The organism is Micromonospora sp. NPDC047187, assembly GCF_040643355.1.
Taxonomy (GTDB): domain Bacteria; phylum Actinomycetota; class Actinomycetes; order Mycobacteriales; family Micromonosporaceae; genus Micromonospora; species Micromonospora salmantinae.
Window position 1 is genome coordinate 1 of record NZ_JBEYUF010000019.1, and the last position, 57,030, is coordinate 57,030.

Consider the following 57,030-nt stretch of genomic DNA (forward strand, 5'->3'; position numbering starts at 1 on the left):
CCCGGTCGACGCTGGGCGTCGACCGGGCCGCTGTGTCACGGGCGGGAAGGGACGGTGCGGGCCCCTTCCCGCCGTGTGGGTGGTGCGTCGGCCCTCGGCTCAGCCGAGACCGCCCTTGATGGCGCCGATGAGCTCGCCGTTGCTCGTGTCACCGGAGAGCTCCCAGAAGAACGCGCCACCGAGGCCCTGGTTGTTCGCGTACGTCATCTTGCCGTTGATGGTCGACGGGGTGTCGTAGCTCCACCAGTTGCTGCCGCACTTGGCGTACGCGGTGCCGGCGATGGTGCCGGTGGCCGGGCAGGTGTTCTTGAGGACCTTGTAGTCCTCGATGCCGGCCTCGTAGGTGCCCGGCGCCGCGCCGGTGGCGCTGCCACCCGGAGCGGCCTGGGTGACACCGGTCCAGCCCCGACCGTAGAACCCGATGCCGAGCAGCAGCTTGTTGGCCGGGACGCCCTTGCTCTTGAGCTTCTGGATCGCCGCGTCGGAGTTGAAGCCCTGCTGCGGGATGCCGGTGTACGAGGTGAGCGGTGAGTGCGGCGCCGTCGGACCCTGGGCGGCGAACGCGCCGAAGTAGTCGTACGTCATCGGCATCAGCCAGTTGAGGTTGCCGATGGCGCCGGCGTAGTCGGTGGCGTCGATCTTGCCGCCGTTGCTGCCGTCCGCGGTGATGGCGGCGGTGACCAGGGCACTGGACCCGAACTTCGACCGCAGGGCGCTGATCACGTTCTTGAACGCGTTCGGGCCGCTGCTGTCACAGCTCAGACCGCAGGCGTTGGGGTACTCCCAGTCGACGTCGATGCCGTCGAAGACGTCCGCCCAGCGCGGGTCCTCGACCAGGTTGTAGCAGCTCTCGGCGAACGCGGCCGGGTTCTGCGCGGCCTGGGTGAAGCCACCGGACCAGGTCCAGCCACCGAACGACCAGATCACCTTGAGGTGCGGGTTCAGCTGCTTGAGCTTGCGCAGCTGGTTGAAGCTGCCGCGCAGCGGCTGGTCCCACGTGTCGGCGACGCCGTCCACGCTCTCCGCCGCGGTGTACGCCTTCTCGTAGTCGGCGTAGCTGTCACCGATGGCGCAACGGCCACCGGTGGTGTTGCCGAAGGCGTACAGGATGTGGGTCAGCTTGGCGGCCGAGCCGCTGGTCTGGATGTTCTTGACGTGGTAGTTGCGCCCGTAGACGCCCCACTCGGCGAAGTAACCGACGATCTTCTTGCCGCCCGGGTTCGGCGGGTTGGTGGTCGGCGGTGGCGTGGTGGGCGGAGGGGTGGTGGGCGGCGTCGTCGTCGGTGGGGTGGTGGTCGGCGGAGTGGTGGTCGGCGGGGTCGTCCCGCCGCCGCACGCGGCACCGTTGATGGTGCAGTTCAGCGGTGCCTTGTAGGCGCCGCTGCCGTTGTAGCCCCAGCTGAACGAGGCGCCGGGGGCGATGCCGCCGGCCCAGCTCTTCTTGACCGCGACGTAGTGGTTGCCGCTGCTGGTGACGTCGGCGTCCCACGCGCTGCTGATGGTGGTGCCCGACGGCAGGTCGAACTCGATGCGCCAGGTGCTGACAGTGGCGCTGGAGCCGTTGGTGACGGTCACCCTCGTCTCGTGACCGGTCCCCCAGTCCTGCGCCTTGGTGAAGGTGGTGGTGACCGTGCCGGCGCCGAACGCGGTGGTCACCGGCACCGCTGCGACGGTCACGGCGACCACGGCACCGGCCCAGAGGGCCCGGCGGAGCGATCTTTTCATGAGGCGTCTCCCGAACTGTTAGGAAACTTTCCAAAAGCGATGGTGAGACGGTACTCACGCTGTCATCAGTTCGTCAAGATGCGCATGTTTCGATTTCTCCTGGTGCACGGAGTGCGTACGCTGCGCCCACCCCGGGTCGACACCCGGCCGGCGCGTAACCTCGGCCCATGACCGTCTTCGACATCTCGATCGACGCCCTCAGCGGCGGCCCCGCCGACCTGGCCCGCCACAGCGGCAAGGCGTTGCTGGTCGTCAACGTGGCCTCCCGCTGCGGCCTCACCCCGCAGTACGCCGGCCTCCAGACGCTCGCCGACTCCTACGCCGACCAGGGCCTCGTGGTGCTCGGCGTGCCGTGCAACCAGTTCGCCGGGCAGGAGCCGGGCAGCGCCGCCGAGATCAGCGACTTCTGCCAGGTCAACTACGGGGTCACCTTTCCGCTGACCGAGAAGGTCGACGTCAACGGCCCCGACCGGCACCCGCTCTACGCCGCGCTCGTGGACACCCCGGACGCCGACGGGCACACCGGTGACGTGCGCTGGAACTTCGAGAAGTTCCTGGTGGCCCCGGACGGCTCGGTCGCCGCCCGCTTCGCCCCCACTGTCGCGCCCGACTCCGACGACCTGCGCTCAGCCATCGAGAAGGCCCTCCCCACCCCCTGACACCCCGGGGCGCTGCACGGCGTCGCCTCGATCACGCTCGAAGTTCTCGGATGCCACTACATCCCGGATCCAGCGCGATCATGCCTGGTCGACGCCGCACGGCAGCCGGCACGAACCGCTCGTCACCGGAGAGTGGCACCTCCCGGGAGAGCCGGTCGGCGACCAACGTGGGCAGTACGTTGTGCAGGACGAACTCACGGCGCCACCCAGGCGCCCGCCGTGGACGGCGAAGGTCGCGAGCAGCCTGAGCAGTCGCCCGGCGGCGGACAGACCGAAAAAAACCACCAGGCAGATGGGGAACGCGTCGTGGGTGGACGGAGTTGGGAACGAGCATGACAACTGTGGGACTGATCGGCAGTGGCAACATCGGCGGCACCGTGGCCCGGCTGGCCGTCGACGCCGGCTACGACGTGGTGCTGAGCAACTCGCGGGGCCCGGAGACCCTCACCGACCTGGTGGAGACCCTGGGCGAGCACGCCAGCGCCGGCACCACGCGGGACGCGGCGCAGGTCGGTGACCTGGTGGTGGTCAGCGTGCCGCTGAAGGCGTACCGCGCGGTGCCAGTGGAACCGCTGGCCGGCAAGGTCGTCATCGACACCAACAACTACTACCCGCAGCGCGATGGCACCTTCCCGGAGCTGGACTCCGGCGAGACCACCAGCAGCGAGTTGCTCCAGCGCCACCTGCCGGACTCGCGGGTGGTCAAGGTCTTCAACAACATCAACTTCAAGGGCCTGGCCGCCCTCCCCCGGCCAACCGGTGCGGCCGACCGCAGCGCCCTCGCGATCGCCGGTGACGACGCCGCCGCGAAGGCCGAGGTGACCGCCTTCCTGGACCGGATCGGCTACGACGCGGTGGACGTCGGCCCACTGGCCGAGGGGTGGCGCTACCAGCCGGACACCCCGGCGTACGGCACGCTCTACTCCGCGAGCCCGACCGACTGGGAGCACCCGGCCCCAGGCGACGCCGCGAAGCTGCGCGCCGCCCTGGCCGCCGCCACCCGCTGAGCAAAGCCGGCCGCCGCCCTGCCGGCGATCACTTACCGGCTGGTCGTGCGGAGGGCGGCGGCGAGCTCGTCGTCGTAGCTGGCGATCTGCTGCCCGTCCGAGGCGTACGCGACGAGCCGACCGTGGGCCATCGTCGCCGACCGGAACGAGAAGGTACGCGAACCCGGGTACGCGGCGAGCAGCGGAATGGCCCGGGGTGCTCCACCCGGCGCGGAGTAGTACTCCAGGCGGCTGACCTGCGGGGAGACCACGCCGTTGACCCGGACCTTGGTCTTCTCGGCGCGGGTGCCGAAGGTGACCGGCACCTCGGTGGCGTAGGCGGCGCATTCGGCCGGACCACGGCAGACGAAGAAGTATCGCGGGTTGACCACGTCGTCGAGGGTGTACGCCTTGAAGGTGGGGTCCGCTCCGGCCGGCAGCGGCTGCACGGCGAAGAACGCGACCGCCACCGTGGCAGTGACGCCCACCCGCAGCCAGGCACGGCCGGCGGCCGGTCGTCTGCTCGTGCGCTGGGCGGCGACGGCGACACCGCCGAAGCCGACCAGGCACAGGAGGCACACCCCGACGGCACGGGCGTTCTCGAAGAGGAACTGCACCCCCGGCCGCGTCGAGATCGGGCTGAGCGCCGCGCCCAACGAGACGACCATGGCGGCGAGCAGCGCCGCGCCGGCGACCCGCTGGGTAATGCCGGAGGCGCCGATCAGCAGCATCGCGGCGAGCACCGGCCACACCTGGTGGTGGGTCCAGGAAACCGGGGACGCGGCCACTGTGGCGCAGCCGACGAGCACGGCGGCGTGCCCGGGGCAGCCCTGCCGCGTCAACTGCCGGGCCCGCAGCAGCGCCGCCACGCAGATCAGTGCCACCATGGCGGCCCAGAGCACTGGCAGCGCCGTCTCGTCGACGCCGACGCGCAGCAACATTCCGTGCAGGGACTGGTTGCCCAACGAGGACAGATTGCCGATGCGCGAGGTCTGCCGCACGGTCTCGGTCCAGTAGGACCAACTCTCCCGGGGCAGCACGATCGCGGCGAGCCCGGCGCAGGCCACGAACGCGGCCGCCGACCGACCGGCGTCACGGTAGCGCCCGACGGCGAGGAAGTAGACCACGAACAGCAGTGGGGTGAGCTTGATCGCCGCGGCCACCCCGACCAGCGTCCCGCGCAGTCGGGGTGGGACGACGCCCAGCCCGTCGAGCAGCGCCATCAACACGATGAAGATGCTGACCTGCCCGAAGCGTAGGTTGCTCTGCACCGGCGCGGAGAGCATCAGCACGGTGGCCGCCAGCGCCACGACGAGCGGACGCCGGGAACGTCGGGTGGTCAGCGCGACACCCACCGACCCGGCGATGGCGACGACCGCCGCGCACGTCGCGACCAGCCAGATCCCCTGGAGTACGCCCTCGCTGACGGCGGTGATCGGCCACAGCACGAGAGCGGCGAACGGCGGATAGGTGAACGGACCGCCGTTCTCCGCCACATACCCGTACAGCGGCTTGCCGGCGTGCAGGTCGGACAGCGCGCCGTAGTAGATGTGCAGGTCGGAGAGGCGATCCGGACGGCGTAGAACGAGCACACAGGACACCAGCGCGACGACGACGAAGGCCGCCCACGCCAGCGCCACCCGGCGATCCCGCATCGCCCGAGAATAGGCGACCACGACGCTCCCGAGTGCCCCGTAGCGGCGGACGCGGGGGCTCCCTTTGCGATCGGTAGTGACAGCCGACGAAAACATCGCTGTGGCAACTTGCGCCGCAGTCCTGTTCACGGGACCCTGTGCTCTGGGTTGCCGCCCGCTCACCGAACGTGCCCCCGGAGGCGACATGCACACGCTCCGTACCGTGCCCCGCCGGCTGTTGGCCGGTTCCGGCGCGCTCCTGCTCGGCACCGCCCTCGCCACCGCCGCCATTCCGATTCCGGCGAACGCCGCGACCGGCGCGGACACCGTCGGATACGTCCGGCTCGCGCACCTCTCCCCGGACACCCCGGCTGTGGACGTCTACCTTGCCGCGCCAGGCGCGGCGAAGCCGCAGGTCTTCCCCGGCGTCGGTTACGGCGTGGTCTCCGACTACCTCGAACTCGCGCCGGGCCGCTACGCCGTGGCCATGCGCGAGGCCGGCGCCCCCGCCAGCGACCCCCCGGTACTGACCACCGAGGTCGCGGTGACCAGCGGGGACGCCTTCACGGTGGCCGGTGTCGGCCGGCACGCCGACCTCGGACTGCGGGTGCTCAACGACGATCTCAGCGCCCCCACCGACGGCCGCGCCAAGGTGCGGGTCGTACAGGCGTCGGTGCGGACCCCGGTGCTCGACGTGGCCGCCGCCGACGGCCCGATGATCGCCGACGGGGTGCAGTTCGCCACGACGACCGACTACCAGCAGGTCGAGCCGGGCAGTTGGCGGCTGAAACTGACGGGTGCCGGCGGGCCGAGCACCGAAGCCGAGGTGCGGCTCACCGGCGGCGCGGTCTACTCGCTGCTGGTGCTCGACGCGAAACAGGGCGGGCTCACCGCCGAGCTGCGCCGCGACGCCGAGGGCGGCACCGTCGTACCGGCCGGCGGGGTGGACACCGGCGCCGGAGGCACCGCCGGGGCCGGGCTCGACGCGTACCCCCTGGTGGCCGGCGGTCTGGCCGCGGCGGCCGGCGCGGTGGCCCTGCTGCTCTGGCGTCGGCGGCGGCGCACCACCTGGTGAGCGCCGGGCCGGACCCGTCGATCCGGCGGCACCGTGAGCGCCGGATACCGCTGGCCGCGCTGATCGCGGCCAGCGCGGCGGTCTGCCTGGCCGCCGGCACCGGCGTCGGGCTGGGGCTGGCCACCACCGGCCCGCCACCGCCGGTGGCGAGCTGGCACCCCGGCTGCGGCGAGGACTGCCCGTCGGTGGCCGCCGCGCCCACGCCACACGGTCCACCCACGCGGGTACGCGTACCGCGCATCGACGTCGACTCACCGCTCACCGTGCTGGGCCTGGACCGCGCCGGCGTGCTGATTCCGCCGAGCGACTTCCACACCGCCGGCTGGTACGGCGGCGGCCCGGCCCCTGGCGACACCGGCCCGGCCGTACTCGCCGGGCACCTGGACTCACGACGCGGCCCGGCGGTCTTCGCCCGGCTCGGCGAGCTACGGCCCGGCGACCTGGTGGAGGTGTGGCGCGGCGGGCAGCGGTTGCCCTTCCGGGTGACCGGGTCGCTGCGTACCCGCAAGGACCAGTTTCCGACTGCCGTGGTCTATGGCCCGACACCCGGGGCGGAGCTGCGCCTGGTCACCTGCGGGGGTGACTTCGACCGGCGGCAGGGCCACTACGTCGACAACGTGGTGGTGTTCGCGGTGACCGAGGCCCCCGACCCGGTCCTGCCGACGTCCGCCGCGGGCTGAGTCAGAGGGGGCGGCGGCCGGCGAAGCCGCACTCGGCCCGGTGGTACCAGCGCACGTCGGAGTCGCCCTCCAGCCAGCACCAGAGCACGGCACGGCCGGCCCGCTCGCCGGGAAAGTCGAGCAGCACCGGGGCGATGCCCTTGACCTGGATGTCGTGCTGGTGCAGCTCGTCGACGACGGCGTGCAGCCGAGCTTCCAGCGCCTTGACCTCGGCCAGCCCGCCGAGCGCGCTCACGCCGTGGTCGGTCAGGTCGGCGCGCAACTCGGCCAGGTCGGCCCGGACCCGGATCAACTCGTCGACGCGCGGCTGCAGGGTGGCCACCAGGTGCCGGGCCTGGGCAAGTGTGAACACCGAGCCAGTATGCGGCACACCCGGTCCGGCGACGCGCCCCGACCGCTCAGTCGGCCTGTGCCGCCAGCTCGCGGGCGCGATCCCGGGCGGCCTCCAGCGCGGCGAGCAGCGCCGCGCGTACGCCGTGCTTCTCCAGCTCACGAATGGCGGAGATGGTGGTGCCGGCCGGCGAGGTGACCGCCTCGCGCAGCTTGACCGGGTGCTCGCCGGAGTCGCGCAGCATCACCGCCGACCCGATCGCGGTCTGCACGATCAACTCGTGCGCCACCTGACGGGGCAGCCCGAGCAGGATCCCCGCGTCGATCATGGCTTCGACCAGCAGGTAGAAGTAGGCCGGGCCGGAGCCGGAGAGCGCGGTGACCGCGTCCTGCTGCGATTCGGGCACCCGGATCGTCTGGCCGAGCGGCTTGAACATCTCCTCGGCCAGCGTGAGGTGCGCCCCGGTGGCGTGCGCGCCGGCGGAGATCGCGGTCATCGCCTCGTCGACCAGCGCCGGGGTGTTGGTCATCACCCGCACCACGGGGGTGCCCTCGGGCAACCGGCGGCTGAAGAAGCTGGTGGGCAGACCTGCGCAGAGCGAGATGACGAGCTTGTCGGCCGGCACCTTGGGGCCGATCTCGTCGAGGAGCGCGGCGGCGTCCTGCGGCTTGACCGAGACCGCGAGCACCGCGGCCTCGTCCACAGCGGTCAGGTTGTCGACCACCCGTACGCCGTACCGAGCGGTCAACTCCTCGGCGCGAGCGGGTCGGCGGGCGGTGGCCAGCAGCCGGTCCACCGGCCATCCCGAGCGCAGCAGCCCGGAGAGCATCAGCTCACCGATCTTGCCCGCGCCGATCACCGCGACCGTGTGCACTCCGGCTGACATGTCGGCCCGTACCCCCCTCGCCTTGGGTCGCGGCGCGGCGGACCCGCAGGCCCGCCGCGCCGCCGACGATCGATCAGCTGCCGAAGAAGACCTCGGCCTCGGCGTACCGCTCCAGCGGCACGGTCTTCAGCTCGCGGGTGGCCTCGGCGAGGGGCACCCGGACGATGTCGGTGCTCTGCATCGCGACCATCTTGCCCCAGTCGCCGTCGTTGACGGCGTCGATGGCCTGCAGGCCCAGGCGGGTGGCGAGCACCCGGTCGAAGGCGGTCGGGGTGCCACCGCGCTGGATGTGGCCCAGCACCACGGTGCGGGCCTCCTTGCCGGTCTTGGCCTCCAACTGCTCGGCGAGCCACTGGCCGATGCCGCCGAGGCGGACGTGGCCGAACGAGTCGAGCTCCTGGTTGGCGAGGACCATCTGGCCGTCGAGCGGCTGGGCGCCCTCGGCGACCACGACGATCGGGGCGTACTGGTGCTGGAAGCGCTTCTCGACGTAGCCGGCCACCTGGTCGACGTCGAACTGACGCTCGGGCAGCAGGATCACGTTGGCGCCGCCGGCCAGGCCGGCGTGCAGGGCGATCCAGCCGGCGTGCCGGCCCATCACCTCGACGACCAGGGTGCGGTGGTGGCTCTCCGCTGTGGTGTGCAGCCGGTCGATGGCCTCCATCGCGATGTTGACCGCGGTGTCGAAGCCGAAGGTGTAGTCGGTGGCGCCGAGGTCGTTGTCGATCGTCTTCGGCACGCCGACGACGTGCACGCCCAGCTCGTAGAGCTTGGTGGCAACGCCGAGGGTGTCCTCGCCGCCGATCGCGATCAGCGCGTCCACGCCCTGGGCGGCGAGGTTGTCCTTGATCCGCTCGACGCCGTTCTCGATCTTGAACGGGTTGGTCCGGGACGAGCCGAGGATGGTGCCGCCGCGGGGCAGGATGCCGCGGACGTCGGCGATGTCCAGCGGCCGGGACAGGCCCTCGAGCGGGCCCTTCCAGCCGTCCCGGAAACCCACGAACTCGTGACCGTAAGTGGCGACGCCCTTGCGGACCACCGCCCGGATGACCGCGTTGAGACCGGGGCAGTCGCCGCCGCCGGTGAGCACGCCGATACGCATGATCCGCTCATCCTCCTGGAGCATCAGGTAAAGCCCGATATGCCCCAGGGTATGTGTCAGGTCAGACCATCGGCGCCGTTGCCGGCCCGGGGCGGGCCGTCACTGCGAACTGTAGTCGGCCCGCCAGTACGACGACAGCGCGCCCCGGGCACCCACCCCCGGTCAGTAGGTCACCTCGTGGTTCTCGCCGGCCTTCGGTGGCCGGCCGGTGACCGCGGCCCTCGCGTAGTCGAGCAGGTTCACCACAGTGCTGTTCGGCGAGTCCCAGTACTCGGCGGAGCTGGCGTGCACCTTGATCAGCGTGAGACCGGACGTGTCCAGCCCGTCGGGGAACCACGCCTTGAGCAGCGGGTTCCACAGCCGCTCGGCCCGGGCCCGGTCGAACCCCTCGGTGGCGGTGCCGGAGATCGACACCCACGCGTTGTGCTTCTGGTCGGAGAAAGCGACGTTGACCTCCGGGTTCACCCGGATCTGGCGGACCTTGGCCGAGTCGGCGTAGGCGAAGAACCACAGCTCGCCGTCGAACTCGGCCTCCTGGAGCCCCATCGGTCGACTCACCTGCCGCCCGTCCAGAGCGGTAGTGGTGAGCATGCAGATCCGCGCGGCCCGGGCCAGGCCGGTGACCCGGGCGCGTGCCTCCGCGGCGTTGCTCGGCTGGTCGCTCATGGCAATCTCCCTCGGCTCGGCTGGTCGAACCGATGCCCGGGACAGAACCGGTCAAACCTACGGCGGCGCGGCCACCGCTCAGCGGGCGGTCATCGCCCGCCAGCGGGCCAGATTGTGCCGGGCGTCGACCAGAGCGTCGTGCCGGGCCGCGTCCGCGTCCGGCAGGGGCGGCCGGCCCCGGTCGTCCCAGAGCTGCCGCAGCTCCTTGGTGTAGCGGGGAATCTCCCGGGGCAGCGCCGGCATCGCGCCCCAGAGCTGGGCGAGCACCACGTGGTCGTACGCGGCGAACCAGGCCCACAGCTCCAACTGCTCCCCCGGCCGGTCCCGGATCGGCTCGACCAGGAAGTCGTACAGGTCGTCGCGGATGCGCTCACGCGAGCGCCAGGCCCGGTCCGCCGGGGAGGGCAGCTTGTCCAGCACGTTGCGTCGGACCCAGGGCACGGCGCGGGAGTCGTCGAACTCGGTGGAGACCGCGTAGAACTCGCGGCCGTACTCGTCGACGACACCGATCGAGACGAGGTCGACGGTCGTCCCGTCCTCGATGAACTCGCAGTCGTAGAAATAGCGGTAGACCATTCCGGGCATCCTCGCCCACCGCCGCACGGCCGCGCCCGGCGGGGCCCGTCCGGGCGTCGACCCAGCTCCGGCGACACCTCGTGAACGGCACGTCGCAGCTCGTGACGGTCACGGAAGTGCTTCGAGGGGTGTACAGCAAGCGACCGGACCGTCATGATCTGATGTGTACCGCTACCGGACGCCGAATCGGTGTCAGTTCACCTTGTCGGGGCCCATCAGGTTCGCCCGGTGAGCGAGTTGTGGTCCATGACCGGGGGAGGGGTTGGGCCGTGGAGGTTCGCCTGCCGGAGCCGGGTGACGCGCTCACGGGTGTCGAGATGTTCGCCGGGCTGGAGCCCGAGGTACGGCAGCGTGTCATCGCCGCCGCCGTTCCGCGCACCTACCGCAAGGGCCAACTGCTCTTCGTGGAGAACGACCCCGGCGAGTCCCTGATCGTGCTGCGCCGCGGCGCGGTGGCGGTCTTTCGCACCGCACCCACCGGCGAGCGGGCCGTGCTGTCGGTTATCCGTCCGCCGGACGTGCTCGGTGAGGTCTCCCTGCTCGACGCGTCCACCCGGTCCGCCTCGGCGGAGGCCATCGAGGACTGCGCGGCGCTCGCGCTCTCGCGGGGCGCCTTCATGGAGTTGGTGCACTCCAACCCCCGCATCCTGGACGCGGTGATGCGCTCACTGGGCGGGCTGATCCGCCGGCTCACCGAGCAGAACGCCGACCACGTCTTCCTCGACCTGCCCGGTCGGGTGGCGAAGACGCTGGTGCGGTTGGCCGGCGAGAGCCAGGCACCGATGATCACGATCGAGCTCAACCAGAGTCAGTTGGCCGAGATGGCCGGTGGTTCCCGGCAGAGCGTCAACCAGGCGATCGGCTCGTTCGCCAGCCGTGGCTGGCTGCGCACCGAGGGCCGCCGGATCGTGGTGACCGACGTGGCCGCGCTGCGCCGCCGCGCCGGCATGGCCGACCGCTGACCGACCGGCCCGCCCCGGTTTCGTCGACGGTCGGGCGTCCGATCTGGACGGCCGTCACCCGGCGCCGGCCCACCCGTACCCACGGCTGATGCCGGCCGCCACTGGCAACCGGCATCAACGAACGTGCAGGACAGACGGGTGCGGCCGGTGGACCGATGGCCCGCCGACCGCACCCGGGCGTTCAGTTCTCCGTGCTGTCGGCCGGCGGCGCACCCGGCCCCGGCCCGATCTTCTTCGGATCGGTCGGCTTACCAGCCGTGGACGTGCTCGACGAGGTGGTCGTGGTCTCCCCCGACCCGCCCGACTGACCCTCAGGCTCTTCCACCATGCCCTGCTCCTCCAGTTCGGCGAGAGTGACAGCATCGACGTCGATCGTGTCCCCCGGCGCCCACAGCGTGCCACCCGGATCGGTCCACGAGGCGGACAGTCGTACCTGCACGGCACTCTCCCTGACATGAAACTTCCTGGTACGGAACACTAACCCCGACCGATCGATGCCGTTGCCCGCCCGCACGTCGGGTACCCGACTGGGTCGACCGGCCGCGATACTGACCTCTTTCGCCCACGGAGCTGAACATCGACCTCAAGTGTGGACACTGCGCACGCGCGGCCGGGCCGGACGACCGCTTCTGCGGCGGGTGTGGCCAGCCGCTCGGGGTCAACTGTGCGCACTGCGGGCATGCCAACAGCACCGAGGTCAACTTCTGCACCAGCTGCGGTCAACCGCTGCGGGACCACGCCGTCGCGGTGCAGGAGGATCGGCGTCAGGTCAGCGTGCTCTTCGTCGACATCGTGGACTTCACCAGCTACGCGGAGCGGACCGACCCGGAGCAGGCCCGCAGTCTGCAACAGACCTACTTCGCCACGGTGCGCCGGATCGTGCACCAGTACGGCGGGGTGGTCGAGAAGTACATCGGCGACGCGGCGATGGCGCTGTTCGGCGCGCCGGTGGCCACCGACAACGACGCGTTGCGGTGCGTCCGCGCCGGCCTGGAGCTGCAACGGAACCTGGCCCGCCAGCCCGCCGGTCCGCAGCCGCCGCTGAGCTTCCGGGTCGGCATCGCGACCGGCGAGGCCCTGGTCGACCTCTCCGCCACCCGCGACGGTGGGCAGGCCTTCGTGACCGGAGACGTGGTCAACACGGCCTCGCGCCTGCAGGGGTTCGCCCCGCCGGGCGGTGTCGTCGTCGACGAGAGCACCTGGTCGGCCACCCGACACGAGATGGAGTACGCCGACCAACCACCGGTCACCCTGCGCGGCCGGTCCGCGGTGAGCCGGATCTGGCTGGCCGTCCAGGTGCGACCACACCGGGACCCGCGCGGCGCCGAACTGACCCCGATGGTGGACCGGGAACACGAGCGCGGTCTGCTGGTCAACGCGCTGCACCGGATGGTGACCGAGCGGACCTCCCAGTTGGTGACGGTGTTCGGCCCGGCCGGTGTGGGCAAGAGCCGGTTGCTGCGCGAACTGGCCCGGCACGCCGGCAGCGTGCCCGGCCCGCCGATCACCTGGCTCGTCGGGCAGTGCCCGCCGTTCGGCGAGAACGTCACCTGGGCCGCCCTGTCGGACATCGTGAAGACCTGGGTGGGCGTGCCGGAGGTCGACGACCCGGCCGCGCTGCGCGAGCGGCTGCGGTCCCGGCTGGGGCAGCTCGCCGACCCGCACGCGACCCGGTTGGCCGAGGCGCTCGGGCCGCTGATCGGCGTACCGGGCGAACGGCTCACCCCCGGCGAGACCGAGGCCGCCTGGCGGCGGTTTTTGCTCGCCCTGGCGACCACCGGCCCGACCGTGCTGGTCTTCGAGGACATGCACTGGGCCGACCAGGCGATGCTCGCCTTCGTCGAGCAGTTGGGCGCGTCGGCGCGCGGCGTGCCGCTGCTGGTCGTCGCTACCGCCCGGCCGGAGCTGCGGGAACGGCACCCGGCCTGGACCGGCACGATCAGTGGCGCGATGTCGATCTCGGTGCCGCCGATGCACGACACCGACATCGACACGCTCTACTCGCTGCTCCTCGGGCAGCTGACGCTGCCGTCCAGCTCGCGTACCCCACTGATCGAGTTCGCCGACGGCAACCCGCTCTACGCCCAGGAGTACGCCCGGATGCTGCTGGACGGCGGCCTGCTCGACGCGGTCGGTTCGGCCGCGCGCCCCGACCTCGACGGTGGCGCGGAGATGCCCCGCACCGTACAGGCGGTCATCGCCAACCGGCTCGACCTGCTGGACCCGGCCGACCGGGCGGTGCTCCAGGCCGCCGCCGTGGTCGGCGTGGTGTTCTGGGCCGCGCCGGTGGCGATGGCGTTGGGACGGCCGGTGGAGTGGGTGGAGCGTGCGCTGGACCGCCTGCAACGTCGCGACCTGGTGTACGAGCAGAGCACGTCGACGATGCCCGGCCAGTCCGAGTACCGGTTCCGGCACATTCTGGTGCGCGACGTCTGCTACCAGCGGCTGCCCAGGGCCGAACGGGTGCTGCGCCACCACCGCACCGCCGACTGGATGGCACAGCTCACCGACGGCCGGCAGTACGACCTGGCCGAGGTGCTGGCCAACCATCGCTGGGCGGCCCACGAGATCGCCCGGACGGTCGGGTTGGACACCGCCCCCTACGCCCCCTCGGCGCGGGCCGCGCTGCACCGGGCGGCCCGCCGCGCGTACGAGCTGCACGCGCTGGACACCGCCGCCGCGCTGGTCGGCCGGGCGCTGGCCCTGGACGTCGGGCCGGACCCGGCGCTGGAGCTGTTCGACGCCGAGCTGGCGTTCTATCGGGACGGTGACGCCTTCCTGGTGGCGGGGGGCACTGACACCCTCACCAGGCTGGCCGACCGGCTCACCACGAGCGGCGACCGGACGGGGGCGGCGCGCGCCTGGACGCTGCTCGCCACCGCCGCCTGGAGTCGGGCCGACCGGTCGGCGACCCTGCACTGCCTGGACCAGGCGATCGGCATCTACAGCGACCTACCGGACAGTCAGGAGAAGGCGGGCGCCCTGCTGGAGCTGGCCCGGGTGCACATGCTCAACGCGGAGACCGAGCCGGCGTGCACGGCGGCGCGGGCGGCAGGGGCCCTCGCCGAGCGGCTCCAGCTGCGCGAGGTCCAGGCCAACGCGCGGATCACCCTGGCCGTGGCGCGCTACCTCGCCGGCTCCGCCGAGGCGTTCCCGGAGCTGGCGGAGGTGACCGAGCACTGCCGGGTGGAGCGGCTGACCAGCCGGCGCCGGGCGGTGCAGAACCTGGCCTGGGCGTTGCAGGAGGAGGGCGACCTGGCCGGCTCGGCCCGGTTGGTCGACGAGCAGCTCACCCTCGACCTGGGCGGCGAGCACAGCCTGGCCACCAGCTTCGCCGACCAGTGGGCGCGGTCGTACTACGCGGGTGACTGGACGGCGGCGCTGGCGATGGCGGCGGAGTCGACCCGACGGCCGACCGCGGAGTGGGATCTGCACATCGTGGCGGTCTCGGGTTGGATGCGGGGGCTGGCCGGAGCCGAGCTGGTCGGCCCCGACCGGCCCGACGAGACCGCGGGGTCGGACGGACCGGGTGGGGATCTGGTCGAGCAGGCGTTGGTCGCGGCGCGGCGCAGCGGATTCCACCGGGTGCTGCGCTCCACCCTGGCGCACGCCGCCCTCTGCCGGGCGGTGCAGGGCCGCCGGGACGAGGCGATGGCGCTGCTCACCGAGCTGGACGAGGACTGGCAACGGACCCGGATGATTCCGTTCGCGGAGTGGGTGCCGGCCGTCGGCCACGTCGCCGGGGTGCTCGGCGCGGACGCGGCCCGGCTGGTCCGGCAGATGCTCGGCCGGGCGCCGCGGACGACACCGTGGGCTCGGGCCGCCGGTCAGGTCGCCGACGCCACGCTGGCCCGGCACGCCGGGGACGCCACGACCGCGGCGAACCTGCTGCGCTCGGCGGCGACGAGCTACGCCCGGATGACCGACGTGACCGACGAGATCATCACGATGGCGCTGGCCATCGGCCCGCTGGCCGAGACCGACCCGTCCGCCGCCGCGGCCACCCGCGCCCGCCTGCACGACTTCGCCACCCGTCACCACGCCCCCGCTCTGCTCCACCTGCCCTGACCGGCGAGCGGGCCGGCCCGGCGGCGGCTCAGGCGGCCAGCGGCGTCGGGACGGGCTGCTTCAGCTTCTGGGCGTAGACGTCCACGTACTCCCGACCGGAGAGCTCCATCAACTCGTACATGATCTCGTCGGTGACCGCGCGCTCGACGAACCGGTCGCCGGCCAGCCCGGCGTAGCGGGAGAAGTCCAGCGGAGCCCCGAACCGGATCCTCACCCGGTCGATCTTGGGAATGAGCTTGCCCGGCGGCTGGATCTCGTCGGCGTTGAGCATCGCCACCGGCACCACCAGCGCACCGCTCTCCAGGGCGAGCCGGGCCACCCCGGTCTTGCCCCGGTAGAGCCGCCCGTCCGGGGAGCGGGTGCCCTCGGGGTAGATGCCGGCCACTCCCCCGGCCCGTAGCACCTGCAACTGGGTGTCCAGGGCGGCGCGCGCGGCCCGGCCACCGGAGCGGTCCACCGGAATCGTGCCGGTGCCGACGAAGAACATCTTGGTCAGCCAGCCCTTGATCCCCTTGCCGGTGAAGTACTCGGCCTTGGCGACGAAGGTGACCTTCCGGGCGGTGATCAACGGGGTGAAGATCGAGTCGGAGAAGGAGAGGTGGTTGCTCGCCAGGATCACCGGACCGGTCGCCGGCACGTTGCGCAGGCCCTCCACCTGCGGGCGGAAGATCAGCTTGAGCAGCGGACCGAGGATGACGTACTTCAGCAGCCAGTAGAGCACCGGCGTCCTTTCCCGTGGTGTGCCCGCGACAGCGCCAGCCGTCGTCGCCGCCGAGCCTACGAAGCGAGCGCTCTCACCACAACGGACGACGTTCGGGGGGCGGAGGCATAGAGCCGCTTCCGCGATCACCGAGATCGCACTTGTCGCGCAAAAACCGACAAAGAGCCCCTGCCGTGACCAGCGGCAGGGGCTCTGACTTTGGAAGACGCGACACAACGCACTCCCGGAACCATGCCCTGACGTGTCACGATTCAGAGCACGGCGTGCGGACTGGCGCCGAAGGGCAGCGGTGGCCGCGCCGGCAGGCGCGTTAAGGGGGATGTCCGGGTGTCAGCGGGTGGGGCCCGCCGGGGACGGCGGGACAACGGGCTCGACGCGAACGAGTACGCCGTCGTCGGCGACGTCGATCCGCGCGTCGGTGAGCACCTGCTCGACGTGCTGGCCGCCGGCGGGATCGCCGCCTACCTCCAGCCCTCCGCCGACCTCAACCCGGTCACCCGCACCACGACCGTGCCGGCCCGGCCGGTCGACCGGCTCTACGTCGACCGCTCGCACCTGACCACCGCCCGGGACTACCTGACCCAACTCGCCGACGAGACCGCTCCGGAGCAGCCGCCGGCTCGCGACGAACCGGACGTCGACGCCGAGTGGGCGCGGATCGTGGCGGGCTTCCACACCACCTCCACGCCCGGTGACCACCCGTGGCCGGCCTCGGAGGACGTGGACGAACGGGACAGCCGGGACGAGCCGACCTCCGGGCCGCTGACCCGCTCCGGCACCGACGAACCCGGTCCGACCGCCACCGACGTTCGCCGGCTGCCGTCCGCGACGGACATCTCCGGGATCTCCGTGGGGCGCGGCACCCGCCCGGACGAGCCGTCGCTGCTGGACGGGCTGGACACCTTCGGCGCCGACCTGCCCGACGACGAGGACGACGAGGGCTACCACCCGCCGCCACCGCCGCCACTGCCGCGGGTCAGCAAGTACGCGGTGATCGGCGTGCTCGGGGTGGTCGTCGGGTTCGTGCTGTTCCTCTTCCCATGGCTGCTTCCGATCGACCGCTCCGCGGTCACGCTGTTCGGCTTCACCGGCATCCTGGCCGGTTTCGTCACGCTGATCTGGCGGCTGCGCCCCGGCGACGAGGACGAGGACGACCCGGACAACGGCGCCGTCGTCTGACGGTCGGCCCGCATCCCGGGACAGCAGCGCCCCGCCAGGGGCGTAACAGTGGTGTAACTTACTGTCAGTAGGAATACCGCTGTACGTCACTTCCCCCGCTGACTGACCGGTTTTTCCTTGCTCGCGGCGGTCAGTCCTCTGCTGATCGGAATGCCCGAGATGCGACAGAGTTCTCTCGTGGTGGTGGCCAACCGCCTCCCCATCGACGACAATCAGGCCCCCGATGGAGCCTGCGAGTGGCGGCGCAGCCCCGGCGGGTTGGTCAGCGCGCTGCTCCCGCTCCTGCGGCACACCCCGGCGACCTGGGTCGGCTGGGCCGGTGGCACCGGGCCGGCCCCCGCCCTGCCGGACGTGGACGGCGTGCGGATGCACACCGTCGCGCTCAGCCCGGAAGACCTGCGCGACCACTACGAGGGGTTCGCCAACGCCACCCTCTGGCCGCTCTACCACGACTCCGTGGAGCAGCCGCAACACCACCGTCGGTGGTGGGAGGCGTACCAGCGGGTCAACCAGCGCTTCGCCGAGGCGACCGCGGAGGTGGCCGAGCCGGGCGGGGTGGTCTGGGTGCAGGATTACCACCTTCAACTGGTCCCCGGGCTGCTGCGCGCGCTCCGCCCGGACCTGCGCATCGGGTTCTTCCTGCACGTGCCGTTCCCGCCGCCGGAGCTGTTCATGCAACTGCCCCGCCGGGCCGAACTGCTGCGCGGCATGCTCGGCGCCGACCTGGTCGGCTTCCAGCGGGTGCAGGCGGCGCACAACTTCGCCCAGTTGGTGACCCGGGTGCTGGAGCTGCCGGCCACCGACCGGCGAATCGGCATCGACGACCGGGTCGTCCGCATCGGCGCGTTCCCGGTCTCCATCGACACCGCCGAGATGGCCGCGCTCGCCGACCGCCCGGACGTGGCCGCCCGGGCCCACCGGCTCCGTCAGGACCTCGGCGATCCCCGGCAGGTCGTCCTCAGCGTGGACCGGATGGATTACACCAAGGGCATCGAGCAGCGCCTCAAGGCGTACAGCGAGTTGCTCGCCAGCGGCGACGTCAAGGTCCGCGACACGGTGCTGGTGCAGGTCGCCATGCCGAGCCGGGAACGCGTCGGCCAGTACCAGATCCTGCGCGAGCGCATCGAACGCGAAGTCGGCCGGATCAACGGCGAGTTCGGCCGGGTCGGTGAGCCGGCGATCCACTACCTCACCCAGCCCTTCGACCGGGCCGAGCTGGCCGCGCTCTACCGAGTCGCCGACGTGATGGCGGTGACCCCGTTGCGCGACGGAATGAACCTGGTCGCCAAGGAGTACGTGGCCGCGCGGGTCGACGACACTGGCGCGCTGCTGCTCAGCGAGTTCGCCGGCACCGCCGCCGAGCTGTCCCAGGCGTACCTGGTCAACCCGCACGACCTGGAAGGGCTCAAGCAGGGCCTGCGCGCCGCGCTGCGGGCCGACCCGGCCGACACCACCCAGCGGATGCGAGCCATGCGCGCTCACCTGCACAAGCACGACATCCGGGCCTGGGCCCGCTCCTACCTGCGCGCCCTGGACGAGGGCGGCGGCCTGATCAGTCGCCTGACCAGCACCGACACCGGCTCCGACGCTCGGGTGCCCCAACCGGCCACCCCGGCCGGCAGCCCGGCCGTCCACCAGGCCGGCGGCTGACCGCCGACGGCCCGGCTGCTCAGTGCGCCACCGGCTCCTTCTCCAGCCAGTCCAGGATCGCGTCGATCGGCTCCTCCCACCGCGCGTCCAGCATCAGGTCGTGGCCCATTCCGGGAAAGAGCAGCGGGGCGGACCCGTACCGGCGGGCCACCCGGGTCAGCGTCGACGCCGGCACCACCCGGTCGTCCGGGCTGCCCAGCACCAACACCGTGGGCGCGCCCACGGCCGGCTCGGCCTCCGGCTCACCCAGCAGCGCCCACTGCGCCCGTCGACCCGCCCGACCGAGGCGGCCGACATACCGCCGGGCCTCCTCGTCGGGCAACTCGCGGCTGAACAGCTGTCCCCGGTTGAGCCGCAACGGCCCGCCGAACACCGCCGGCAACGTGCCCGCGGGGTTGCGGCGCAGGGCCGCGCCCAGCACTCCCCAGCCGCCGAAGACCGGCGCCACCAGCACCGCGCCCCGCGCCGGGTAGCGGGCCAACGCGTGCGCCACCACCAGGGCGCCGGCGCCGTGCCCCACCAGCACCGCCTGCCGCGGCAGGCTCGCGGCCACCTGGACCACGTCGTGGGCGTACGCCCGCAGCGTCGCCTCCGGCGCCGGCTCGCTGCCACCGTGCCCGCGCAGGCTCACCGCGTACGCCGGGAACCCCCGCGACGCCGCGTGCCCCAACCAGTGCTCGGCGAACGCCCACGCGCCGTGCCCGAACCCAGGTACGAACAGCAGTGGCGGACGCCCCTCCTCCAGCTCGGGGACCGCGCTGAGCACCTCCCGGCGGGCCGGCCGGACCGGCCGGGACCACTCCCGACCCCGCATGATCCGCAGCTCACTACTCGCGCTCACCGTGCCAGCCTTTCGTTCGCGACTGCGGGGCTCGCAAGCTCACTCCTCGCGCTCACTTGCCCTCCAGCTCGACCAGGGCGCGTTGGATGGCGCGCAGGTAGTCGGCGTGCCCGACCTCGAACCAGTGCCGGCTGCTGTCCTTGACCGGCCCGGAGTACCGCTCCCCCGCCCGGTCCCGCACCCGCTGCGCGAACGCCGTGGCCCGTTCCGGCCGGTCCCGACGGGCCTGAAGCAGCCGGGCGAAGAGCACCGTCTGCCAGTGCGACAGGGTGAACAGCCCGGAGTCCGGTTGCAGCAGGCCGGCGACGGCCAGGGTCGGATGCCCGGGGGTGAACGCGTTGAGCCACAGCGTGGGCCGGCCCGCGCCCGCGCTGTCACCGAACACCGACGCGTCGAGGAACTCGAAGCGCGGCAGGTAACCGGTGGCGAAGACGACCACCTCGGGGTCGATCTCGCGGCCGTCGGCCAACTCCACGGCGTACGGGTGGAACCGGGCGACGTCCGGCACCGGGCCGATCCCGCCGTGGCCCACGTAGTACACGAGCTGGCTGTTCGCGATCGGGTGCGTCTCGTACACCCGGTGGTCGGGCTTGGGCAGGCCGAAGCGGGTCAGGTCGCCGACGGTCAGCCGCAGCGTCCAGTGGTAGAGCCACTGCCGCACCCGCAGCGGCACCCGCAGCGCCAACAGGCTGTCGTTGACCTGGTCGGCGGGGCGACCGAGCACATACTTCGGCGCGTACCAGTAGCCCCGGCGGGTGGAGTGCCAGCAACGCGACGCCTGCTGGGCGGCCTCGACGGCGATGTCGCAGCCGGTGTTGCCGGCGCCGACCACCAGCACCCGCTTGCCGCGCAGCTGCGCCGGGTCCTTGTAGGACGAGGCGTGCATGATCTCGCCACGGAACTGTTCGAGGCCCTCGTAGCGGGGCAGCTTCGGCGACCAGTTGTGGCCGTTGGCGATCACCACGGCGGCGTACCGGGCGGTGCGCTCGGGGCCGTACCCGCCGGTGGAGCGGGTGGTCACGTCCCACCGGTCACCCTCGACGGGCTGGACCCGGATCACCTCGGTGCCGAACCAGATGTGCGAGCGCAGGTCGAAATGGTCGGCGTAACGCTCGAAGTAGGACAGCAGCTGACCGTGGTGCGGGTAGTCCGGCCAGGAGTCCGGCATGGGGAAGTCCGGGAACTGGGTGAACGGCTTCGACGAGATCAGGTGGGTGCTGGCGTACACCGGGCTGCGGTCGTGCCGCCAGTTCCAGGCGCCGCCGACGCCCGTCTCCCGCTCGTAGCAGTCCACGCCGAACCCGTGCTCACGCAGGTTCTTGATGGCCGTCAGGCCGCTGGCACCGGCCCCGATGACGCAGACGGTGTCGCCCCGGTCGGAGACCGGGCGGCCGTCGCTGTTCGCCGCGGGCGAGGTCGCCTCCGGGTCGGGCCGGCCGTGGTCGGTGGAGGTGGACACCGGGGACATCTCCTTTTGGTACGGCAGGCGTGCCGGTCGCCGCGAAATCCTCTCCACAACCGGGCCGGATGTCCAGTCCTGAGCCGGATGCGCCGACGGTCGAGCCGGCGTCGGGGGTCAGTCGGTGGCGGGTAGCAGCAGGTCGACCAGGACCGGGAAGTGGTCGCTGGCCCGGCGGGTCTGCGGGGTGTCCACCACGTCGTAGTCGACAACTGTGATCCGCGGGTCGACGAAGAGCGCGTCGATGCGTCGGCGGGGGTCGGCGCAGGAGTAGGTGAGCCGCTCGGCCCGGTCGGCAGCCACCGCCGCGTCGGTCAACCCGCGCGACACGGTGGCCCAGGCGGGCCCGTCCGGCCCCTCGTTGAGGTCCGCCCCGGCCAGCACGGGGCTGGTCGCCGCGTCCAGGCCACGCTTGAACTCGGTGGCCTGGGAGGGTCGCTCGGCCGGGTCGGTGGACAGGTGCGAGCCGGCGAGGGTGAACCGGGCGTCACCGACCCGGCAGTCGGCGTACGCGGCACCGCGCAGGTGCCGGCCGGGGGTCAGCGGAAAGCGCTGACAGCGGGTGCCCAGCACCTGGACCCGCAGGCTGGTCAGGAGCAGGTTGCCCAGGGCGGGCAGCCCACCGGCGGCCACCACCAGACCGAACGACTCGGCCAACGTGGCGGACTTCTGTCGCCACCGGAACCGGCGCGGCCCCTCCTGCACGATCACCACGTCCGGCGTCGCGGCCCGGACCACCGCAGCCAGCGCGGCGGTGTCGTCGCGCTGGCTGTGGATGTTGTACGACACCACGCGCAGCGGCACGCCCATCCCGGACCGCCTCAGATCCGGCGGGCCAGGTCAGCGGCGCCGATCACCCCGGCGCTGTTGCCCAGCTGCGCCGGGAGCACCTCGGCCACCGGCAGGCGACCACGCTGGGCGAGCGCGTCGAGGTACGAGCGGCGGGTGGGACCGAGCAGCAGGTCACCGGCGTCGATCACCCCGCCGCCGACCACCAGGGTCTGCGGGTCGAGGATCTGCGCCATGTCGGCGAGGCTGGTGCCCAGCCACCGGCCGATCTGGGCGAACGCCTCGGCGGAGACCGGGTCGCCGCCCTGCGCGGCGGCGGTCACCATCGGGCCGGTGATCGCCTCGGCCTCACCGCCGGCCAGCTTCAGCAGGGCGGTGGCCCGGTTGGGCTCCTGCCGGGCGCCGGCCCGCGCGAACCGCACCAGGGCGCTGCCGCTGGCGTACTGCTCGATGCAGCCCAGCCGGCCGCAGCCGCACTGGTGTCCGTCCGGGACGGCCAGCATGTGGCCCAGCTCCGCGGCGATGCCGTGCGCGCCGCGCATCAGGTCGCCACCGAGGACGATGCCGCCACCCACACCGGTGCCGATGGTGAACATGATCATCGAGTCGTCGGCGTCGCGGGCCGCGCCGTAACGGAACTCGGCCCATGCGGCGACGTTCCCGTCGTTCTCCACGATCACGGGCAGCCCGACGGCCTCGCTGACGTACTCACGCAGCGGTTCGTCACGCCAGGCCAGGTTGGGAGCGAAGAGCACCGTCGAACGGCTGGCGTCGATCCAACCGGCCGCGCCGATGCCGACGGCCTCGATGGTCCGCCCGGCAGCCAGCTCGCCGACCAACTCGATGATGACGTCGCGGGTCTTGGCCACGTCATCGGCGGGAGTGTCCCGTCGGGTCTGCACGAGGACCGTGCCGGTGTCGTCCACGACACCGCCGGCCACCTTCGTGCCACCGACGTCGACTCCGATGGTCAGCGTCACCGCTACCGCCCCCCTCTGCTGTGCTGTCCGGCCCAGGTTCCGGCCCAGTGCCGGTCCGGGTCGGAAGGTCCCGCGCTCAGGCGCCGTCGCCCGATGCTTCCGCGTCGGCGTCATCGGGCACCCGCGAGGCGGGCACCACGGGACGGGTGGTCGGTGCCGGTACGGTCGCCGTCCCGGCCTCGTCGACGGGTGGTACGGCGGCCGGGGCGAGTGGGTCCGCCGTCCGGGTGGCGACCGACCAGACATCCCGCTCCGGCGCCGGCTGAGAATCATGCCCGGTACGGGTGGCATCGCGCCACACGTGGTCGTCGACGGTCGCTGTGGGCGGGGTGCCCGGGGGTGGCTCGGGGAACACGTCGTCGGTGCTCGCGGCGGGTGCCGGCGAGGGCGGGGCGGTCGGTTCGGCGGCCGGCTCGGCGGGGCTCGGCGTGGACGGTTCCGCCGGGGAGAACGCGCGGAGCAGGCTGGCGACGCCCGCGGCGAGGTCACCGGCGCCGGTCGCGAGCCGTTCGGCGAATTCCGGACTCGGGTCCCGCAACGCGGCGATGCCCCGACAGACCGGACAGACGCAGCATTCGGCCGAACCGGTGGCGAAAGCACCACCGGCGCCGGAGCGGGCGTCCGGGCCCGCGCTGTGACCGAGGACACCGGACAGCATCCCGCCCAACGAGCCGAACGCGCCGCCCGCCGAGCCGGCGGAGGCCAGTCGCGCCCCCGCCAACAGGGTGGCGACCAGCCGCTCCGCCTCTTCCCGGGCCGAACCCGGATCCGTTCCGCCCACCGTCGGCTCCTCTACCGTGCCACCGGACACGTCACTGCGCCGCACCGGTTGCTTCTACCCGGCGCTTGAGCTGCTTCAACGCGGTATCCATGATCATCTTCTCGGCTTTGCGCCGAAACATCCCGAGCATGCCGACCGACAGGTCGACCTCCAGCGTGTAGGTCACCGTCGTGCTGCCGTCCGGGTTACCCACCAGGTCGTAGGAACCACGCTGGGCCTTCTGCATCTTCGAGGGGGCGACCAGGTGCCACTCGATCCGGGACAGGTCCTCGGCGTACTCGTAGGCGAGCACGTACTCGTCGGCCATCACCCCGGCGTCGATGGTGAAACGCACCTGACTGGCGTAGCCGTCCTCGTACTCCTCGACGACCTCGGCACGACGCACCGCGTCGGTCCACTCCGGGTAGCGCGCGAAGTCGCAGATGACCGCCGTCACCCGGTCCGGTGCGGCGCCGATGATGATCGACTGGGTGGAGGAGTCCGCCATGGGGGGAGGCTACCCGCCTCCTGGTTGTCTCACCCCGACCGCCCGCCGGGTAGGTTTCGACACATGCCGACGCCACGGCGGCGGTCGGTCCAGCCAGTGCGAGCACGAAGGAGTGCAGGTGCGCGAGTTCTCCGTCCCGCCGATCGTCACCGTTGGCGACGCGGCCAACCTCACCGATCCGGTCTGGGACAACGCCGAAGTCGCGCCCGACACCGTCCAGTTCGCCCGCCCCACCCCGCGCACCGACGGCACCGTCACCGAGTGGACCGAGGTGACCTGCCTCCAGTTCCGCGACGAGGTGGCCGCAGTGGCCCGCGGGCTGATCGCCGCCGGCATCGAGCCCGGTGTCCGGGTCGGGCTGATGAGCCGCACCCGCTACGAGTGGACGCTGCTCGACTACGCGATCTGGGCCGTCGGCGCGGTGACAGTGCCGATCTACGAGACGTCCAGCGCCGAGCAGGCTGCGTGGATCCTCGAGGACTCCAACGCGGTCGCCGTCGTGGTGGAGAGCGAGGCGCACGCCGCCCTGATCGCCGGTGTCCGGCACCGGCTGCCCGAGCTGGGCCAGGTCTGGCAGATCGACAGCGGCGGGGTGGACGAGCTGGTCACCACCGGCGCCACTGTCGAGCTGGCCGAGGTCGAGCGGCGACGCAAGGCCGTCCGCGCCGGCGACCTGGCCACGATCATCTACACCAGCGGCACCACCGGCCGACCCAAGGGCTGCGTGCTCACCCACCGCAACATGTACGCCGACATCGCCAACGCGGTGCCGGTGCTGCCGAACCTGTTCAACGCCGGCGCGAGCACCCTGCTCTTCCTCCCACTGGCGCACGCCTTCGCCCGACTCATCCAGATCGGCGTCGTGCAGGCGCGAGCCACCATGGCGCACTGCGCCGACACCAGGAACCTGGTCGCCGAGCTACAGGCGTTCCGGCCGACCTTCGTGCTCTCCGTACCCCGGGTGTTCGAGAAGGTCTACAACGCCGCCAAGCAGAAGGCCGAGGCGGACGGCAAGGGCGGCATCTTCGCCCGCGCCGAGCAGGTCGCCATCGCGTACAGCGAGGCGCTCGAGACCCCGGGCGGCCCGGGCCTGGCGCTGCGCGCCCAGCACGTGGTCTTCGACCGGCTGGTCTACCGCAAGCTACGCGCCGCGCTCGGCGGACGGTGCCGGGACGCGATCTCCGGCGGCGCGCCACTCGGCGCCCGGCTCGGCCACTTCTTCCGGGGCATCGGCGTGACGGTCCTGGAGGGCTACGGCCTGACCGAGACCTCGCCCGCCGCCGCCGCGAACCTGCCCAGCGGCACCCGGATGGGCAGCGTCGGCCGTCCGCTGCCCGGCGTGACAGTGCGGATCGAGGACGACGGCGAGATCCTGATCTCCGGCGAGCTGGTCTTCCAGGGTTACTGGCGCAACGAGACCGCGACGGCCGAGACGATCAGCGCCGACGGCTGGTTCCGCACCGGCGACCTGGGCCAGCTCGACTCCGACGGCTACCTGAGCATCACCGGCCGCAAGAAGGAGCTGATCGTCACCGCCGGCGGCAAGAACGTCGCCCCGGCGGTGCTCGAGGACCTGGTCCGGGCGCACCCGTTGATCAGCCAGTGTGTCGTGGTCGGCGACCGGAAGCCGTTCATCGCGGCACTGGTCACGGTCGACGAGGAGGCGCTGCCGACCTGGCTGGAGAACGCCGGGATGCCCCTCGACACCCCCGTCGAGCAGCTGCGCGAGCACGAGGGTCTCCACAAGGAGATCCAGGCCGCGGTCGACGCCGCGAACCAGGCCGTGTCGAAGGCCGAGGCGATCAAGGTGTTCCGGGTCCTGCCCCGCGACTTCACCGAGGCGACCGGCGAGCTGACCCCGTCGCTCAAGGTCAAGCGCCAGGTTGTCCACAAGACGTACGCGGCGGAGATCGCCGATATCTACCGAGGCTGACTACCATCCGTCACGTGCCCGCATCCACAGCCACCGTCCCGCACCCGCATCCCCTCGCCGCGGCCGCCCGCGTGGTGATGCTGGCGCTGATCGCCATCCTGACGCTGTTCGCCACCCGCGACGTGACCCAGCTGTGGTGGATCGCGCTGCTGGCGGTGGCCGGGCTGCCGTCGCTGCTGGCACCTCAGCACCGGCTGGTCGGCCCGCTGAGCCGGGTGGCCGAGGTGGTGGTGCTGGGGCTGGCCGCGAGCCACGTCGCAGCTGTGGCGTCCATCGGCGGCACTGTCGACGGCCTGGGCGCCTCGGCGGTGCTGCCCTACCTGGCGGTCCCGGTGACCGTCACCGCGCTGCGCCGCCGCTTCCCGGAGGGCGCCGCGCTGCTCGTGGTCACCGCCGCCACCCTGCTGCTCAGCGGCGCGCTGACCCGGGTCGACGGTACCCTCCAGCTCGGCCAGCTGGGTTACCTCGCGGTCTGCGCGCAGTGGCTGATCCTGGCGGCGCTGGGGCTCTACGCCGCCGGCACGCTGCACCGGGTGATGGCGGTCCGCGGTGAGGGCAAACCGCAGCCGTACGCCGAGGCCACCCGGCTGCTGACCCAACTGCGGACAGTGGCCCGGCAGCTGCCCGGGGCGACCCTGGACCCGGGCGGCATCTCCGAGCACCTGCTGGAGGAGCTGCGGACGGTGGCCCGCGCGGACCGGGGCGCGGTGCTCTCGGCCAGCGGCGGAGGTCGCCTCGTGGTGCTCGCCCAGGCCGGCGTCGACCGGGTGGACTGGGAGACGACGCTGGACGCGGACTCGGCGATCGCCGACGCCTGGGCCACCCAGCAGGCCACCACGGCCGCCCGGTCGCAGTCCCGCTCGCACCGCGGCGGCGACGTGTCCGCGCTGATCATTCCGCTGGTCGCTGGGGTGCGCACGGTGGGGCTGGTGGTGCTGGAGGCCGACGCCGCGCACGCGTACCCGCCGCCGGTGGTGTCCCGGGTGACAGCGCTGACCCGCCCGGCCGCGCTGCGGCTGGAGGCGGCGCTGCTCTTCGACGAGGTGCGCTCGCTGGCCACCAACGAGGAGCGGCAGCGACTGGCCCGGGAGATCCACGACGGGGTGGCCCAGGAGCTGGTGATGGTCGGCTACGGCATCGACAACGCCCTGGCCACCGTCTTCGACGACGCCGACGAGACCGCCGAGGCCCTCCGTACGCTGCGCGGCGAGGTGACCCGGGTGATCCAGGAGCTGCGGCTGAGCCTCTTCGAGCTGCGCAGCGAGGTGGACCGGCAGGGTGGGTTGGCCGCGGCGATCGCCGAGTACGCGCGCACCGTGGGCGCGTCCGGCGGGCTGCGGGTGCACCTCTCGCTGGACGAGTCCACCGCCCGGCTGCCGGCCGCCACCGAAGCCGAGTTGCTGCGCATCGCGCAGGAGGCGGTGACCAACGCGCGCAAGCACGCCGGGGCGTCGAATTTGTGGGTCACGTGTGAGGTCGACCCCCCGTATGCGCAAATAGAAGTGTCGGATGACGGTCAGGGGATGGCTGACCAGCGCCCGGACGGGCGGTACGGTCTTGCGATCATGGCCGAGAGGGCGGAACGTATCCGGGGCCGGTTGGAGATCAGGCCGCGGCAACCCAGCGGCACGACCGTGGCGGTGGTTCTCGGCACCTCGGCCCGGCGCGATAACGTGCGCGGCAGCGCAGCACCAGAAGGGGAGTAACCCGAGGATGACCACAAGTCCGATACCGGCCACCCGTACCAAGGTCCTCCTTGTCGACGATCATGATCTGATTCGCAAGGGTTTGCGGCACGCCTTCGAGCGCGACCGCCAGTTCGAGGTCGTCGGTGAGGCGGCCACGGCGGCGGAGGGGGTACGCCAGGCCGGCGCCTTGCAGCCGGACGTGGTGATCATGGATCTGCGGCTGCCCGACGGCAGCGGCCTGGAGGCCACCCGCGCACTGCGTAAGTCCAGCGCGTCGATGGGCATCGTGGTGCTGACCATGTACGCCGGCGACGACCAGCTCTTCGGCGCCCTGGAGGCCGGCGCGAGCGCCTTCGTGCCGAAGACCGCCCCGGCCGACGAGGTGGTGGCCGCCGCACGGCACGCCGCCTCCTCCCCCAGCGCGTTCACAGCGGCCGACCTGGCCGAGGCGATGAAGCGCCGGCTCGCCCCGTCCGGTCCGCAGTTGTCTCCCCGGGAGGGGCAGGTGCTGCGGCTGCTCGCGGACGGGATGAGCGTGGCGGGCATCGCCAAGCAGCTGTTCGTCAGCGAGTCCACGGCGAAGACGCACATCTCGAAGCTCTACGAGAAGCTCGGCGCGGCCAACCGGGCTCAGGCCCTGATGACCGCACTCCGGCTCGGCCTGCTCGAGGCACCGGACGCGCCGAAGTTCTGACCTGTCTTCCGCTCGTCGAGCGGGACGACGCGACCGACGGTCCGCGCCAGCTTCTCCCCGGCGCGGACCGTCGCGCATCGACCGACGTCGGCAGGCAACCTTCGGCGCGCTATGGTCTGGCGTGCGTGGCGGGTGCACAATACCCGCGCGGGCGACGATGCTCGCATCGCGGATTCGAGGGGTGAAACGCATGCAGCGGCCGGACTGGGCACCCGACACCATCGACATCGAGCGCCCGAGCGTCGCGCGGATGTACGACTACTACCTCGGCGGCTCACACAACTTCGCCGCCGACCGGGCCGCGGCGCAGGCGATGGTCGCCGCGGTGCCCGAGGCGCCGTTGATGGCCCAGGCCAACCGGGCGTTCCTGCGCCGGGCCGTGCACCACCTCGCCGACGCCGGGATCCGGCAGTTCCTGGACATCGGTTCGGGGATCCCGACCGTCGGCAACGTGCACGAGATCGCCCAGCAGCTCGACCCGCGGTCGCGAGTGGTCTATGTGGACGTCGACCCGGTGGCGGTGGCGCACAGCCGCGAGATCCTCGCCGGCAACGAGCAGGCCGCGGTCGTGCAGGAGGACCTGCGCAACCCGGAGGCGATCCTGGCCCATCCGGACGTCCGCAAGCTGCTCGACCTGAGCCAACCGGTGGCCGTGATGGTAGTGGCCGTCCTGCACTTCGTCTCCGACGACGACCGGCCGGCGGAGCTGCTGCGGACGCTGCGGGACGCGTTGGCGCCCGGCAGCTACCTGGTGCTGTCGCAGGCCAGCGACGACGGGCGCAGCGAGGACGAACGCGCCGAGGCGGAGCGGGTCTACCGGCGCACCGACAATCCGCTGTGGATACGCAGCCGCGCCGAGCTGACCGCGCTCTTCGACGGTTTCGAGCTGCTCGACCCCGGCGTGGTCTGGGTGCCCGAGTGGCGACCGGACACTCCGGAGAGCGCGGAGGACGCCGAGCGCGCGGTCTTCATGGGCGGCGTCGGGCGCCTCGGTGACTGAGTCGCCCGGGGCGAACCCCTACCCGGGGACGTTCGCCCGGGCCTGGGCGAAGGCGGTCTCCGGCACCAGCTACCTACCGATGACCCAGGCCCAGTTGGAGTCCCTGCTGGACCGGCTCACCGGGCAACTGGCCGGGGCGTTGCTCACCGAGCCGTTCGACCTGCGTGCCGGGCACCGGGTCGGCGCCGAGCTCGTCGCCGCGCACATCGCCTCCGCCGAGGGGCTGGGTCGTACCGTCGAGGTCATCCAGCTCCGCCTGGTGCGCGACCTGGGCCTGGTGGCCGAGGAGGTCGAGGACCGGATGGCCCGGCTGCTGGCGGCCGTGGCGACCGGCTACGCCCGCGCGCTGCGCGACCGGACGCTCGACGAGCAGGAGTCGATCCGCCGCGCCGCCATGCGGGCCCGCACCCAGGCCGAGCAGGCGCTGCGGGCCAGCGAGGCCCGGTTCCGGCATCAGGCCACCCACGACCCGCTCACCGGCCTGCCCAACCGGACACTGTTCACCGAGCGGCTCGCCGCGGCGCTCAACGAGCCGGGCCGGGGCGCGCAGCGGGTCGGGGTGTGCTTCCTGGACCTGGACCGCTTCAAGGTGGTCAACGACACGCTGGGGCACCAGATCGGTGACCTGCTGCTGGCCACTGTGGCCGAACGGCTGCGCAAGGCCATGGGTGAGCACCTGGTGGCCCGGCTCGGTGGCGACGAGTTCGTCATCCTGGTGGAATGCACCGCCGGCACCGACGACATGGTGGCGGTCGCCGAGACCGCGCTCGCCGCGGTACGCACACCGGCGCTGGTCGACGGGCACGAGCTGCAAATCTCGGCGAGCATCGGCATCGTCGAGCGCCAGGTAGCCGGGGCCAACCCGACGGACCTGATGCGGGCCGCCGACAGCACCCTGCACTGGGCGAAGTCCGCCGGTGGGGCGCGCTGGGCGCTCTACGACGCCGAGCGCAACCAACGTGAACTGGCCCGCTACGCGCTCTCCGCGGCCATCCCGGCCGCGTTGGAGCGGGGCGAGTTCTACCTCGACTACCAGCCGCTGACCTCACTGCGCGACGGCAGCCTGGTCGGCGTGGAGGCGCTGGTCCGCTGGCGGCACCCCGAGTTGGGGGTGCTCCGCCCGGACAGCTTCATCGGATTGGCCGAGGAGACCGGCCTGATCATCCAGCTGGGCGGTTGGGTGTTGGCCGAGGCGTGCCGCGAGGCCGAGGCGTGGTCGGCCGGGGGTGCCGCCGCGCCCTTCGTCAGCGTCAACCTGGCGGTACGGCAGGTGCACCGGCCCGGGTTGGTGCAGGAGGTCCGCGCGCTGCTGCGGCAGACCGGCCTGCCACCGGAGCGGCTCCAACTGGAGATCACCGAGAGCACGATGATGAGCACCGCGGAGGAGCCGGTCCGCGCCCTGCGGGTCCTCGCCGACCTCGGGGTACGCATCGCCATCGACGACTTCGGCACCGGCTACAGCAATCTGGCGTACCTGCGGGACCTGCCGGTGACCGAACTGAAGGTGGCTGGGGAATTCGTGGCCGGCCTGCGCTCGCCCTCCGTCGGCCGCACCGACGAGCGGATCCTCGCCTCCCTGGTTTCGCTGGCGCACGCACTGGACCTGACCGTCACCGCCGAAGGGGTGGAGACCGCCGGGCAGGCCGAGCGGCTACGCGCGATCGGCTGCGACGCAGCCCAGGGCTGGCACTTCGGCCGCCCGGCCCCCGCCGATCGCATCCTGGCCCGCATCCGCTGAACCTCCCCGGCCCGACCACCCACCCCGACGGACGTCCACCGACACCGGAAGTAGACAGCGTCTACGGCGGCTGGTAGACAGTGTCTATGGGCGCGGACGAGACGGGGCTGCGAGCGCGGTTGGTGGCCGCCGGAGTGGACCTGGTGCTGCGTGAGGGCCAGTCGGCGGTGTCGCTGCGGGAGATCGCCCGGCGTGCCGGGGTCTCGCACGGCGCACCGCGCCGCTACTTCCCCACCCACGTCGACCTGCTCTCCGCCATCGCCCGGGAGGGCTTCGCCGACCTCACCGCCCAGGTCGAGCGAACGTTGCGCGACGTCGATCCGGACCCCCGTACCCGATTGACCGCGCTGGCCCGGACGTACCTGGACTTCGCGGCGGCCCACCGCGGCATGTTCGAGCTGATGTTCCGCCACGACCTGCTGGACAGCGGCCGGCTGCGGCTGCGCGAAACGAGCCTGCCGCTGTTCGCCGTCCTGGCCGACCTGGTGGCGCAGGCGCGCCGGCCCACCGACGCGCCCGCGGCGGTGCTGGCCGGCGCGCTGTGGGCGAACCTGCACGGCATCGCCCAACTCTGGGCCTGGGGCAGCCTCCCGCTGGCCACCGGCGCCACCGACGACGATGCCCTGCTGCGCGCCGCGTTGGACGCCCACCTCGGCCCGGCGCCCGCCTGAAACGACCCCGGAGGACACGTGCCCCTGCTGTACGACGTCACCAAGCTGACCGTCGGCGCCGCGCTGCGGTTTGGCTGGCAGCCCCGGGTGGAAGGGCTGGAGCATCTGCCCCGACACGGCGGCGCGATCCTCGCCGGCAATCACCTGTCCGTCGCCGACGAGCTGTTCCTCGTCACCTCGACGCCCCGACACGTCACCTTCTGGGCGAAGGTCGAGTACTTCAACGGCCGGGGTCCGGGCGGCTGGCTGAACCGGCGGATCGTCGCTGGCATGGGCGCCATCCCGGTCGACCGCGCCGACGGCCGGGCCGCCCTGCGCGCCCTCGACGCCGCCATCCCGGTGCTGCGCGCCGGTGGCCTGGTCGCCGTCTACCCGGAGGGCACCCGCTCCCCGGACGGGCGGCTCTACCGGGGTCGCGTCGGGATGACCCGGCTGGCCCGCGACGCCGAGGTGCCGATCATCCCGGTCGGCGTGCTCGGCACCGCCGAGGTGCTGCCGGTCGACGCGCGGCTGCCCCGTCGACACCCGATCACCCTGCGGTTCGGCCCGCCGATCCCGGTCGCCGAGCGGATCAACGGGCCACGTGACATCCGGACTGTCACCGACGAGGTGATGGCGGCGATTCAGCAGCTCACCGGCCAGGAGTACGTGCCGCACTACGCGCCCGCCCGGGAGAGCTGAACGCGGGCGGCGATCAGCCGGCCAGCAGTGCCGTCATGCGTTCCGCCTGCGCCTCCCAGCGCCACTCCCGTTCCACCCACGCCCGGCCAGCCGCTCCCAGCTGACGGGCCAAGTCCCGGTCGGCGAGCAGCCGGGCGACCCGGTCGGCGAGCTGGGCGACGTCCCGACCGCGCACGACGTAGCCGGTCTCCCCCTCCCGGACCGCGTCCGGTGCGCCCCCGGAGTCACCGGCCACCACCGGCAGGCCGGTCGCGGATGCCTCCAGGTAGACGATGCCCAGCCCTTCGACGTCGAGGCCACGGTTTCGGGTGCGGCACGGCATCGCGTAGACGTCACCGGCCGCGTAGTGCGCCGGCAACTCGACCGACGGCACCGTGCCGGTGAACACCACGTCCCGTTCCACACCGGTCTGGCGGGCCAGCTTCTCCAGGGTCGCCCGGTACGGCCCGCCACCGACGATCAGCAGCGCCGCGTCGGGCACCCGGCGCCGGATCTCCGGCAGGGCCCGGATCAGGGTGTCCTGACCCTTGCGCGGCACCAGCCGGGACACGCAGACGACCACCGGTCGGTCGGTCAACCCGAGCCGGGCCCGGACCTGTTCACCGTCCACGCTCGGGTGGTAGGTGTCCACGTCGACCCCCGGCGCGAGGCGGCGCAACTCGGTCACCCCGTCCAGCACCCGGGCCAACCGGCTGCGGGTGTACTCGCCGAGATAGGTGGTCACGTCCACACCCCGACCGATGCGCCGCAGCGCCGGCCGGGCGGCCGGCACCGCCGCCCAACCGATCTCGTGGCCATGGGTCTGCGCCACCACCCGGTGGATGCCGGCCCGCCGCCGCAGGCCGGCCGCGAGAAGGCCCAGCGGGGCCGCCGCGCCGAACCACACCGTGTCGCAGTCGTACGCGCGAGCCAACCGGGCCGCCCTGCGGGCGATCAACGGGGTGGGCAACAACACCCGGGTACGCTCCCGGATCACCTCGAACGGCTGGTCGGCGTCGAACTTGGCGGCCCCGCGCCAGCTCGACGCGTAGACGACCACCGAACCCGCCGGTTGACGGACCGCGAGGTTGTGCACGAACGACTGGATCCCACCCGGGCGGGGCGGAAAGTCATTGGTGATCAGCAGGGTGCGGCTCATCGGCCGACCTCCCGGGCGTACGCGCGGGCGGCGGCCATCCGCTCCACCGTGGACGGATGTGAGGCCGAGTAGAGGTATTCCCAGCGGGGCGGGTCGGGGTCGCCGAGGTTGACCGAGCCGAGCCGACGCTGCATCGACTCGAAGGACTCCGGGTCGTTGGTGAGCGCGAGCGCGTGCGCGTCGGCCCGCGCCTCCACCCGTCGGGACATCAGCGCCTGCACCGGAGCGGCAACCAGCCCGGCCACCGTGACCAGGGCGACCAGCAGCGGGAACGCGCGCGGTTGGGCCACCGAGTCGACACCGGCCAGCCGCAACAGTGGCCCCCACGAGCCGAGCAGGTAGAGCGCCACCACGGCGGCCGCGGCGCCCAACGCCCCGGTCAGCGTGCCGGCCGCCACGTCGGAGTCCTTCGCGTGCCCCAACTCGTGCGCCACGACGGCGGTCACCTCGGCCGGGGTCGCCTCGCGCAGCAGCGTGTCGTAGACGACCACCCGTCGGGTCGGCCCGAGACCGGAGACGTACGCGTTGACCGCCCTGGTACGCCGGGAGGCGTCGGCGACCAGCACGTCGCGCACCGGCACCCCGTCGCGGGCGGCCATGCTCATCAGCTCGGTGCGCAACGGGCCCTGCTGCATCGGGGTGAACCGGTTGAACACCGGCTCCACCAGCACCGGCAGCACGAACGACAGCAGCACCACAAGCACCGCGGCGCCGGCCGCACCGAACGCCCACCACCAGCGTGGCGCGAGCCGGATGACCGCGTAGAAGCCGAACAGCGCCACCGCGCCGATCACCGCGCTGACGGCGTACGACTTGAGCAGGTCGACCGCCCAGCCGCTCCAGCCGTTGGTGCTCAACCCGTAGCGGGTGAGCACGCTCTGCCGCCAGGCGGCGAACGGGAGCGTCACCAGGTCCGCGACGAGCACCACCGCCAGCCCGCCGAGCACAGCCTGCGCTGCCCAGTGCCCACCGAACGGCCGGCCCACCAGCTCGACCAGGCGACTGCCCAGCGGGGTCAACCCGAGCGCGAGGGCGATCAGCAGCCCAACGGCGAGCGCGGCATAGCCACCGGGACGCAGCGCGGCCCGGAACTCCCGCCCCTTGGCGACCTGCTCGGACGGCAGGTCGCCCAGCGCGGCGAGCTGGTCGGCCCGGGGTGCCGGCGGGCGGTGCCACGGGATGAGCAGCGCGGCCAGCACGACCAGCGCGAGGGTCAGCCCGGCCAGGGTCAGCAGCGCCCAGCCGCGCGGGGTCACCGCGTCACCACCCGTTGTTCCCCGTTCATCGCGCCGCTCCTCCCGCCGTGACCGCTCATCCTATGGCCCGCGAAAAGCCCGCTTCCGGGCGCGGTGTCGCGCTCAGGCGACGCGGCGGGTGGCGCGACGGCGAGCCGCCTCCGGGCGCGCGGGCGCGACCAGCACCTCGACGTCGAAGCCGGCCCGGGCGAACACCTCGATGGCCTCGACCTCGGCGGCGACCAACCCGGCCGCCGGGGACGTCTCGTCGAACAGGGCGGTCAGTGGGCAGCCGGAACAGCCGTCGGCCCGCTTCGCGCACCCGTCGCAGTCGATGAGCATCAACCCTCCTGATCGGCTCGCGGCACCCGGGCGACTCCTGCCGTCGCCGGCCGAGCACCGTCGGTGACATCGACACTAACCACCGGGTACGACAGGAACCCCGTCCGACCGCCCGTTTCAGGGCTGGATCCACTCCAGATCAGCGATATCGGGGTATCCCACCCGGCTGGCCGTCGCTGGCGAGGTCTCAGCCCTGTGCGTCGAGGTCACGCAATGCGAAGCGGAGGTGCTGCCACTCCTCGCCGAAGATCACGTGAAGGCAGTGCAGGACGGACACGATGTGCTCGGGCCACCAGGCGCTCGGCCGAGGCTCGGCGAGCAACTCCGGCGTGACAGTCGCGAGGAAGTCGCGCACCATGGCCTGTCGCTCGGCCCGCACCTGGAGGACCGCCTCGAAGGTCGGCTGCTCGGTGGCGAAGACCGACATGTCGAAGCCGTCGGTCTCGTACTCGACGTGCGACTGACCGAGCGGGTGGAACGGCTGGGGCAGGCGCAGGATCGCCTTGCCCAACCACGCGTCCGCGGCGAACACGAGATGACGCAGCGTCTGCGCGAACGACCACTCACCGTCGATCGAGACGTCGACCGCACCCTCGGGCATGGACACAGCCCGGTCGACCGCCGCCGCCCAGGCTCCTTCGATCGCCGCCCACCCCTCGCGCAGGTCGTCCGGGTCCTTGGCCAGCCGGAGATCGCGCCCGGGGAACCGTCGGTTGAGCTGGGCCTCGACCAACGGCACGACATCGACGCCGTTGACCACGAGCGTGCCTTCGGCCAACCACGGCGCGTCGATGTCCAGGCCATCAACGTCGACGCCGCGCATCACCGCACCGGCCAGTGTCGAGCGGTTGAACCGCGCACCCCGCAGGTTCTCGTCGACGAAGACCGTGACGTCGTCCTGTGCCATCGCGGCTCCCATCCCTCGGCGGTCGCGGCGATGCTAACGACGGGGTGGGACAGGTTCAGGCACAGTGCGACGGGTGGCGCGCCCGCCGGGCTCGCCCAACCAGCGCCGGGAGCCGGCCCGTCGACGTGTCGGCCCGCTGTGGTCAGGAGCGGGCGAGCCGCCGCAGCAGCGAGTCCGCGCCCAGCGGATACGCGCCGTGCCGGCGTACCCCGTCGGCGACCTCGCGGTCCGACGAGACGACCACCACCGGCCGGCCCGCCGGCTCGGCGCGGACCAGTCGCCGGATCAGCTCGTCGGCGGTCTCGCCCTTGCGGGAGAAGAGCACCCGCACGCCGCGCGGGGCGGGCGGCAGCCCGTGCATCCGTTCGGCCCCGTCGAAGACCACTGTGACCTCGTCGCCGGTCTGCGCGGCGATCCCGCCCAGCCCGGTGATCAGGCGTTTGCGCTGCTGCTCCAGAGACATCTCGCCGAAGCCACGCTTGGTGACGTTGTAGCCGTCCACCACGAGGTGCGCCCGGGGCAGGGCGAGCAACTGGTCGAGCCGGGCCGGGTCGTCGGTGTCGCGGGCGCGGGCGGCAGGGCCGGCCGGGGCGGTGCCCGGCTGCTCGGCGAACGCGTCGGCGACGAAGTCGGCGGGGAGTTTGTCCACCGGGTCGAGCGCCAGCTCCCGGCGCAGCCCGACGGCGGCCTGGCCGATGGTCTCCAGGAGCAGCCAGAGCCGGGCGTCGTCGACCGAGCGCGCCTCCTTGGCGCTGGCCCGGGCCACCCCGGCAGCGGCCTCGGCCTCGGCCAGCCGGGCCCGGGCGCGGCGGAGTTCGGCGTCCACGTCGGCGCTGGCGCGGGCGGCCCGGCCGCGCTCGGTGGCCAGCAGCTCGGTGGCCTTCCGCTCGCGGGCCTGGGTCTCCCGCAGGGTGCGGGCCACCTGTCGGGACTCCTCGCGGAGCTGACCCAGCTCCTCACGGACGCGGGCCAACTCGTCGCGGAGCTTCTCGGCCTCGACCCGGGCCACCGCGCGGTCGTGCTCGGCCCGGGTGGCCCGCTGCTCGGCCTCGCGGACCAACTCGGCGACGACGGCGCTGTCCGCCTCGGCGCGCACGGCCGCGCCGCTGGCGTCGATCAGCTCCCGCCAGCCACGGGGCCGGGCCAAGTAGGCCAGCGCGGCCACCTCGACCGGGTCGGCGGCCGCCGGCGCGGTGCCCTCGACCACTGCCGCACCGAGGTCACCGGCGTCGGCCAGGACCCGCGCGGTGACCCGCTGCCGGAACAGCGGGTCGGCGGTGAGCTGGGCGGCGATGACCGGCGCGCCGAGCCGGGCGCGCCGGTTGGGGGCGAACTTGGCCACCCGGCGCAACGGCACCGGGACCTCGTCGGTGGGGAGGGTGGGCAGCACCGCGGCGGTCAGCGTCACGATCCGCTGCCGAACCGGCTCGGGCAGGGTCGGCTCCGGCTCGGCGGCGGGACCGTCGCCCGTCGTCGTCGGGTCCGATGCACCAGATGTGTCGTTGACTACGTTGTCGTCCGGGTTGCCCACAGCACCGTCGAGTGCGACCGGGTCCTCCTGCGGGAGGTGGTCGTCGTACGGCTCGGTGAGGGGCATGTGGCAAGTCTCCCACCGCGACCGGGCCCACCGCCCGGTGAGTGAGCCGATCTCTCATCCTAGCCCCATGGTGACGGATGGGACGGCTGCGACGGGAGTGTCGGACCGGGGCGCTAGCGTGCCGCCGATGGCACAGGCGGAGTACGTCCAGGAGTCACTGGCCGGTCTCGACCCGGCGGTGGGCGGGGTGGACCCGGCGCTGCCGCTCTACGCGACGACGTTCGTGGTGGTCGACCTGGAGACCACCGGGGGCGCGCCGGACGGCGGCGGCATCACCGAGATCGGCGCGGTAAAGGTGCGCGGTGGCGAGCGGTTGGGGGTGCTGGCGACCCTGGTCAACCCGGGCCAGCCGATTCCGCCGTTCATCACAGTGCTGACCGGCATCACCCAGGCCATGCTGGTGCCGGCGCCACCGATCGAGCAGGTGCTGCCGAGCTTCCTGGAGTTCATCGACGACGCGGTGCTGGTGGCCCACAACGCCCCGTACGACGTGGGCTTCCTCAAGGCCGCCTGCGCCAAGCACGGCTACCGCTGGCCCAACCCCCGGGTCCTGGACACGGCGGCGCTCGCCCGCCGGGTGCTGACCCGCGACGAGGTGCCCAACCGCAAGCTGGGCACCCTGGCCGCCTACTTCCGGACCGCCACCCAGCCCACCCACCGGGCGTTGGACGACGCGAAGGCCACCGTCGACGTGCTGCACGGGCTGATCGGCCGGCTCGGCGGGCACCGGGTGGACACCGTCGGCGACGCCATCGAGTTCGCCCGCGCTGTCACCCCGACCCAGCGTCGCAAACGGCACCTGGCCGAGGGGCTGCCCAAGGTCCCGGGGGTCTACATCTTCCGGGCCGCCGACGACCGGCCGCTCTACGTGGGCACCTCGGTCGACATCGCCACCCGGGTGCGCAGCTACTTCACCGCCGGCGAGAAGCGGGCCCGGATCTCCGAGATGCTGGGCGCGGCCGAGCGGGTCGAGGCGGTGGAGTGCGCCCACTCGTTGGAGGCGGAGATCCGCGAGCTGCGGTTGATCGCCGCGCACGCCCCGCCGTACAACCGCCGGTCCAAATACCCGGAACGAATGGTCTGGCTCAAGCTGACCGACGGTCCGTACCCTCGGCTGTCGATCGTCCGCGACCTCTCCCCCACCGACACCGCGTACCTCGGGCCGTTCACCTCCCGGCGGGCCGCCGAGCTGGCCGCCGCCGGTTTCCACGATGCGGTGCCGCTGCGCCAGTGCACGCACCGGCTGTCGCTGCGCACCGTCACGCCGGCCTGCGCGCTGGCCGAGCTGGGTCGCTGCCCGGCGCCCTGCGAACACAAGATCACCCCCGAGGAGTACGACGACAGCGCCGCCGCGCCCTTCCGTACCGCGACCGCCAGCGATCCGCAGCCGGTGGTGGACGCGCTGCTCGCGCGGATCGACGTGCTCTCCCGCGACCAGCGCTACGAGGAGGCCGCCGTGGTGCGGTCCCGGCTGGCCGCCGTGCTGCGGGCCACAATGCGGATGCAGCGGCTGGCCGCGCTGACCGGGATCGTCGAGTTGGCCGCGGCCCGGCCGGCCGCCCGCGGCGGCTGGGAGTTGGCGCTGGTCCGGCACGGCCGACTGGCCGGCGCGGGGGTGTCCCCACCGGGCGTGCACCCGCGTCCCACGTTGACCACGATCCGGGCCACCGCCGAGACGGTGTCGGGCGGGCACGGCCCGGTGCCGGCCGCCACCGCCGAGGAGTCGGAGCGGATCCTGTCCTGGTTGGAGCGACCGGAGACCCGACTCGTCGAGATGTCCTCCGGTTGGTCCTCTCCGGCGAGTGGCGCGGGCCGGTTCCGTGACCTGCTGGCGAAGGCCGAGGGCGGCGCGTCCCACCAACTCTCGACCGAACGCTCATGACCAACTGACCGATCGGACTACGTCGACTCGCTTAGGCTGTTAGAGAAGTGCAGTCCTGCCCGATTCGTGGGCCTGCTCCCCCGCCGGGTTCCGGCGATGTGGAGCCGGGGTGAGGAGGTGTCCCTCGTGGACGTCGACGCCGGACACGGCGCCGCCCTGGGGGGCGCCCTGCCGACACAGCCGGGTGAGCTGCCGCTCGCCCGCCGGCTGCGGTCGTTGCTCAGTTGGCCGACCACCGACTCGGACCCGGTCACCCAGCTGGTCCGCACCCATCGGGGCATCCACGCCGGCACCGATCCCGCGGTGCTGCGCCGTGCCTACACGATCGCGGAGAACATGCACCGCGGGCAGTTCCGCAAGAGCGGGGAACCGTACATCACCCATCCCCTCGCGGTGGCGCAGATCTGCGCCGAGCTGGGGATGGACACCATCACCCTGGTCGCGGCGCTGCTGCACGACACCGTGGAGGACACCCGCTACACCCTTCAGGCGCTCTCCGAGGACTTCGGCGGCGAGGTGGCCCACCTGGTCGACGGGGTGACCAAGTTCGACAAGGCGTTCTACGGCAAGGCCGCCGAGGCGGAGACGGTTCGCAAGATGATCGTCGCGGCCGCCAAGGACGTCCGGGTGCTGATCATCAAGCTGGCCGACCGGCTGCACAACATGCGGACGCTCGGGGTGCGCTCCGCGTCGTCGCGGGAACGGATCGCCCGTAAGACCCAGGAGGTGCTGGTCCCGCTCTGTGACCGGCTGGGCATCCAGACCCTCAAGCGCGAGCTGGACGACGTGGTGCTGCTGCACCTCGAGCCCGACGAGCACGCCCGGCTGGCCCGGCACGTGCACGATCGGCCGGGCTGGGATTCGTACCTCGACTCGGTGGTCACCCGGGCCCGGGTGGCGCTGCGCCGCAGCCGGGTCGACGCCGACGTGAGCCCTCGTCCCCGGCACCTCTACTCGATCTGGAAGGACACCATCGCCGGCGGCCACACCGCCCCGTACGACCTGCCCCGCATCGTGGTGGTGGTCGACGGCCCGGCCACCGACTGTTACGCCGCGCTGGGCGCGATCCACGGCACCTGGCGACCGATGCCCGGCCGTTTCAAGGACTTCATCGCCTCACCGAAGAACAACCTCTACCGTTCGCTGCACACCAGCGTCTGCGGCCCTCAGGACCGCACAGTGGAGGTGCTGATCCGCACCGAGGAGATGCACCGCGCGGCCGAGTACGGCATCGCCGCCGACTTCCGTTTTCCCCGCTCCGGCAGCAGCACCGCCGCGGCCCGTGCCGAACAGCTGGACTGGCTGCGCCGGGTGCTCGACTGGGAGCCGGACGCCGCCGACCCGGCACAGTTCTACGAGTCGCTGCGCTGCGACCTGGCCGAGGGGCAGATCCAGGTCTTCGCCGACGGACGGCAGGTCGTGCTGCCAGCCGGTGCCACGCCTGTCGACCTCGCGTACGAGCTGGGCAACGACCGCGGCGACCACTGCCTCGCCGCACGCATCAACGGTCGGTTGGCCCCGCTCAGTTCGGAGCTGGACGAGGGCGACGTGGTGGAGATCTTCACCGAGAACGACGGCGACAACGGCTTCGAGGCCGGTGTGGCACCGCGCGGCCCCCGGCGGGAGTGGCTGACCTTCGTCAAGTCGCCGCACGCGCAGATGCAGATCAACAGGTGGTTCGCCGAGCACACCGAGCCGGGCATCACGATCAGCGACAAGGTGCGCCTCGGTCGGGCCACCATCGGGCTCGCCCTACGCCAACACAACCGGGGCCTCGCCAGTGACCTGCCACTGCTGCGCCTCTCCGAGGAGTTGGGCTACCCCGACCTGGAGACCCTGTTGGTAGCGGTCTTCGACCGGGTGATCGAACCGGACACCGTGGTCCGCCAGCTCATCGACCTGGTCGACCATCGACAGTGACCCGGCGGGCCCCAGCGGGACCGAGGGACATTCGTGACCACTAGCCTGGAGTCATGATCCCCCGCTCCCGCGCCACCGGTCGGGCCCTTTTCTACCAGGCCTTCTATCGGCTGCCGCTGCCGGTGCGTCGACGCCTGGTCCGGTTGGCCGTGCCCAAGTACATCGTCGGCGCGGTGACCCTGGTCCGGGACACCGAGGCGACGGGCGCGGGTCGGTTGCTCATGCTGCGCCAGCCGCCCGGCAAGGGTTGGTCACTCCCCGCCGGCCTGCTCAACCGGGGTGAGGCCCCGGTGGTGGGCGCGGCCCGTGAGCTGTTCGAGGAGTCCGGCGTCCGGCTCCCACCGTCGCGGCTGCGTCCGGCGGTGCCGAACGCGATCGTGCACGCCAAGGGCTGGGTGGACATGGTCTTCGAGGCCGAGGTGCCGGCGTCCAGCACCGAGCTGACAGTCGACGGCGGGGAGGTCTTCGAGGCCGCCTGGCACCCCCTGGACGACCTGCCCAAGCTGACCTGGCCGACGGCCCGGCTGCTCGCCTACTACGACATCGGGCCGCTGGCCGGGCAGTTCCCGCCGCCGGTGCCCGACGACACCCCGTGACCGGCGCGGCCGGTGTGCCGGCGGAGCTGTGCGCTGTGGTGCTGGCCGCCGGCGAGGGCACGCGGCTGCGCCCGCTCACCGAACGGCTGCCCAAGGCACTCTGTCCGGTGGGCAACGTGCCCCTGCTGGATCGGGCGTTGGCGCGGCTGGCCGGCCTGGGCCTGACCGGTCCCGGGCGGGTCGCGGTGAACGCCTGCTACCTCGGCGACCAGGTGGTGGCGCACGTCGGCGACCGCGCACACCTGTCGGTGGAGCCGGGCGACCCGCTGGGCACCGCGGGCGGGGTGGCCAACCTGCGGGACTGGATCGACGGGCGGCCGGTGCTGGTCGGCAACGCCGACGCGTACCTCGCCGACCCGGCTGCTCCCCCGGGCCCGGACGTGGCCGCCCTGCTCGACGGCTGGGACGGGCACACCGTACGCCTGCTCGGCCAGCCCGCCGCGGACCCGGCGGCGCCGGGCACCTTCGCCGGGCACTGCTTCACCGGGTTCTCGCTGCTGCCCTGGCGGCTGGTCCGGGACCTGCCGGTCGTCTTCTCGGACCTGGTTCGCGCCGTGTGGCGTCCGGCCGAGGCGGCTGGCGCCCTGACCGTGGTGCCGTACCCGGGCACCTTCTTCGACACCGGCACCCCGGCCGACTACCTGGCGGCCAACCTGCACGCCGCGGCCGGCGGCGTTCTCGTCGCGGAGTCCGCGAGGGTGACCGGCCACTGCGTGGAGTCGGTCGTCGGCGCGGGCGCGCGGGTGGACGGTGACGTGTCCCGCACAGTGGTGTGGCCGGGCGCGACAGTACGGGCCGGCGAGCGGCTGCGGAACGTGATCCGGGCCGGGAGCGACCTGACAGTGCCCTGCCCCGCCCAGGGCTGAGCCCCGGCGGCTCCCGCCTCCGGTCCCGGGACGAAACATCTAGCATGGGCGACGACGCCGACGAACGGAGAAATGCCCCGTGATCACCGCGATCGTGCTGATCGACTGCGCCACCGATGCGATCCCCGAGGTGGCGGAGAACCTGGCCAACCTTCCCGGTGTCAGCGAGGTCTACTCGGTGGCCGGGCACGTCGACCTCATCGCCATCGTCCGGGTCCGCGAGTTCGACCAGATCGCCCAGGTCATCGCGGGCAGCATCTCCAAGGTCCCGGGAGTGCTCAACACCGAGTCGCACATCGCCTTCCGGGCGTACTCGCAGCACGACCTGGAGGAGGCGTTCGCGATCGGTCTGGCCAGCGCCGACTGACCCGCTCGCCGTTTCGGGGGCCGTGCCGGCCGCACGGCGGCGCGTGGCGCGCGCAGGGCGGCCGGCCCACCGCGAGGGTGGACCGGCCGTCTGCTGTGGCTACGTCAGCTCTCGCTGGGAGCCGGTACCTCGGTGCTGCCGCCGCCCGGAGCCGGCGACTCGGTGCCGGTGCCGCCCGGAGCCGGCGACTCGGTGACAGTGCCGCCCGGAGCCGGGGACTCAGTGCCGGTGCCGCCCGGGCTGGGCGTACCGCTGGCGCTGGTCTGCGGGACCGGGATGCCCAGCTTGTTGGCGAGCGCCACCAACTCGTCGTAGTGCGTCTGCAGCGTCGGAAGCGCCGTCTGCGCCAGCTGGACCACCGACTGCTCGGAGCCCTGCGAGATCTCCGTCTGGGTGGCCTGGATGGCCTGGACGTGGCCGGCCAGCTCACTGGTCACCCAGAGCCGGTCGAACTCCGCGCCGCTGGCGTTGTTCAGCTGGTCGATGACCGCCTGCTGATCGGCGCTGGGCTCGTTCGGCAGTTCCACCCCGAGCTGCGACGCGGTCTGCTGCACCGTCTGGTCCAGCTGGGTGTGGTCGGTCTTCAGCATCGCGCCCAGGTCCTTGACCCCCTGGTCCTGACCCTTCTGCTGAGCCAGGTCACCAGCGGTGATCTCGAACAGGTTGACCTGGTGTACCGCCTGCAGGTACTGGGTGTCCTGCGTTGACGGCTGTGCCGCGGCCTGCGCGGCCGCAGCCGGCGCGACACCGACAAGTACCAGCGCGGCCAACAGGCCGAGGCGTTTGATACCCAACATGCTTCCCCCCCTTGAGACGTTGGACCGCACGGATACCCGGCTCACCGGGGTTATTCCTGCGATCGCCCGCCGCGCGGGGTCGACCGGTCCCATCAGGGGCGTCCGACTCCTGGTCGGATGGGTCGGGGGTGTGGATACGACGGAGCGCCCGCCGGATTCCGGCGGGCGCCCCGTAACGGTGCGACTGGGCGGTCAGCGGCGGCTCTCGCCGCTGCCGATCTCCTCGCGCTCGGGCCGGGCCTCGACCGGCGGGTGCCCCGGCGAGACAGGCGCCTCGACCGGCTTCTCGATCGGGTAGAAGAAGCCCCGGATGGCCGGCCCGAGGGCCCCCAGCCGGTTCATCTTCTTGGGCACGACCCAGCCGACGTAGTCGAGTTGGCCGTGACCGTCCGCGTGCCCGTTGGACGCGCTGAGCGGCTGGTGCACCTCGACGAACCGGCCGTCCGGCATGCGCCGGATGATGCCCGTCTCGACGCCGTGCGCGAGGACCTCCCGGTCGTGCTGCTGCAGACCCAGGCAGAGCCGGTAGGTGACGTAGTACGCCAGCGGCGGGACCACCAGCAGGCCGATGCGGCCCGCCCAGGTCATCGCGTTCAGGCTGATCTGGAACTTGTCCGCGATCACGTCGTTGGCGCCGGAGAGCGTCAGCACGATGTAGAACGAGACGGCCATGGCGCCGACGGCGGTCCGGGCCGGAGCGTCCCGGGGACGCTCGAGCAGGTTGTGGCTCTTGCGGTCCTTGAGGTGCCGGGCTTCCAGGAACGGGTACATCGTCGACAGGCCCACCAGGATGCCGGGCAGCACCACCGTCGGCCAGAACAGCGGCGGGATGACGTACCCGTCGCCGAGCGGGATGTTGATTTCCCAGGCCGGCATGAGTCGGGTCGACCCGTCGAGGAACATGACGTACCAGTCGGGCTGGCTGGCGGCCGAGACCACCCACGCCTCGTACGGGCCGAACAACCAGATCGGGTTGATCTGGAACAGACCGCCCATCAGCGCGATGACGCCGAAGACGACCATGAAGAAGCCGCCCTGCTTCAGCGCGTACCGCGGGAACATCCGCTCGCCGACCACGTTGTTGTTGGTCCGGCCGGGGCCGGGCCACTGCGTGTGCTTCTGCTTGAAGACCAGACCCAGGTGGACGCTGATCAGCGCGACCAGCAGACCCGGGATGAGCAGCACGTGGGCGATGAAGAACCGGCTGATGATGATCGTGCCCGGGAACTCGCCAGCGAAGACCGACGAGGTGACCCAGGAGCCGATCACCGGGATGGACAGCATGATCGCCGAAGCGATCCGCAGGCCGGTGCCGGACAGGCCGTCGTCCGGCAGCGAGTAGCCGGTGAAGCCGGCCAGGAAGCCGACCCAGAACAGCAGCGAACCGATGATCCAGTTGGTCTCACGCGGCTTGCGGAAGGCGCCGGTGAAGAAGACCCGCAGCATGTGCACGACGATCGCGGCCATGAACAGCAGCGCCGCCCAGTGGTGCATCTGCCGCATCACCAGACCGCCGCGGACGTCGAACGAGATGTCCAGGCTGGAGGCGTACGCGGCGGACATCGGGGTGCCCTGCAACGGCGCGTAGCTGCCGTTGTAGACCACCTCGGTCATCGCCGGCTCGAAGAAGAAGGTGAGGAACACACCGGTCAGCAGCAGCACGACGAACGAGAAGAGCGCGATCTCGCCGAGCAGGAAGGACCAGTGGTCCGGGAAGACCTTGTTCAGCAGCTTGCGCAGCGGGGTGGCCACCGCGAAGCGGTCGTCCACTCCCACCGCGGCCTTGCCCGGCGTCGCCGCAAGGTCAAACTTTCGACGCTTCATGGCCGCTCCCAGAAATCAGGCCCGACGGTCTCGGTGTAGTCGGACTTCGCCACGAAGAAGCCCTCGGAGTCCACCTCGATCGGCAGCTGCGGCAGCCGGCGGCTGGCGGGGCCGAAGATTGGCCGGGCGTTGTCGGTGATCAGGAACTGGGACTGGTGGCACGGGCAGAGCAGCCGGTTGGTCTGCTGCTCGTACAGGCTGGCCGGGCATCCCGCGTGCGTGCAGATCTTGGAGAACGCCGCGTAGTTGCCCCACATGTAGTCGCCGTGGCCGATCTTCTCGTTGGCCCGGCGCGACTCCTGCGCGTCCGAGTCGCGGAGGTGGATCAGCAGCGTCGGCGAGTCGGCGTGCTTGTTGCTCACACCGTGGTCGATGCCGGGGAAGACGGTCAGCTGCCCACCGGTGCTGATGTCCGCCGGACGGACCGGACGGCCGTCCTCGCGGACCAGGCGGATCCGCTCGCCGCCCTCGGCCGTGGCGAACCCGGTGGTGAACATCTGGTTGTTCTTGTGCGGCTGCGAGATCAGGCCGCCGACCAGCGGCGCCGCGGCGACCGCGGCGACCGGCGCGAGACCGGCCAGCAGCGAGATGCCGAGCAGGGGACGACGCTTCACGCCCAGCTCGTCCGCCATGTAGAGCATGGTCTGGCCGGTGATGGTGCGGCCTTCGGAGTCCACCTGGCCCTCGTGCCGGTCCTGGATCGAGACCTCCTTGGGCAGCAACTTCTTGCCCCAGGTCAGGATGCCGAAGCCGACGGCGAGCAGCGCCACGCCGAGGGTGAAGCCGAGCAGCGGGGTGTAGAACTTGTCGCCGCCCCGGCCCGCCTCGTACTGCCACGGCCACCAGATGTAGATGGCCAGGAAGGCGGTCGCGGCCAGGCCGGTGATCAGGAAGAAGCCGGCGACCACCCGGGTCAGCCGACGCTCCGCCTTGGTGCCCGGCAGCACCTGCGGCTCGTAGTGGACGATCTCGATGTCGTCCCGACGCGCGCCTTCACGAACGATGTCGAACCGGGTCAGCTTGGGGTCGTTCACGTCGAGCGGCTCCGGGCCCTGTGGGGCCTGGTGCTCGGGGTGGGTGCTCATGCCGTCACCTCGCTACGGGTGGCGCCGAGCGGCACCACAGCACTGAATCGGATGGCCTGCTCGATCACGACTTACCCGCAATCCACAGGCTAGCGAAGACGAGCGCCACGATGCCAACCAGGAAGATCGCCAGGCCCTCGGTGGACGGGCCGTACCGTCCGAGGTTGAACCCACCCGGGTCCTGGTCGTGCTTCAGCGTCTCCTGGATGTAGGCGATGATGTCGGCCTTCTGCTCCGGCCGGAGCTGGTTGTCGCCGAACACCGGCATGTTCTGCGGGCCACTCAGCATCGCCGCGTAGATCTGGCGGTCGGTCGCGGGGTGCAGGCTCGGGGCGAACTTGCCCGAGGAGAGCGCACCGCCGCCACCACCGAACGCGTGGCACTGCGAGCAGTTGATCCGGAACAGCTCACCGCCGGAGGCGATGTTGCCGTCCTCGCGGAGGTCGTCGCCCTCGGGCACGACCGGGCCGCCGCCAAGCTCCTGGATGTACTGGGCCAGCTGACGGGTCTGCTCGTCGGTGAAGACCGGGGGCTTGCGGTGCGCCTGGGCCTCCTGGCGGGCCATCGGCATCCGCCCGGAGCTGACCTGGAACTCGACCGATGCCGCGCCGACGCCGATCAGGCTCGGCCCGCGGCCCTCGACACCCTGGGCGTTGCGGCCGTGGCAGGTCACGCAGCTCACGTCGAACAGCGCCTTGCCCTCGGCGGCGGCGCCGGTCAGCTGCGGGTTGTCCTGCGCCTGGGCGCCCGGGGCGAAGACGGTGTACGCGCCACCGGCGAGCATCAGCGCGGCGATCAGCCGGACCGCGGCGCCCAGCCGGCGGCGGCCCCTGCTGCGCGCGGCGGGCCGCTCACGCAACCGCGCGAGCAGACCGCGTCGGCGGTCGTTGTCAGAAGTCATGAGCGGTGTCCTTAACCGGTTGGACCTGTCTCAGGGGACGGAGCAGCAGCGCGGAATGTGACGCGCAAGATCACTGGAGCCAGTAGATCATGGCGTACAGCCCGATCCACACGACGTCGACGAAGTGCCAGTAGTACGACACGACGATCGCCGACGTCGCCTGCGCCGGAGTGAACCGGCCCATGGTCGTACGGACCATGAAGATGATGAAGGCGATCAGACCACCGGTCACGTGCAGGCCGTGGAAGCCGGTGGTCAGGTAGAACACCGACCCGTACCCGTCTTCGTTGATCTTGATGCCGTCGGCGACCAGGTGCCGGTACTCGTTCAGCTGGCCGAGGACGAAGATCAGGCCCATCACGAAGGTGACGGTGAACCAGCGCCGCAGCGCGTGCACGTCACCCTTCTCCGCCGCGAAGACGCCGAGCTGGCACGTCACCGAGGACAGCACCAGGATCACCGTGAAGGTGGTCGCGTACGGGATGTTCAGCGCCTCGGTGTGCTTCTCCCACTGCTCCGGCGCAGCCGCGCGGATGGAGAAGTACATCGCGAACAGCGCCGCGAAGAACATGAGTTCGCTGGAGAGCCACACGATCGTCCCGACGCTGACCATGTTTGGTCGGGTCAGAGAGTGGATCCGGCTCTTGTCAATGGCTGGGGCCGCAGTCACGCCGTCATTATTGCCCCTGACCGGGGCCGCCGATCAGCGGGGTGGCAAACCCGCGCCTTCCGTGGCCCGAGCGTCAGGGTCCGGTTCACCTGGCCTAGCCTGAAAAGCGTGCTGCACGTCGATCCGATCTTCGCCGCCACCTCGGCCCCGCCGCCGTTCACCGTCGGCGCGGTGCTGACCGAGACCCGGCTGGACAGCTGGCTGGCCCTCGGCCTGGTGCTCGCCGCCGGCCTGTACCTCTACGGGGTGTACCGGCTGCGCCTGCGGGGCGACCGCTGGCCGATCGCCCGTACCGTGTTCTTCCTCGGCCCCGGCCTGGGCGGCATCGCGCTCGTCACGGTCAGTGGGCTGCACGCGTACGACACCGCGCTGCTGTCCGTGCACATGATCCAGCACATGGTGCTGTCCATGGTGGCGCCGATCTTCCTGGCGCTGGGCGCGCCGATGACCCTGGCCCTGCGGACCCTGCCGGTCGGGCCACGCAAGCGCCTGCTCGCGATCGTGCACAGCCGCGTCGCCCGGGTCTACAGCTTCCCGCTGGTGGCGTTCGCCATCTTCGTGGTCAACCCGTTCGTGCTGTACTTCAGTGACCTGTACCGCTACACCCTCGAACACGCCTGGGCGCACGAGCTGGTGCACGCGCACTTCATCATGACCGGCTGCGTGTTCTTCTGGCCGCTGCTCGGCCTCGACCCGCTGCCCGGCCGCTGGCCGTACCCGGCGCGTGCGCTGCTGATGCTGCTCTCCGTGCCGTTCCACACAGTGCTCGGCCTCACCATCATGCAGAGCAGCACGCTCTTCGGCGGGGACTGGTACCCGTCGCTCAACCTCGGTTGGGTCGACCCGTGGCAGGACCAGGTGGTCGCCGGCGGCATCCTCTGGGCCGGTGGCGAGTTCGTCAGTGTGACCATGCTCGCGGTGCTGGTGGTGCAGTGGGTCAAGCAGTCCGAGCGGGAGGCCCGCCGGGTGGACCGCGAGCTGGACCGCCAGGAGGCCCGCGAACGCGCCGCCGACGCCGCGCCGGCCTGAGCTGCCCGGACGGTACGCCCCGACCCGCGACGCCGGGCGGGATGTCGGCTACGTCACGCCGACCGGTACGATCTGCGGGCAGCTACGAGGTGGGAGTTCCGGCATGACCGATCGTCTTTGCACCGTGTTGCTCTACAGCGACGACCCGCAGGTCCGTGATCGGATGCGGATGGCCGTCGGCACCCGGCCCGCTCCCGGTCTGCAGATCGAGTTCGTCGAGGCGTCGACCTACGCGGAGACGATCCGGCTGGTCGACGACTACGAGATCGACCTGCTGCTGCTCGACGGTGAGGCGAGCCCGGGCGGCGGCATCGGCATCGCCCGCCAGGTCAAGGACGACCGCGACGACGCTCCCCCGACCTGCCTGGTGATCGCCCGCGCCGCCGACCGATGGCTCGCCGCGTACGCCGAGGTCGACGCGACGCTGGTGCACCCGCTCGACCCGGTGACCACCGGCGGCACGGTGGCCGAGTTGCTGCGGACGCACGCACCCGCCTGACGTCCCACGCTCCTCCGGCACCCCCACGGCGCCGGATCTCCTCGGCGCCGGTTCCAGCCCACCCGCACTTCGCATGCTCGGGAGGCCCGCCATGGGCGATCGGACCTGGCCGCACCTGCTCAACGCGCTGCTGCGCGGTGACGAACTCTCCACCGCCGACACCGCCTGGGCGATGGACGAGATCATGACCGGCTCGGCGAGCGCGGCGCAGATCGCCGCCTTCGCCGTGGCGCTGCGGGCCAAGGGGGAGACCCCCGCGGAGCTGGCCGGCCTGGTGCAGGCGATGCTCGGTCGCGCGGTCCCGGTGACGCTCCCCGAGGAGCTGCGCCGCACCGCGCTCGACGTGGTCGGCACCGGCGGTGACCTCGCCCACACGGTGAACATCTCCACGATGACGGCGCTGGTGGTCGCCGGCACGGGCGTTCGTGTGGTGAAGCACGGCAACCGGGCCGCCTCCTCCCTGTGCGGCACCGCCGACCTGCTGGAGTTCCTCGGCATCCCGCTGGATCTCGGCCCGGAGCAGGTTGCCCGCTGTGTCGAGGAGGCCGGCATCGGGTTCTGCTTCGCGGCCCGCTTCCACCCTGGGATGCGGCACGCCGGCCCGGTCCGCCGCGAGGTGGGCGTGCCCACCTTCTTCAACTTCCTCGGCCCACTGACCAACCCGGCCCGCCCTCGGGCCGGCGCGGTCGGCTGCTTCGACCTGCGGATGGCCCCGGTGATGGCCAGCGTGTTCGCGGCCCGTGGCGACTCGGCGATCGTGATGCGCGGCGAGGACGGGCTGGACGAGTTCACCACCGCCGCGCCGACCAGGATCTGGGCGGCCCAGGGCGGCACCGTACGCGAGGTCGTGCTGGACGCGACCGACCTGGGGGTACCCCGGTCCACCCTCGCCGACCTGCGGGGCGGTGACGCCGCGTACAACGCGGGCGTGGCCCGTCGCCTGCTGGCCGGCGAGACGGGCCCGGTCCGGGACGCGGTGCTGGTCAACGCGGCGGCGGCGCTGGCCACCCAGGGCCCGCTGGACGGCGACCTGACCGAGGCGCTCCGCGCCGGCCTGGCCCGTGCGGCCGAGTCGATCGACTCCGGCGCGGCCGCCGCGACCCTGGACCGCTGGATCGAGACCGCCAGCGCCGCCTGACCTCACCACCGCCGCGGACGCCGATGAGTGGGCGACCGTGCTCGGAGATTTGTCGGACCCGTCTGGGAAACTACAGCTGAGTAGTTCTCTGCTGCCGTCGGTGCGTCACTGTCGCATCCGGGGGCGGTCCGCCTGGTATCCGAGAGGAGACGCCCGTGTCGCATCGCGAGCTCTACTGCGACGTCTGCGAGGGCGTGGCGCTGTTCGAGGCGCCGCCCTGCGTCGACAGCCACGGCACCGACTGTCCAGAGCTGATCTGCACCGACTGCGGCGCCGCCGTGGTGGTCGGCACGTTCGCCTTCCCGGTCACCCTGCTGGCCGCCCGCCGCCGCCAGCCCGCCCGCCGCCGCGCTGCCTGACCACAGCACCGCCCGGGCCACCCGAGGCGGGGGTGGAACATGACCGAAGGCCCGCTCCCCCACTCGGGGAACGGGCCTTGGTCGTGCCGGGTCGGTCGCGACGGCGACCGGGTGGGTCAGTGCTCGGCGGTACGCCGGGTGCCGCTGTAGTACTCGAACAGGAGCCCACAGGCAGAGAAGACGACGGCCAGCAGGCCGGCGCCGATCAGCCAGTACTGCCAGAACACCATGCCGAGCGCGGCGATCGCGGCGGCCAGCGCCAGACCGAACGGCCAGTAGCTGCCCGGGCTGAAGAAGCCGACCTCACCGGCGCCGTCGGCGATCTCAGCGTCCGGGCGGTCCTCCGGGCGCAGGTCGATGCGGCGGGAGACGAACCAGAAGAAACCACCGCACATCGAGCAGAGCAGGAACGACAGCAGCAGGGCGATGGTGCCGACCCACTCGACGCCGCCCGACTCCCCCTGCGTCCAGGCGCCGTAGAGGATGGTGGCACCGAGGAGGAACCCGGCGATGATCAGGAAGATACGCCACTCGGTCTTCATGCGGCTGCCTCAGCTTCCCGTGCGGGCCGGAACGTCGTCCGGGTTGAAGTTGTCCTGCGTCCGCCGCGTGTCGAACGGCTGCGTGGTCGTCGCGTACGGCTGCTCACCGATCGCGGACAGCGCGTCCTGGGTGGACTTGCCGCTCTGCTTGGCCGCCAGGAACTGGTCGTACTTCTCCGGCGAGACCACCCGCAGCTCGAAGTTCATGAACGCGTGGTAGCTGCCGCACAGTTCGGCGCAACGCCCGACGTAGGCACCCTCGGCGTCCAGGCTCGAAACCTCGAACACGTTGCGGATCTTGCCCGGCATGACGTCCCGCTTGAAGAGCAGCTCCGGCACCCAGAACGAGTGGATGACGTCGCGGCTGGTCTCCTCGAACCGGATGGACCGGTTGGTCGGCAGCACCAGCACCGGGATGACCTCGCTGGTGCCGAGCGTCGACGCGGTGGTGGTGGCTTCCGTACCCTGGCCGTCCCGGTAGTTGAACTGCCAGTTCCACTTGAACGCGACGACCTCGACGGTGACGTCCGGGTTCTTCGACAACTTGTCGACGTCGGTCTGCACGATCGCCGTGTAGTAGAAGAGCACGGAGACGATCAGGATCGGCGCGATGGTGTAGAGGAACTCCATCGGCATGTTGTAGCGGGTCTGCACCGGCAGCGCGTTGCCACGCTTGCGGTACCGCACGACGCACCAGAAGATCAGGCCCCACACGAAGACGCCGACCGCGAGCGCGGCGATGCAGGAGGCGATCCACAGGTCGTACATCCGCTTGGACTCCGGCGAGATGCCGCCCTGCGGCCAGCCGAAGCCGTGGAACGTCTGACCCACGTCACAGCCCGTGAGCAGAACCAGCAACGCCACGCCACCGAGACCGAGCCCAGCCAGGCGACCAGCACCACGCCCCCGGCGTCCACCAACCCCTGGGGAAGCGCTGTGCCGTACGGCCGACGGCCGTACCTCCGAACTCCTTGCGACCACCTGGTCCTGCCTCCCTAGCGCGCCGCGGTGCGTCTTTCCTCAGCACCCGCGGCAAAGGCGTCACCGACGGTCGCAGATTACTCGACCATGACGGACTCGGCCGTGGTGGGGTCACTGTCCGACCCCCATCGGGGGGATCCTAGGCATACCGCCGCGATAGCCTCTTGGTCTGTGAGCGCGAGGAGTGAGCCGGGGTTGCGAGCCCCGCGGCCGCGAACGAAGGCAGGTCTGTGAGCGCACCTCCGGTCTACCTGGACGCAGCGACCGCCGCGCCGATGCATCCGGTCGCGCGGCAGGCTCTGCTGGCCGCGCTCGACGACGGCTGGGCCGACCCGGGCAAGCTGTACACGCAGGCCCGCCGGGCCCGGCAACTGCTCGACGCCGCCCGCGAGGCCACCGCGCTGACGCTCGGCGTCCGCGCCGATGAGGTCTCCTTCACCCCCAGCGGTACGACCGCAGCCCACGGCGCGGTGCTCGGCGGTCTGGCGGGGCGGCGCCGGTTCGGGTCGACGCTGGTGCACTCGGCGATCGAGCACTCGGCGGTGCTGCACGCCGCGGAACGGCACGTCGGCGCGGGCGGGACGGCCGCCGCGGTGCCGGTCGACCGGTTGGGCCGGCTGGACCTGACCGCGTGGTCGACCGCCGTTCGGGCCCCGGGGGTCGCACTGGCCGCGTTGATCACCGCCAGTCACGAGGTGGGGACGGTGCAGCCGGTCGCCGAGGCGGCGGCGGCCTGCGCCGACGTGGGTGTGCCGCTGTACGTGGACGCGGCGCAGTCGGTGGGCCGGGTGCCCCTGCCGGCCGGCTGGTCGGTGCTCACGGCGAGCGCCCACAAGTGGGGCGGGCCACCCGGAGTGGGGTTGCTGGCGGTCCGGAAGGGCACTCGCTGGGAGTCACCCTGGCCGGCCGACGAGCGGGAGAGCGGACGTACCCCCGGGGTGGTGAACCTGCCCGCGGTCGTGGCGGCGGCGGCGAGCCTGCGCGCGGCGGCGGCCGACGCGGCGGCCGAGGCGGCCCGGTTGGCCGACCTGGTGGACCGGGTCCGGGAGCGGGTAGCGACGGAGGTGCCCGACGTGGAGGTGGTCGGCGACCCGGTGCTCCGGCTCCCCCACCTGGTCACCTTCTCCTGCCTGTACGTCGACGGGGAGGCGTTGCTGCACGCCCTGGACCGGCGGGGCTTCGCCGTGTCGTCCGGCTCGTCCTGCACCTCGTCCACGTTACGTCCGTCGCACGTGCTGGAGGCGATGGGGGTGCTCTCGCACGGCAACGTGCGGGTCAGCCTGCACCGGGAGACGACCGAGGCGGACGTGGAGCGGTTCCTGACCGAGCTGCCGGGGATCGTCGCCGGGCTGCGCGCCGAGGCCGGGGTGGTGGGGCTGTGACGATGCCGGACGAGGTGATCGACTGCCGGGGGCAACGCTGCCCGCTGCCGGTGATCGCGGCGGCGCGACGGATGCCCGAGGTGCCGGTCGGCACTGTGGTCCGGGTGCTGGCCGACGACCCGGCGGCGGCGGTCGACATCCCCGCCTGGTGCCGGATGCGCGGCCAGGAGTTCCTAGGGTCCGTCAACGGCCCGAACGGCCCCGCCTACGACGTACGCCGCACCCACTAACCCCAACCCTGCCCCGCTCCCCGGCCACCCCCGCGATCTTGCAGTTTCTGCGTGGACAAAGGGGTGCAGAAGCCGCGATACGGCGACAGAAAGTGCAAGATCGCCGGGGGTGGGGGTGAGGGCTACGCCGGGAGGAGGTGGGGGCGGACCTCTTCCGCCGCGGTGTCGCCGTAGGACTCGGCGAGCCGCTTGACGAACAGGTCGCGACGGACGTCGTACTCCTGGGTGCCGACGGTCTCCAGGACCAGCGTGGCCAGCAACGAGCCGACCTGGGCGGCGCGTTCCAGGCCGAGACCCCAGGAGAGCGCGGTGAAGAAGCCGGCCCGGAAGCCGTCGCCGACACCGGTCGGATCGACCGCGCGGATCTCCCGCGCGATCGGTACGTGGATCGGGTCGATGCCGCGCCCGGCGATCTCCACGCCGTGCTTGCCCAACGTGGTGACCCGCACCTTGACCAGGTCCAGCAGTTGGTCGTCGCTGAGCTGCGCCTTGCTCTGCAGCAGCGACTTCTCGTAGTCGTTGGTCATCAGGTACTCGGCGCCTTCGATCAGCGCCACCACGTCCTCGCCGGGCATCCGGGCGAGCTGCTGGGACGGGTCGGCGGCGAAGGCGTACCCGCGGGTGCGGCACTCGGCCGAGTGCCGCAGCATCGCCTCGGGGTCGTTCGCGCCGACCAGCACCAGGTCCAGGCCGCCGAGCCGGTCGGCGACCGGGGCCAGCTCGATGTTGCGGGCCTCGCTCATCGCACCGGCGTAGAACGACGCGATCTGGCACATGTCGGTGTCGGTGGTGCAGACGAAGCGGGCGGTGTGCGCCACCTCGCTGATGTGCACCGAGTCGCAGTCCACGCCGTGGCGCTCGAGCCAGGAGCGGTAGTCGGCGAAGTCGGCGCCGACCGCGCCGAGCAGCACCGGGCGCAGCCCGAGCTGACCCATCCCGAAGGAGATGTTCGCCGCCACGCCGCCGCGGCGGAGCACCAGGTCGTCCACCAGGAAGGAGAGGGACACCTTGTGCAGTTGATCGGCGATGAGCTGGTCGGCGAAGCGGCCGGGGAAGCTCATCAGGTGATCGGTGGCGATCGAGCCGGTGACGGCGATCTTCATGTCAACCCTCGGGGTCGGGAGCAGGGCGCGGGTCAGCCTACCGGGACGGCAACGCGATGGTCACCGCTCGGTCGGACTACGGCAACCAGCCCGCCACCGCCCCCTTCGGGACCGCTCCCGGACCGGTGCGACCGCCGACCGGTACGGCGATGGGGCCGTCCCGAAGAACGGCCCCATCGTCGCTGGTGTGTGGTGTGACTCAGTTGAACGAGTCACCGCAGGCGCAGGAGCTGCCCGCGTTGGGGTTGTCGATGGTGAAGCCCTGGGCGTCGATCCGGTCGGCGAAGTCGATCGTCGCGCCGGAAAGGTACGGGGCGCTCATCCGGTCGACGACGACCTCGACACCACCGAAGTCGGTCACGACGTCACCGTCGAGCGAACGCTCGTCGAAGAAGAGCTGGTACCGCAGGCCGGAGCAGCCGCCCGGCTGCACGGCGACGCGGAGCCGCAGGTCGTCGCGGCCCTCCTGCTCGATCAGGGCCTTGACCTTCTGCGCCGCGACGTCGGTGAGGACGACGGAAGTAGGGGCCTTGGCCTCGGTCGACTCGGTCTGCGCTGGCGTGGTCACGTGGAAGTCTCCCTGCGCGGTTTGGGTCCGGACGCACTGGCCAACGTCGCGCGTCGTCCAGTGATTCCCGGTTGTGGTCCTCAGCCGATCGTACGCCGCCTCGGCCGGGCTCACCCGCGTGGCGTGACCCCCGCCGCAGGTAGGCCCTCGGTCGGGGCGGGCGCACGGGCGCTCGGGACGCTCAGCGGCTCCACTGCCGGGCCAGTCGGGCGCCCAGCTCGCGCAGCCCCTCCGCGGGCCGGCTCAGCGCCGCGTCGAGCCCGCCGCCCTCCTCGCCGCCGAAGTGCTCCACCAGGCTGTACGCGTCGGTCACCCCGGCCGACGCGGCCTCCCGCCGGCCGGTGCTCACCTGCCCGGCCACCACCACGCAGGGAACTCCCCGGTCACGGGCGGCGCCGGCCACCCCGGCGACGACCTTGCCGCGCAGCGA

The 57,030-nt window shown here is 72.1% G+C and carries 55 protein-coding genes and 1 pseudogene (1 of these 56 only partly in view); 26 read left to right on the forward strand and 30 right to left on the reverse strand.

The window, feature by feature from the left end; translation table 11 throughout:
- Positions 1-99: 99 nt before the first annotated feature.
- On the reverse strand, positions 100-1,725 hold the full coding sequence (locus tag ABZ794_RS24860; RefSeq protein WP_238690611.1) for a glycosyl hydrolase family 18 protein: 1,626 nt from the start codon (positions 1,723-1,725) through the stop codon (positions 100-102).
- Positions 1,726-1,892: 167 nt separating this feature from the next.
- Between ABZ794_RS24860 and ABZ794_RS24865 the strand changes: the two genes are divergently transcribed.
- Positions 1,893-2,384 (forward strand): glutathione peroxidase, encoded by a 492-nt coding sequence (locus tag ABZ794_RS24865; RefSeq protein ID WP_357517803.1) that lies wholly within the window; start codon positions 1,893-1,895, stop codon positions 2,382-2,384.
- 281 nt (positions 2,385-2,665) lie between these two features.
- Positions 2,666-3,391: pseudogene (locus ABZ794_RS24870) on the forward strand (NADPH-dependent F420 reductase); the annotation flags it as partial.
- A gap of 32 nt (positions 3,392-3,423) precedes the next feature.
- Here the strand turns inward: ABZ794_RS24870 and ABZ794_RS24875 are convergent.
- Positions 3,424-5,025, reverse strand: coding sequence for a glycosyltransferase 87 family protein (locus ABZ794_RS24875; RefSeq protein ID WP_357517805.1), 1,602 nt, complete (start codon positions 5,023-5,025; stop codon positions 3,424-3,426).
- 184 nt (positions 5,026-5,209) lie between these two features.
- Here ABZ794_RS24875 and ABZ794_RS24880 point away from each other — a divergent pair, with 184 nt between their 5' ends.
- Both ABZ794_RS24880 and ABZ794_RS24885 read left to right on the forward strand, forming a co-directional pair.
- Positions 5,210-6,079 carry a DUF4397 domain-containing protein gene (locus ABZ794_RS24880; RefSeq protein WP_210784639.1) on the forward strand — a complete coding sequence of 290 codons (870 nt, stop codon included), beginning with the start codon at positions 5,210-5,212 and terminating at the stop codon, positions 6,077-6,079.
- Positions 6,076-6,759 carry a class F sortase gene (locus tag ABZ794_RS24885; protein ID WP_238690607.1) on the forward strand — a complete coding sequence of 228 codons (684 nt, stop codon included), beginning with the start codon at positions 6,076-6,078 and terminating at the stop codon, positions 6,757-6,759. The genes ABZ794_RS24880 and ABZ794_RS24885 overlap by 4 nt, the downstream gene beginning before the upstream one ends.
- 1 nt (position 6,760) lies before the next feature.
- Here the strand turns inward: ABZ794_RS24885 and ABZ794_RS24890 are convergent, their stop codons facing one another.
- The 5 genes from ABZ794_RS24890 to ABZ794_RS24910 all read right to left on the reverse strand — a co-directional run bounded on the left by ABZ794_RS24890 (position 6,761) and on the right by ABZ794_RS24910 (position 10,320).
- Entirely contained in the window at positions 6,761-7,111 is a 351-nt protein-coding gene (locus tag ABZ794_RS24890) for a DUF2203 domain-containing protein (RefSeq protein ID WP_238690606.1), read from the reverse strand.
- A gap of 46 nt (positions 7,112-7,157) precedes the next feature.
- Positions 7,158-7,976 carry a pyrroline-5-carboxylate reductase gene (proC, locus tag ABZ794_RS24895; RefSeq protein WP_091407583.1) on the reverse strand — a complete coding sequence of 273 codons (819 nt, stop codon included), beginning with the start codon at positions 7,974-7,976 and terminating at the stop codon, positions 7,158-7,160.
- Positions 7,977-8,049: 73 nt separating this feature from the next.
- Positions 8,050-9,078, reverse strand: coding sequence for a 6-phosphofructokinase (locus ABZ794_RS24900; RefSeq protein ID WP_091408060.1), 1,029 nt, complete (start codon positions 9,076-9,078; stop codon positions 8,050-8,052).
- A 162-nt stretch (positions 9,079-9,240) separates the two neighbouring features.
- Complete coding sequence (locus ABZ794_RS24905; protein ID WP_210785068.1) at positions 9,241-9,744, reverse strand: pyridoxamine 5'-phosphate oxidase family protein; 504 nt, start codon at positions 9,742-9,744, stop codon at positions 9,241-9,243.
- Between the two features lie 78 nt (positions 9,745-9,822).
- Complete coding sequence (locus ABZ794_RS24910) at positions 9,823-10,320, reverse strand: polyadenylate-specific 3'-exoribonuclease AS (protein WP_112582786.1); 498 nt, start codon at positions 10,318-10,320, stop codon at positions 9,823-9,825.
- A gap of 269 nt (positions 10,321-10,589) precedes the next feature.
- On the opposite strand from ABZ794_RS24910, the gene ABZ794_RS24915 reads away from it, so the two are divergent.
- Positions 10,590-11,282, forward strand: a complete 693-nt coding sequence (locus ABZ794_RS24915) for a Crp/Fnr family transcriptional regulator (RefSeq protein ID WP_091407574.1) — start codon at positions 10,590-10,592, stop codon at positions 11,280-11,282.
- A gap of 181 nt (positions 11,283-11,463) precedes the next feature.
- On the opposite strand, the gene ABZ794_RS24920 is transcribed toward ABZ794_RS24915, so the two are convergent.
- On the reverse strand, positions 11,464-11,721 hold the full coding sequence (locus tag ABZ794_RS24920; protein ID WP_084597913.1) for a hypothetical protein: 258 nt from the start codon (positions 11,719-11,721) through the stop codon (positions 11,464-11,466).
- A gap of 137 nt (positions 11,722-11,858) precedes the next feature.
- Between ABZ794_RS24920 and ABZ794_RS24925 the strand changes: the two genes are divergently transcribed.
- Positions 11,859-15,350: an adenylate/guanylate cyclase domain-containing protein gene (locus ABZ794_RS24925; RefSeq protein WP_210785100.1), complete on the forward strand. Its 3,492-nt coding sequence runs from the start codon at positions 11,859-11,861 to the stop codon at positions 15,348-15,350.
- 28 nt (positions 15,351-15,378) lie between these two features.
- Here the strand turns inward: ABZ794_RS24925 and ABZ794_RS24930 are convergent, their stop codons facing one another.
- Positions 15,379-16,071, reverse strand: coding sequence for a lysophospholipid acyltransferase family protein (locus tag ABZ794_RS24930; protein WP_210785069.1), 693 nt, complete (start codon positions 16,069-16,071; stop codon positions 15,379-15,381).
- Between the two features lie 327 nt (positions 16,072-16,398).
- Between ABZ794_RS24930 and ABZ794_RS24935 the strand changes: the two genes are divergently transcribed.
- Positions 16,399-17,250 carry a DUF308 domain-containing protein gene (locus tag ABZ794_RS24935; RefSeq protein ID WP_210785070.1) on the forward strand — a complete coding sequence of 284 codons (852 nt, stop codon included), beginning with the start codon at positions 16,399-16,401 and terminating at the stop codon, positions 17,248-17,250.
- 159 nt (positions 17,251-17,409) lie between these two features.
- The gene (locus ABZ794_RS24940; RefSeq protein WP_238690605.1) at positions 17,410-18,900 is read left to right on the forward strand and encodes a trehalose-6-phosphate synthase; all 1,491 of its coding nucleotides are present in this window, start codon (positions 17,410-17,412) and stop codon (positions 18,898-18,900) included.
- A gap of 19 nt (positions 18,901-18,919) precedes the next feature.
- Here ABZ794_RS24940 and ABZ794_RS24945 read toward each other — a convergent pair whose 3' ends face one another.
- The 6 genes from ABZ794_RS24945 to ABZ794_RS24970 form a co-directional block, all read right to left on the reverse strand.
- Positions 18,920-19,714 (reverse strand): alpha/beta fold hydrolase, encoded by a 795-nt coding sequence (locus tag ABZ794_RS24945; protein ID WP_357517898.1) that lies wholly within the window; start codon positions 19,712-19,714, stop codon positions 18,920-18,922.
- A gap of 79 nt (positions 19,715-19,793) precedes the next feature.
- Positions 19,794-21,200, reverse strand: a complete 1,407-nt coding sequence (locus ABZ794_RS24950) for an NAD(P)-binding domain-containing protein (RefSeq protein WP_210785072.1) — start codon at positions 21,198-21,200, stop codon at positions 19,794-19,796.
- A gap of 117 nt (positions 21,201-21,317) precedes the next feature.
- Complete coding sequence (locus ABZ794_RS24955; RefSeq protein WP_181518469.1) at positions 21,318-22,025, reverse strand: endonuclease/exonuclease/phosphatase family protein; 708 nt, start codon at positions 22,023-22,025, stop codon at positions 21,318-21,320.
- The gene (locus tag ABZ794_RS24960) at positions 22,022-22,969 is read right to left on the reverse strand and encodes an ROK family glucokinase (RefSeq protein ID WP_210785073.1); all 948 of its coding nucleotides are present in this window, start codon (positions 22,967-22,969) and stop codon (positions 22,022-22,024) included. Before ABZ794_RS24960 ends, ABZ794_RS24955 begins: the two co-directional genes overlap by 4 nt.
- Before the next feature lie 76 nt (positions 22,970-23,045).
- Complete coding sequence (locus tag ABZ794_RS24965) at positions 23,046-23,750, reverse strand: hypothetical protein (RefSeq protein WP_210785074.1); 705 nt, start codon at positions 23,748-23,750, stop codon at positions 23,046-23,048.
- Positions 23,751-23,781: 31 nt separating this feature from the next.
- Positions 23,782-24,237 carry an SRPBCC family protein gene (locus ABZ794_RS24970; protein WP_210785075.1) on the reverse strand — a complete coding sequence of 152 codons (456 nt, stop codon included), beginning with the start codon at positions 24,235-24,237 and terminating at the stop codon, positions 23,782-23,784.
- Between the two features lie 118 nt (positions 24,238-24,355).
- On the opposite strand from ABZ794_RS24970, the gene ABZ794_RS24975 reads away from it, so the two are divergent.
- From ABZ794_RS24975 to ABZ794_RS25005, 7 genes are all read left to right on the forward strand, one after another.
- Complete coding sequence (locus ABZ794_RS24975; RefSeq protein WP_238690604.1) at positions 24,356-26,170, forward strand: AMP-dependent synthetase/ligase; 1,815 nt, start codon at positions 24,356-24,358, stop codon at positions 26,168-26,170.
- Positions 26,171-26,184: 14 nt separating this feature from the next.
- A complete protein-coding gene (locus ABZ794_RS24980) occupies positions 26,185-27,876 on the forward strand; it encodes a GAF domain-containing sensor histidine kinase (RefSeq protein ID WP_210785077.1) in 1,692 nt (563 codons plus the stop codon).
- Positions 27,877-27,883: 7 nt separating this feature from the next.
- Positions 27,884-28,552: a response regulator transcription factor gene (locus ABZ794_RS24985; RefSeq protein ID WP_030337723.1), complete on the forward strand. Its 669-nt coding sequence runs from the start codon at positions 27,884-27,886 to the stop codon at positions 28,550-28,552.
- Positions 28,553-28,742: 190 nt separating this feature from the next.
- On the forward strand, positions 28,743-29,552 hold the full coding sequence (locus ABZ794_RS24990) for an SAM-dependent methyltransferase (RefSeq protein ID WP_238690694.1): 810 nt from the start codon (positions 28,743-28,745) through the stop codon (positions 29,550-29,552).
- A gap of 79 nt (positions 29,553-29,631) precedes the next feature.
- On the forward strand, positions 29,632-31,290 hold the full coding sequence (locus ABZ794_RS24995; RefSeq protein WP_357517900.1) for a bifunctional diguanylate cyclase/phosphodiesterase: 1,659 nt from the start codon (positions 29,632-29,634) through the stop codon (positions 31,288-31,290).
- A gap of 86 nt (positions 31,291-31,376) precedes the next feature.
- Positions 31,377-31,961, forward strand: a complete 585-nt coding sequence (locus ABZ794_RS25000) for a TetR/AcrR family transcriptional regulator (RefSeq protein WP_210785080.1) — start codon at positions 31,377-31,379, stop codon at positions 31,959-31,961.
- A gap of 18 nt (positions 31,962-31,979) precedes the next feature.
- Positions 31,980-32,642, forward strand: coding sequence for a lysophospholipid acyltransferase family protein (locus ABZ794_RS25005; protein ID WP_357517812.1), 663 nt, complete (start codon positions 31,980-31,982; stop codon positions 32,640-32,642).
- Between the two features lie 13 nt (positions 32,643-32,655).
- On the opposite strand, the gene ABZ794_RS25010 is transcribed toward ABZ794_RS25005, so the two are convergent.
- From ABZ794_RS25010 to ABZ794_RS25030, 5 genes are all read right to left on the reverse strand, one after another.
- Positions 32,656-33,780 carry a glycosyltransferase family 4 protein gene (locus ABZ794_RS25010; RefSeq protein WP_238690603.1) on the reverse strand — a complete coding sequence of 375 codons (1,125 nt, stop codon included), beginning with the start codon at positions 33,778-33,780 and terminating at the stop codon, positions 32,656-32,658.
- Positions 33,777-35,036, reverse strand: a complete 1,260-nt coding sequence (locus ABZ794_RS25015) for a M48 family metalloprotease (RefSeq protein WP_357517814.1) — start codon at positions 35,034-35,036, stop codon at positions 33,777-33,779. Before ABZ794_RS25015 ends, ABZ794_RS25010 begins: the two co-directional genes overlap by 4 nt.
- Positions 35,037-35,138: 102 nt before the next feature.
- Entirely contained in the window at positions 35,139-35,357 is a 219-nt protein-coding gene (locus ABZ794_RS25020; protein ID WP_210785084.1) for a hypothetical protein, read from the reverse strand.
- Positions 35,358-35,544: 187 nt separating this feature from the next.
- Positions 35,545-36,264, reverse strand: a complete 720-nt coding sequence (locus ABZ794_RS25025) for a DinB family protein (protein WP_357517816.1) — start codon at positions 36,262-36,264, stop codon at positions 35,545-35,547.
- Positions 36,265-36,406: 142 nt separating this feature from the next.
- Complete coding sequence (locus ABZ794_RS25030; protein WP_357517818.1) at positions 36,407-37,861, reverse strand: NYN domain-containing protein; 1,455 nt, start codon at positions 37,859-37,861, stop codon at positions 36,407-36,409.
- Between the two features lie 127 nt (positions 37,862-37,988).
- Between ABZ794_RS25030 and ABZ794_RS25035 the strand changes: the two genes are divergently transcribed.
- The 5 genes from ABZ794_RS25035 (at position 37,989) to ABZ794_RS25055 (ending at position 43,492) form a co-directional block, all read left to right on the forward strand.
- Complete coding sequence (locus ABZ794_RS25035) at positions 37,989-39,743, forward strand: DEDD exonuclease domain-containing protein (protein ID WP_357517820.1); 1,755 nt, start codon at positions 37,989-37,991, stop codon at positions 39,741-39,743.
- Positions 39,744-39,869: 126 nt separating this feature from the next.
- Complete coding sequence (locus ABZ794_RS25040) at positions 39,870-41,663, forward strand: HD domain-containing protein (RefSeq protein WP_357517902.1); 1,794 nt, start codon at positions 39,870-39,872, stop codon at positions 41,661-41,663.
- 53 nt (positions 41,664-41,716) lie between these two features.
- A complete protein-coding gene (locus ABZ794_RS25045; protein WP_091407528.1) occupies positions 41,717-42,259 on the forward strand; it encodes an NUDIX domain-containing protein in 543 nt (180 codons plus the stop codon).
- The gene (locus tag ABZ794_RS25050) at positions 42,256-43,125 is read left to right on the forward strand and encodes a sugar phosphate nucleotidyltransferase (RefSeq protein ID WP_357517822.1); all 870 of its coding nucleotides are present in this window, start codon (positions 42,256-42,258) and stop codon (positions 43,123-43,125) included. Before ABZ794_RS25045 ends, ABZ794_RS25050 begins: the two co-directional genes overlap by 4 nt.
- 79 nt (positions 43,126-43,204) lie before the next feature.
- Complete coding sequence (locus tag ABZ794_RS25055; protein ID WP_074313163.1) at positions 43,205-43,492, forward strand: Lrp/AsnC ligand binding domain-containing protein; 288 nt, start codon at positions 43,205-43,207, stop codon at positions 43,490-43,492.
- Between the two features lie 104 nt (positions 43,493-43,596).
- On the opposite strand, the gene ABZ794_RS25060 is transcribed toward ABZ794_RS25055, so the two are convergent.
- The 5 genes from ABZ794_RS25060 to ABZ794_RS25080 form a co-directional block, all read right to left on the reverse strand.
- The gene (locus ABZ794_RS25060) at positions 43,597-44,289 is read right to left on the reverse strand and encodes a DUF4142 domain-containing protein (protein ID WP_357517824.1); all 693 of its coding nucleotides are present in this window, start codon (positions 44,287-44,289) and stop codon (positions 43,597-43,599) included.
- A gap of 192 nt (positions 44,290-44,481) precedes the next feature.
- Positions 44,482-46,113 (reverse strand): ubiquinol-cytochrome c reductase cytochrome b subunit, encoded by a 1,632-nt coding sequence (locus ABZ794_RS25065; RefSeq protein ID WP_210785090.1) that lies wholly within the window; start codon positions 46,111-46,113, stop codon positions 44,482-44,484.
- Positions 46,110-47,198: a Rieske 2Fe-2S domain-containing protein gene (locus tag ABZ794_RS25070; protein WP_210785091.1), complete on the reverse strand. Its 1,089-nt coding sequence runs from the start codon at positions 47,196-47,198 to the stop codon at positions 46,110-46,112. Before ABZ794_RS25070 ends, ABZ794_RS25065 begins: the two co-directional genes overlap by 4 nt.
- A gap of 64 nt (positions 47,199-47,262) precedes the next feature.
- Positions 47,263-48,099 (reverse strand): cytochrome c, encoded by an 837-nt coding sequence (locus ABZ794_RS25075; RefSeq protein WP_210785092.1) that lies wholly within the window; start codon positions 48,097-48,099, stop codon positions 47,263-47,265.
- Positions 48,100-48,169: 70 nt separating this feature from the next.
- Positions 48,170-48,769 (reverse strand): heme-copper oxidase subunit III, encoded by a 600-nt coding sequence (locus ABZ794_RS25080; protein WP_112582810.1) that lies wholly within the window; start codon positions 48,767-48,769, stop codon positions 48,170-48,172.
- Positions 48,770-48,868: 99 nt separating this feature from the next.
- On the opposite strand from ABZ794_RS25080, the gene ABZ794_RS25085 reads away from it, so the two are divergent.
- The 4 genes from ABZ794_RS25085 to ABZ794_RS25100 all read left to right on the forward strand — a co-directional run bounded on the left by ABZ794_RS25085 (position 48,869) and on the right by ABZ794_RS25100 (position 51,794).
- Positions 48,869-49,798, forward strand: coding sequence for a cytochrome c oxidase assembly protein (locus ABZ794_RS25085; RefSeq protein ID WP_112676787.1), 930 nt, complete (start codon positions 48,869-48,871; stop codon positions 49,796-49,798).
- A gap of 103 nt (positions 49,799-49,901) precedes the next feature.
- On the forward strand, positions 49,902-50,297 hold the full coding sequence (locus ABZ794_RS25090) for a hypothetical protein (protein WP_091407513.1): 396 nt from the start codon (positions 49,902-49,904) through the stop codon (positions 50,295-50,297).
- Positions 50,298-50,388: 91 nt separating this feature from the next.
- Entirely contained in the window at positions 50,389-51,435 is a 1,047-nt protein-coding gene (gene trpD / locus ABZ794_RS25095) for an anthranilate phosphoribosyltransferase (protein ID WP_238690601.1), read from the forward strand.
- Positions 51,436-51,590: 155 nt separating this feature from the next.
- On the forward strand, positions 51,591-51,794 hold the full coding sequence (locus tag ABZ794_RS25100) for a hypothetical protein (RefSeq protein ID WP_210785094.1): 204 nt from the start codon (positions 51,591-51,593) through the stop codon (positions 51,792-51,794).
- Between the two features lie 116 nt (positions 51,795-51,910).
- Here ABZ794_RS25100 and ABZ794_RS25105 read toward each other — a convergent pair whose 3' ends face one another.
- Complete coding sequence (locus ABZ794_RS25105; protein WP_210785095.1) at positions 51,911-52,336, reverse strand: cytochrome c oxidase subunit 4; 426 nt, start codon at positions 52,334-52,336, stop codon at positions 51,911-51,913.
- Between the two features lie 9 nt (positions 52,337-52,345).
- Complete coding sequence (gene coxB, locus ABZ794_RS25110) at positions 52,346-53,317, reverse strand: cytochrome c oxidase subunit II (RefSeq protein ID WP_210785096.1); 972 nt, start codon at positions 53,315-53,317, stop codon at positions 52,346-52,348.
- 230 nt (positions 53,318-53,547) lie between these two features.
- Here coxB and ABZ794_RS25115 point away from each other — a divergent pair, with 230 nt between their 5' ends.
- Together ABZ794_RS25115 and ABZ794_RS25120 are read left to right on the forward strand one after the other, a co-directional pair.
- The gene (locus tag ABZ794_RS25115) at positions 53,548-54,699 is read left to right on the forward strand and encodes an aminotransferase class V-fold PLP-dependent enzyme (RefSeq protein ID WP_357517828.1); all 1,152 of its coding nucleotides are present in this window, start codon (positions 53,548-53,550) and stop codon (positions 54,697-54,699) included.
- Positions 54,696-54,929 (forward strand): sulfurtransferase TusA family protein, encoded by a 234-nt coding sequence (locus tag ABZ794_RS25120; protein ID WP_357517830.1) that lies wholly within the window; start codon positions 54,696-54,698, stop codon positions 54,927-54,929. Before ABZ794_RS25115 ends, ABZ794_RS25120 begins: the two co-directional genes overlap by 4 nt.
- 122 nt (positions 54,930-55,051) lie before the next feature.
- On the opposite strand, the gene ABZ794_RS25125 is transcribed toward ABZ794_RS25120, so the two are convergent.
- The 3 genes from ABZ794_RS25125 to ABZ794_RS25135 all read right to left on the reverse strand — a co-directional run.
- Complete coding sequence (locus tag ABZ794_RS25125) at positions 55,052-56,032, reverse strand: carbohydrate kinase family protein (RefSeq protein ID WP_124820724.1); 981 nt, start codon at positions 56,030-56,032, stop codon at positions 55,052-55,054.
- A gap of 199 nt (positions 56,033-56,231) precedes the next feature.
- Positions 56,232-56,600, reverse strand: a complete 369-nt coding sequence (gene erpA, locus ABZ794_RS25130; protein ID WP_091407494.1) for an iron-sulfur cluster insertion protein ErpA — start codon at positions 56,598-56,600, stop codon at positions 56,232-56,234.
- A gap of 181 nt (positions 56,601-56,781) precedes the next feature.
- Positions 56,782-57,030 carry the 3' portion of a glycerate kinase gene (locus ABZ794_RS25135; protein ID WP_357517904.1) on the reverse strand. 891 nt of this gene lie beyond the right edge of the window, so only the last 249 of its 1,140 coding nucleotides appear in the window; its start codon lies beyond the right edge, outside the window — the gene reads right to left on this strand; it ends in the stop codon at positions 56,782-56,784.

Coding starts and splice junctions, on each gene's coding strand:
- ABZ794_RS25075 (WP_210785092.1), bottom strand. CDS start 48,099: ATGACTTCTGACAACGACCGCCGACGCGGTCTGCTCGCGCGGTTGCGT.
- ABZ794_RS25105 (WP_210785095.1), bottom strand. CDS start 52,336: ATGAAGACCGAGTGGCGTATCTTCCTGATCATCGCCGGGTTCCTCCTC.
- ABZ794_RS24985 (WP_030337723.1), top strand. CDS start 27,884: ATGACCACAAGTCCGATACCGGCCACCCGTACCAAGGTCCTCCTTGTC.
- ABZ794_RS24910 (WP_112582786.1), bottom strand. CDS start 10,320: ATGGTCTACCGCTATTTCTACGACTGCGAGTTCATCGAGGACGGGACG.
- proC (WP_091407583.1), bottom strand. CDS start 7,976: ATGTCAGCCGGAGTGCACACGGTCGCGGTGATCGGCGCGGGCAAGATC.
- ABZ794_RS25070 (WP_210785091.1), bottom strand. CDS start 47,198: ATGAGCACCCACCCCGAGCACCAGGCCCCACAGGGCCCGGAGCCGCTC.
- ABZ794_RS24905 (WP_210785068.1), bottom strand. CDS start 9,744: ATGAGCGACCAGCCGAGCAACGCCGCGGAGGCACGCGCCCGGGTCACC.
- ABZ794_RS25010 (WP_238690603.1), bottom strand. CDS start 33,780: ATGAGCCGCACCCTGCTGATCACCAATGACTTTCCGCCCCGCCCGGGT.
- ABZ794_RS24900 (WP_091408060.1), bottom strand. CDS start 9,078: ATGCGTATCGGCGTGCTCACCGGCGGCGGCGACTGCCCCGGTCTCAAC.
- trpD (WP_238690601.1), top strand. CDS start 50,389: ATGGGCGATCGGACCTGGCCGCACCTGCTCAACGCGCTGCTGCGCGGT.
- ABZ794_RS24970 (WP_210785075.1), bottom strand. CDS start 24,237: ATGGCGGACTCCTCCACCCAGTCGATCATCATCGGCGCCGCACCGGAC.
- ABZ794_RS24945 (WP_357517898.1), bottom strand. CDS start 19,714: ATGCGGGGTCGGGAGTGGTCCCGGCCGGTCCGGCCGGCCCGCCGGGAG.
- ABZ794_RS25060 (WP_357517824.1), bottom strand. CDS start 44,289: ATGTTGGGTATCAAACGCCTCGGCCTGTTGGCCGCGCTGGTACTTGTC.
- ABZ794_RS25090 (WP_091407513.1), top strand. CDS start 49,902: ATGACCGATCGTCTTTGCACCGTGTTGCTCTACAGCGACGACCCGCAG.
- ABZ794_RS25035 (WP_357517820.1), top strand. CDS start 37,989: ATGGCACAGGCGGAGTACGTCCAGGAGTCACTGGCCGGTCTCGACCCG.
- ABZ794_RS25000 (WP_210785080.1), top strand. CDS start 31,377: ATGGGCGCGGACGAGACGGGGCTGCGAGCGCGGTTGGTGGCCGCCGGA.
- ABZ794_RS24940 (WP_238690605.1), top strand. CDS start 17,410: ATGCGACAGAGTTCTCTCGTGGTGGTGGCCAACCGCCTCCCCATCGAC.
- ABZ794_RS25030 (WP_357517818.1), bottom strand. CDS start 37,861: ATGCCCCTCACCGAGCCGTACGACGACCACCTCCCGCAGGAGGACCCG.
- ABZ794_RS24880 (WP_210784639.1), top strand. CDS start 5,210: ATGCACACGCTCCGTACCGTGCCCCGCCGGCTGTTGGCCGGTTCCGGC.
- ABZ794_RS24990 (WP_238690694.1), top strand. CDS start 28,743: ATGCAGCGGCCGGACTGGGCACCCGACACCATCGACATCGAGCGCCCG.
- ABZ794_RS24865 (WP_357517803.1), top strand. CDS start 1,893: ATGACCGTCTTCGACATCTCGATCGACGCCCTCAGCGGCGGCCCCGCC.
- ABZ794_RS24995 (WP_357517900.1), top strand. CDS start 29,632: ATGACCCAGGCCCAGTTGGAGTCCCTGCTGGACCGGCTCACCGGGCAA.
- ABZ794_RS24875 (WP_357517805.1), bottom strand. CDS start 5,025: ATGCGGGATCGCCGGGTGGCGCTGGCGTGGGCGGCCTTCGTCGTCGTC.
- ABZ794_RS25020 (WP_210785084.1), bottom strand. CDS start 35,357: ATGCTCATCGACTGCGACGGGTGCGCGAAGCGGGCCGACGGCTGTTCC.
- ABZ794_RS25065 (WP_210785090.1), bottom strand. CDS start 46,113: ATGAAGCGTCGAAAGTTTGACCTTGCGGCGACGCCGGGCAAGGCCGCG.
- ABZ794_RS24860 (WP_238690611.1), bottom strand. CDS start 1,725: ATGAAAAGATCGCTCCGCCGGGCCCTCTGGGCCGGTGCCGTGGTCGCC.
- ABZ794_RS25045 (WP_091407528.1), top strand. CDS start 41,717: ATGATCCCCCGCTCCCGCGCCACCGGTCGGGCCCTTTTCTACCAGGCC.
- ABZ794_RS25025 (WP_357517816.1), bottom strand. CDS start 36,264: ATGGCACAGGACGACGTCACGGTCTTCGTCGACGAGAACCTGCGGGGT.
- ABZ794_RS25125 (WP_124820724.1), bottom strand. CDS start 56,032: ATGAAGATCGCCGTCACCGGCTCGATCGCCACCGATCACCTGATGAGC.